We start from the raw sequence: 51,865 nt of genomic DNA, 5'->3' as shown, positions 1-51,865 counted from the left end.
CGACTTTCCATCAACTCCGTTAGTACCATTTGTTCCATCTGCTCCTTTTAATCCATTTAAAAAGTCTGCTTCAGTCCCTGTATTTCCTGCATCTAACCATGCTTGGTAAGCCGACTTTCCATCAACTCCGTTAGTACCATTTGTTCCGTCTGCTCCTTTTAATGATGTTAAAAAATCTGCTTCACTCCCTGTGTTTCCGGCATCTAACCATTGTTGATAGGCAGAGATCCCTGCAACTGGAGATAAATCTACAGATCTGGTTCCACCATCTTCCAAAGTAACACTTAATATATTTCCATTTAAAGAAAGACTTGTTAATTGCTGATCATCTGGCACAGCAGAAATTAAATTTATAACCTCTTGAATGTTAGACATTTTTTCCCATTTAACTCCTGTCCAATAATGAAATCCTTTACCAGTTATAGTATTAGTGTTATACACTAATAAACTTTCTTTAATATTTGTTGCTGCAACTGGATCTGCAGTGTCTAAATTTTCAATATTAACCCTAGGTATAAGTATACCTTTGTTGTTTGCTGTGACTTCTAATTGTGAGGAAGGATCTGGCGTGGTAGTCCCTATACCAACTTGACCAAAAACCACACTACTACACAATAAGAAAAAGAGTAATGTTACTTTTTTCATACTTCTAATAACTTTAAATATTTGTTTAACTAAATGTGATAAATGTTTTAAAGAAAAATTTTAGATATAAAAAACTTATTTTCAAAGATTTGTTAAAAATGAAAGTTTTTTTGGGGGAAGAAAATATATCTTAAATCCTTTAAAGACAAAGCAAAGTTGAGGAAGAATGATGTATTAAAAAATGAGTAAGTAACACTCGGTTAATAAAAAGTAATAAATGATTGAATTTACAGTGTAAATGGGTTTTATAAATTATATCTGTTTACAATTCTGTTATTAAGAATTGTTTTCTTTTAGAAACAGGTACTTTCTTACCATTAATCATTTCGCAAAAGAAACCATTTTTTTTATGAACAACTTTAACATGATTAAGATTAATTATAAAAGAATTGTGAACTCTAATAAAACCTTCTTTTAAGCTTTCTTCAAAAATTCCAAGGTTTTTTGAAGCTGTTACTTTTCTACCTATTAATGTTAAAATAGTATATCTACCATCAGATTCACAATACAAAATATCTTTTTTTTGTATAATCTCTATACATTCAATAGAATGTATAGTTATATAATTTTTAGTAGTATTACTTTGAATAACTGATAATAATTCTTCTTTTTCTTCAATTTTATTAATAGCTTTATTAGTAGCTAGAATTACATCTTCAATAGACAATGGTTTTAATATATAATCAATAGCATTTTTTTTTATAGCTTTTATTGCAAAATCTTTATACGCAGTAATAAAAATAACTATAGCATTTGTAAAATTTATTTTTTCTAAAATCTCAAACGATGTTCCTTTTTTAAGATTTATGTCTAGGTACAATATATCTGGTTTTTCGCTATCAATAACTTTTACTGCTTCATCAATAGAAGTTATTGATGCTACTATATTTATAAGTGGGCAAAATTTCAGTAAAAAATGCTCTAATATTTCAATGTTTTTTTTCTCATCGTCTACAATAATTGCGTTATAATTTTTCATAAAAGGGAATTTTTTCGGGAATATATAAAAATAAAAAAAAATACTGAAACAGTTTGTTAATACTGGGTGGTTTAATGTAATAAATGGTTTCAATAAGGTTATTAAATAAAAAAAGTATAATTTGCTCTTTTATTTTCTCCTATGTTTAAAAAAATTATAATAATATTGTTTTGTTTGTTAAGCATACTAGTAGATGCTCAAAACACTACTACTTTTAAAGAAATAACAGTAAAAGACGGCTTGCCTTCTAATTTAGTCTATTCTTTTGTTAAAGACAAAAATGGTTATATATGGTTTGCTACTGATAATGGGATTTCTAAATACAATGGTACAAGTTTTAAAAATTTTAGCATAAAAGATGGGTTACCAACAAATGATATTTTTGAACTAAATATAGATTCTAAAAATAGAATTTGGCTAGATTCTTACCAAAACGGACTATTCTACATTAAAAATGATACTGTAAAATTAGTTAAAAACTCTCTAATGGAAAATGGGTATCGGTTTTTATTTGAAAAATCTGACACAGTTTTTATAGGAAGTAACTACGAAAATAGAATTCGTTACACTTTTGGAAACAAAATGTTTTTTTCATCAATAAAAAATAAAGAAAAACTGAACTTTGACAATAATTATAGAGATACAATTAAAAATTTAAAGAAAATAAAAAATGAAAGCTTTATAAAAAACAAGAATATATTAAATATTATAGAAAATGATACTGAAAAATGGATTATAGATAAAGGAAATAAACTTTATTTGCTTAAAGATACGTATATAAATAATAAATACAAAAATGCTTATTCTTCAATCGGAATTTTAAACCATGTTAACTATTTAAATAACAACATTGCTATTTTAAACAAGAATCTAGATTTATATTTATATAATTTAGTTTCTAAAAAGTTGAGTTACATTAAAACTTATACAAAAACTAATCATAATTTAAATATTCTAAAAATTTCAAATAAATTTATTATTTCAAATATAGACACAAAAGATATAATAGAAATTAAACAGGATGGTTTTGAATTTAAATCTGTGAAAACTCCTGTATTATATTCATATAGATCTAGTGATAACATTAAAGAACAAATCTATTCACTTTATATAAGAAAAGTTCTAGTCAGTCCTAATAACAAGCATTTTATAGAGCTAGATAAACTAAAGTTAAGATTAAATAATATAAGAGCAATTGATAAAAAAAATATAATAGTTTCTAATGAAAATGGCATTCATAATATAAATTCCTTAAATAAAGCTTTTAAATCTAACTTTAACATAAAAAACACAATTACATTAAGTAAAGATTCTAATAACATTTTAGTTGGTACAACTAAAGATTTTTATGTTTTAGATAAACAGTTAAATATAATTAAGAAATTTAATTTAAATACTAAAGTTAATTGTATTGCTTTTGAAGAAAAATCTAATTCTATTTTTCTAGCGACTTTAAAAGGAATAATTCTTATAGAAATAATTAATGGCGTTTATCAAGTTAAACAAATAATTAATGAGTTTGATGGGGTGTCTACTAGTAGTATTAAACAAATAGTTCCTAGAGCTAAGAATATTTTAGTAATACAGTCTAAAGGTTTCTCCACTATTGATTGGGATATTTTTAAAAAAGAATTAAAAGGTGAAATCGAAGTGTTAAAATTTAAGGTAAATGATTCTATTTTTAATCATAATAAAAAAATAGTACTAGAACGATCTTTTAATAATATAAATATTGAAAACTCTATAAAAACAAAAAGTAATATTGCTAACTTTAATAAATTCTACAAGTTAACAAATAATAATAATAATAATAATGAAAATGATTGGATTGAATTCAAAGAATCAAATTTAAAGTTTAGTGAACTTAATCAAGGAGATTATACCCTAAAAATAGCTTTAATAAAAACAGATAGTAACATCTTTAGTAATGTAGAAACTATTAGTTTTTCTATTACTCCTTATATCTGGGAAAGAAATAGTTTTATTTTATTATTAATTTTTGCAGCAATCTTAACAACTATTTTTCTTGCAAATCAATATAGAAAAAAAAGACTGGAAAAATATTTATTAATAAACAAGTTAAACATTTTAGAAATGAAGGCTATTAAATCTCAAATGAACCCTCATTTTATATTTAATAGTTTAAATAATATTCAAAGCTCTTTTTTGTTAGATGATGAAGTAAAATCAAATAAGATATTCGTGAATTTTTCAAAGCTTTTAAGGACAACTCTAGAAATGTCTAATACAGAGTTCACAACCTTAAAAAAAGAAATTAATTATATTAAACAATATTTATCTGTTATACAATCTAATCATGATACACTTTTTGACGTTTTTTATAGTATTGAGGAAAATTTAGATTTATCAAAAATAAAAATACCCGTTCTTATATTACAACCTATTATTGAAAATGCAATTGAACATGGTTTACTACCTAGTAAAAAAGAAAAAATAATACAAATAAATATTTATTGTAATTCAAAAAAGACTATTAAAATTGAAATTATTGATAACGGAGTAGGCAGGAATGATAAAAAAATAGACAAATTAAAAGAACAAAAATCATACGGTACTTCTATAATAAAAAATAGAATAGAATTATTAAATAAAATAAATAATTCTAAATTTTATAGTTTTAATATTATTGATTTAAAAAATCATTCTACATCAAAAGGGACTAAAGTCGAAATTATAATCCCTATTATAGGGTTTTAAAATTACAATTGTATATCCGTAAAAAGTCCTAAAACTGAATTAATTTTCATGTATTTATCTGATAATAAACTAGTTAATTATGGGTGTATTTAGTTTTAGAGTTCATTTTACAGATGAAAAGAGTTGTCGTTTGCATTTTAAAAACGAAAGAAATAGGCAAGGCGTTTCTTGTAAGCGATGTTCTGGAAAAGAGCATTATTGGTTAAAAGGAAAATGATCTTATCAATGTAAATCTTGTAAGTTTAGAACCTCTTTGCGAAGTGGAACAATAATGGAAAGTTCAAAATTATTTTTAAATTTAATCATCTATTTTTCTTTTTCAATCTTTAATATTATCATAAAGCATATTCGAATAATCTTCTGGTAATTCTGCATCAATATCTCTTAAATATTTTTCTAACGCAACCATTGTTTGATGACCTGTAATCGGCATTAAAGTACTCTTTGCCTCTTGCTGAGGCATCTTTTCCCTAAACTTTCTATGTAGTTTTGTTATAAAAGTGTGTTTAAAACTATACATTCCATATTCAGTACCTAATTTAAAATGATCTTTAATTGTTTTGAATCTTTTAGAAAACTCATTTCTTTTATTGGTTTATTCCGCATCCCATTCTTCGCCAATTTCATACCTTCCAAATAAAAATGCTTTTGGATCTTTCTTGGATAAATCTGGTAAATCATTTAATAGAATCTCTGGGATAATTTTAATTTGAACTGGTTTGTTTTTTGCTTTAATATATAACTTTTTGTCTTGTAACTCTACATCTTCTATTTTCAACCTACATATTTCTATAGGTCTTAAGATACTGTAAGAAATAAATTTAATGAAGAGAAATAAATGAGAATCCACCTTTTCTAGGTGCTTGTAGATTTCCTTTTCTAATTTTTGGGAATATGTTTTATTTCGTTTTGGTACAGACTTTAAAACGGATATCTTTTTAACAAAATTATCTAGTATTATTTCATTGTCTTCTAAGAGCTGAAACATAGAGGCAATATCTGTTCTTGAATTATTTCGATTTCTTGCACTAGTTTTTATTAAGACTTCATTTAAGTAATCTATTACAATTTTCTTTGTGATGAATATGATTGATTCTTTATAATATTCTTTTTCTTTTAACCATTTTTCAAAAAGTCCTATTCTACTCTTGTATTGAACAAATGAGTTTTTGTTCATCATATCAACTTTCAATTCTAAAGTTAATAGAATGGCTTCTTTAATGATTGTTGATGGCTCTGCTATTTCACTAGACACAGACACTTTCTGATTTTCAACAACTTGTTGGTTGATTGTTGGTAACTGTTGGTCTTTTTGCAAACTTGTTGGTATGTTGGTTGTTTTTGACTTTTCGTCTGCAAAAATAGATCCTTCCAACGCACTATTATCTTCATAAGGATTAAACCCATATTGCAATAATTGCAGCAAAGTTTTCTGCAAGGTTCTTAAAAATACGTAACGTTCCTTTTTCGTTTTTAATTTATTTACTCCAGCTTTTATAAAGGGTAGTTTTTTTAATTTGCCAGTTTCAGGATTTCGAAAAGAAAAATAGACAAACCAATCTTTTGAAAGAGCAGTCTTTTTTTCTTGTAAAATAAGGCTTGTCTAATCAGAAATATTCACTCCTCCTGTGAAGATTTTTGGCTCAGAATAATTCAGTTTCATAGTTAAAACGTTTACGGTACGTAAAAGTAAGAAAGTTATGGGCATAAAAAAACGGATTGTCCGTAAACAATCCGTTGTATTCTTGGTTTTAACCTAGTAGCGGGAACTGGACTCGAACCAGTGACCTTCGGGTTATGAGCCCGACGAGCTACCTACTGCTCTATCCCGCGTTGTATGCTCCAATTATCTCACTTTAGCTCTTAACTTACGGTTCATAATATCGCCGAAATTATTGGACTGCAAAGATACAATACATTCTAATTACAAACCAAACATTATTTTAATTATTTTTAATGTTTTAAAATATAATCAATTATAAAAAGGAATTATCTTTGCAGCATGACACATAAAGCAGGTTTTGTAAATATTATTGGAAATCCTAACGTAGGTAAATCAACATTAATGAATGCTTTGGTAGGCGAAAAGCTATCTATTATTACGCCAAAAGCACAAACCACAAGACATCGTATTTTAGGAATTGTAAATGAAGACAACTACCAAGTTGTATTTTCTGACACACCAGGAATTATAAAACCAGCTTACGAATTACAATCTTCTATGATGGATTTTGTAAAATCTGCCTTTGAAGATGCAGATGTGTTAATTTACATGGTAGAAGTTGGTGAAAAAGAATTAAAAAACGAAGCCTTCTTTAATAGAATTATTCATAGTGAAATTCCTGTTATTTTATTATTGAATAAAATTGACAAGTCTTCTCAAGATGAAGTAGAAGAAAAAATTGAATATTGGAGAGAAAAAGTTCCAAATGCAGAAGTTTTTGTAATTTCTGCTTTAGAAGGTTTTAATGTTTCTGCAGTTTTCGAAAAAATAAAAGAATTATTACCAGAAGGTCCTGCTTTTTATCCGAAAGATCAATTAACAGATAAACCAGAACGTTTTTTTGTAAACGAAAAAATTAGAGAGAAAATTCTAATGCATTACAAAAAGGAAATTCCGTATGCTGTAGAAGTAGAAACTGAAGAATTTGTAGAAGAAGAAACCATTGTTAGAATTCGTTCTATAATTATGGTGGAAAGAGAAACTCAAAAAGGGATCATCATTGGTCATAAAGGCTCTGCTTTAAAACGAGTTGGTGCTGAAGCAAGAAAAGATTTAGAAAAATTCTTTGAGAAAAAAGTTTTTATAGAGTTATACGTAAAAGTGAATAAAAACTGGCGAAGCGATAAAATTCAACTGAAACGTTTTGGCTACAATCAGAAATAAGTACTAAATTAAATTAATCATAAAATTGTGTAAATCTTTCATTTGAGATTTACCGGTATCTTTTCCAATTTTCCCTAAAAAGTATAATAGAATCCAAATTAATGGCAATACTATTGTTATAATTAAAGGGAATACAATCGATTCATTTAAAGAAATTCTTGCGTATAATAGCGTACAAAACCCTAAAAATGAAATCCCAATTACAAAATGTACAAACATAAAGAGCGTCCAAACTTGCGGTTTTGGCCCAAAAAGACCTTTTAATTCAGATTTATTTTCCCCTTTTTCTAAAATTTCTAAATGTAATTGAGGAGACCAAAAATGTTCTTCTTTTTTAGAAACAGAAATAAAAATATGTCCATCAACAATATTTCCTCTAAAATCAATTTCCTTTTTTTTAAATGCATCAGAAAAGTGATTTAATACCGTTTCATAACCTTCTTCTAAATCAATTGAAAATCTAGGGCGAAGAAAAACCTCACTATTTTGTTTTTCAATTAGAAGCGTCTTTTTATCACTCATATTAATAATTTTAGAAGTGTTTCAATTTACAATAAATTATCATACAGTAAATTGTATCTTTGCAAAAAATTTCAATTCAAATGAATAGCATTGTTGCCATTGTAGGAAGACCAAATGTAGGAAAGTCAACACTTTTTAATAGATTGGTACAAAGAAGAGAAGCTATTGTAGATTCAGTTAGTGGAGTTACAAGAGATAGACATTATGGAAAATCTGACTGGAATGGAAAAGAGTTTTCTGTTATTGATACTGGTGGATATATAACTGGTTCTGATGATATTTTTGAAGGTGAAATTAGAAAACAAGTAAATCTTGCTATTGAAGAAGCAGATTTAATTATTTTTGTAGTAAATGTAGAAGATGGTATTACTCCTATGGATGCTGAAGTTGCAAAACTTTTGCGTAAGGTAAAAAAACCAATTTTTACTGTAGTTAATAAAGTTGATAACGCAATGCGTGAACCAGATGCTGTAGAATTTTACAATCTTGGCTTGGGCGAATACTATACAATTGCTTCAATTAACGGAAGTGGAACTGGAGATTTATTGGATGCTTTGGCAGAAAAAATGCCAAAACCAGAAGAAATTGATTTAGAAAAAGAAGAATTACCGAGATTTGCTGTAGTTGGAAGACCAAATGCAGGAAAATCATCATTTATAAACGCTTTAATTGGCGAAGACAGAAATATTGTTACCGATATTGCTGGTACAACAAGAGATTCTATCGATACAAAATACAACCGTTTTGGTTTCGATTTTAATTTGGTAGATACAGCAGGAATCAGAAAAAAATCGAAAGTAAAAGAAGATTTAGAATTCTATTCTGTAATGCGTGCTGTTCGTTCTATAGAATATTCAGATGTTATTATTTTAGTAGTAGATGCTACGCGTGGTTTTGAAGGGCAAGATCAAAATATATTTTGGCTGGCAGAAAAAAATAGAAAAGGTGTTGTTATTCTAATAAATAAGTGGGATTTAGTTGAGAAAGAAACGAACACAATGCGTGATTTCGAAGCAATGGTTCGTAAACAAATAGAACCTTTTACAGATGTGCCAATTATATTTACTTCCGTTTTAACAAAACAACGTTTATTTAAAGCTATTGAATCTGCTGTAGAAGTTTTCGAAAGAAGAAAATTCAAAATATCTACTAGTAAGCTAAATGACGTTATGTTAGATGTCATAAAAAATTATCCACCACCAGCTATTAAAGGTAAATTTGTCAAAATTAAATATTGTATGCAATTGCCTACAGCGACTCCACAGTTTGCATTTTTCTGTAATTTACCACAGTATGTTAAAGATGCTTACAGACGTTTTTTAGAAAATAAATTAAGAGATTTGTATGATTTTTCTGGTGTACCAATTACCATTTATTTTAGACAGAAATAAAGAATAATTTCTATTCATAATTTATAAAAATAGTTAAAACTAAAATACAATTTTAGTTTTAACTATTTTTTGTTTTAAAAGCACAAAAAAGTAAGCAAACATGTCTTATAGCGACTACCAAATAACAATTTTGTAAATTTGTATAGTAAATTTTAAAGTATGAAAATCATAGAATCTAATTTTGTAAATGAAGTTGAGTTACCACTACAACTAAAAATTTCATTCAAAAAGGTTTTTAACTTATTTGAAAAGTATGCTGGAAAAGATTTTGTGAATCATCCTTTTCATACTTCTGCCATAAAAATGATGCAACTTTTTGAAAAACATCCTGAATTAAATGAAGGTTTTTCAGATTATACTTTATTAGATAAATACAAAGAACAAATAGATTTATTATTAAATCCATTGTTTCCAGAGCCATTATTATTAAATGAAATAAAAGCTGCAAGTATTCCTTTCTCTTTTACTTCTTTTAAATTTACAGACCGTTTTGAAAACATACTAAATAATGCAGGTGACGATTATGAATTAAAGGTTCGTAATTTTGAAGATGATGGTATGTATATAATGGCTTGTACCTTTATTTTAGGTGCAGTTTATGGTTATAATGTAGATATAAAGAGACCTTTTTATTTTGATATTCCAGATAAAAAAACTGGAACAATGAAATACTACAGAGCTACTTTTAATGCTGATTTTTCTGAAATTACACCAACAGAAAATGCTCCAACAATTACAGAAGAAAACTTTAAAAAATTATTAAATAACTTTGAAAACATAGCTTTATGGAAAGAAAAATTTCCACCTAATAGTTATATTTTTAAAGGCTTTGGATTGGTTAGTTTATTTGATGTTACTTCTGAAGAAATGTTATCATCAATTAAAGCAAACTTATTAAAAGGTGGCCAAAATTTAATTCCAAAACTTCAAAGTAATTTAAGAGATTTTTTTAGCATTAAAGATTTAAAATTAGGGTATTCTATTTTCGATAAAACTAACACAAAAATTTGTGAAATAAAGGCTAATAAATCTGACAGCTTAATACTAAAAAATGATTCTGAAATAAATTGTGACACAAGTTATTTTTGTAATGACATAATGCAAAAAGTATTTAAAAATCGTAAAACATTCATAATTTCTGATGTTGAAAAATACGGTTTAAACACAGATAAGAATCCATTTTACCAAACATTGCATAATACTGACATACAAAGCATTATAATTATACCAATTAAAGCAACAAATAATGGTGATTTAGCTTTATTAGAAATTGCGTCTCCTAGGGCCTATGAATTAAACTCTATTACCATTAATAAATTAAAAGACATTATTCCTGTTTTTGAAGCTGCTGTAAAAAGAACATCAGAAGAACATCAAAATGTTTTAGAAGCAACAATTCAAGAAAATTACACCTCAATTCACAATTCTGTAAAATGGCGTTTTTATGAAGCTGCAGAGAAATATCACACAGAACATCAAACAAACGAGAATGCAAAATTAGATGAAATTGTATTTAAAGATGTTTTCCCTTTATTTGGTCAAAGTGATATAAAAGGGTCTTCAAATGCCAGAAATCAAGCAATAAAAGAAGATTTAACTGCTCAATTAATTTTAGCTATTTCGGTACTAGAAGATGCCTGCACAACAGAAAAATTACCTATTTACAATGAATTAATGTTTAGAGTTTCTTCATATTTAACAGACGTAGATGACGGTTTAAGTGCTGGAGACGAGATAGGTATTATAGATTTTTTAAATAGAGAAATCTATCAGGTTTTTAGTCATATTAAAAGTATAAATAATGAGCTTTCTCAAAAGGTTAATATTTATATGAACCGTTTAGATGTAAATCTAAATGTTGTTTATGAAAAGAGAAAAGAATACGAAAATAGTGTTACGCTATTAAACGATAAACTTGCTAAGTTTTTAGATAACAAACAAAAAGAAGCACAAGATATGTTTCCTCATTATTTTGAGCGTTACAAAACTGATGGTGTAGAATACAATATGTATATAGGGCAATCTATAACTAAAAGTAAAACTTTTAATGATTTGTATTTATACAATTTACGTTTATGGCAATTGCAGATTACTTGTGAAATGGAAAATTTGGCATTTTATGAGCGTAAAAACATGAAATATGATTTACGTGTTGCCTCTTTAATTTTAGTGCATAGTAATGCTATGGCAATTAAATTTAGAATGGATGAAAAGCAATTTGATGTTGATGGTGCTTATAATATTAGATACGAAATCATAAAAAAACGTATCGATAAATCTCTTATAAAAGGCACTAAAGAAAGGTTAACAGTTCCTGGTAAAATTGCCATTGTATATTCGCAAGAAAAAGATGCTTTGGAGTACACCAAATACATTAACTTTTTACAATCTAAAAACCAATTAGGAAAAATAGAATATCTTCAACTAGAAGATTTACAAGGTGTTTCTGGTTTAAAAGCTTTACGTGCAGAAGTAATCTATCACAAAGATTTTGATGAAGCAGAGACAATTACTTTAAACGATTTAATTAAAGAAATAGAAGCTTAAAACAAGTAGTCTTTTATCATAAAAAACCCATAAAATTCATGTTAAATTTTATGGGTTTTTACTTCTTAAATAAAAAAATATTTTCTTTATAAATTATTAAACGATTATACCTTGATAAGAAAAAGAAATTGCAAAGGCGGTTACACTTACAATAATACCAATCATAAAAACGGTATAAGTAATTCTTAATATTTTATATTTTCTACTTAAAACCAAACCTAAAAAGTATAAATCTTTGGTTAATGAACCATATAAATAACCTCTATCTGTCATCATTTCTGAAATTCCCCATTCAAAATCAGGCAATTCCATTTGATGAAAGTTACCAAAAAACAATAAATTTACTTTCTTATTAGCAACATCTTCTCTAGAAAACTTACCCTCTGTTACATTAGGCCTTGTTGCTAAAATTGATAAAATTATAGAAGCTACCGTAAAAGCAATAAATACAATAGTTGGTATTAATAAATGAGAATTGGATGGATTGTCTAATTTTGGCAATAAATTAGACAAGGCCAAAGAAACAATAATTGCGTTTACAGAGAGTAAAATATTGGCTTTAGTATCGGCAATATTACTTAAAGTCATATGATTTTTCAAAGCAATTCTAAACATTGTCTCAACACCTCTTTCAGGTACATCACTTTTATTTTTCTTAAGATCTAAAGCTTCTTTTTTTTGTTTAAAGGCTTTATTACTGTCTTTAAACTTTTCTTGATCCTTTAATAGTTTTGCTAAATTTTTAGTTTTAGATTTTGTCCAATTTCTTAATGCAAATTCAGTATAAAAACGATGATGTTCTGTAAAAAAATTAACATTTTCAGCAATCCATTCTGCATTAGTTTGGGTTTTAACTCCTGTAAGTTCCCATTCTTTTCTTAATAATGTAGTATAATCAGCAAAATTTTTACTTGCCAAATGTGAGCAATCTGCATCAATAATCACTTTTTCTAAATCTTCTGTTGGCTCATATCTCATTTTGGTTGCTAAAATCAAGTTAGAAATAGCCTCAATTCTTTTTTCATTAACCTTATTACTTTCTAAAAACGTTGCTAAAATTTTAGCACTTTCGTCTTCATGATTTTCCGCTCCTTTTATAAAGCCCGTATCATGAAACCATGCTGCAATTTGCACATTCTCTTTAGAAACTGCATCAAATTCTGAGTTTTCAATAAGCTGCTTTACTTTCCCCACAACTCTTTGTGTGTGCGCCAAGTTATGATAAACATACATTGTATTTAATTGAGAATTCAATAAATTTAAAACATGTTTTTCAACGGCAACCAATAAAGTACTCATTATAAAGTTTTTTTTTAGAAAAACAAAAAATAGATATTATAAAATTTGTTTTCTGGTTCATTTATTTTTGTCGTAAATTTAGGTAATACTTTCAACACTACAAATTAGGCATAATTGTAAGGAATCAATTGTTTTTACGTCTAAATTTTGGATAGTAATTCATATTAATTAATTTAGAAAAGGAACGAGATTATGCTAACTTGGAAAGAAATTATCAGTTTTACAACAAAAGGGAATTCAACTCCAGATAAAAGAGTTGAGAAAACCGAAGCAGAGTGGAAAGATATTTTAACTGCAGAACAATTTAGAATTACAAGACAAAAAGGAACAGAAAGACCACATACAGGAGCTTTGTGTAGTGTTTTTGATGAGGGGAAATACAATTGTGTTTGTTGTAATACTCCATTATTTGATGCAACAATTAAGTTCGATTCAAGTTCTGGTTGGCCAAGTTTTACACAACCAATTAAAGAAAATGCTATAAAATACCATAAAGATGTTTCTTTTGGAATGATAAGAGTAGAAGTTATGTGCAATACTTGCGATGCCCATTTAGGTCATATTTTTTCTGATGGACCAGAACCAAGTGGCTTGCGTTATTGTGTTAATTCTGAATCTATGCAATTAGAATCTGTGGATAAATAATGATTATAAAATTATTTGGCGCAGAAAGATGTCATAAAACTCAATATTATAAAACATTTTTAGAAACGCGTAATTTAAAGTACGCGTTTCTATATGTTGAAAACAATGAAGAAAATGTTGAAGGATTACGTAATTTGTATGAAAACAGAAAACTAATTTTCCTACAATTACTATTGATGATAAAAAATTAAGAAACCCTTCTAACAAAGAACTTCAAAAATGGATTGATGAATTATGATGAACCTAAATATAAAAGACACTTTTACTAAAGAATTGCCTTCAGATTCTAATTTAGAGAATTCAAGAAGACAAGTGGAAAACGCTGTTTTTTCTTTTACAAACCCAAAGAAAACAGTAAAACCAGAAGTTTTACATATTTCGCAAGAAATGGCTACTGAATTAAATATTTCTAAAGAAGATTCAAAATCAAAATTCTTTAAAAACGTAGTTACCGGAAATGAAGTTTATCCGAATACAAAACCTTTTGCAATGTGTTATGGCGGACATCAATTTGGTAATTGGGCAGGACAACTAGGAGATGGAAGAGCCATTAATTTGTTTGAAATTGAGCATCAAAATAAAAACTGGAAAGTACAATTAAAAGGTGCTGGCGAAACACCATATTCTAGAACTGCAGATGGTTTAGCAGTTTTACGATCTTCTGTAAGAGAATATTTGTGTGCAGAAGCTATGTTTCATTTAAACGTGCCAACCACAAGATCTTTGTCTTTAAGTTTATCTGGAGATTCAGTAATGAGAGATATTTTATACGATGGAAATCCTGCTTATGAAAAAGGTGCGATTGTTTCTAGAGTTTCACCAAGTTTTTTACGATTTGGTAGTTTTGAGATTTTTTCAGCAAGAAAAGATATAAAGAATTTAAAAGGTTTGGTAGATTATACTATAAAGCACCATTTTACGCACTTAGGAAAACCAACTAAAAAAAGTTATATCAACTTTTTTAAAAAGGTTTCTGAACGTACTTTAAAGATGATTATAGATTGGCAACGTGTTGGTTTTGTACATGGAGTTATGAATACAGATAATATGTCCATTCTTGGTTTAACCATAGATTTCGGACCTTATGGCTGGTTAGAAGGTTTCGATTTTGGTTGGACACCAAACACAACTGACAGACAACACAAGCGTTACAGGTATGGAAATCAACCAAATATTGGTTTGTGGAATTTATATCAATTGGCAAATGCTTTGTATCCAATAATTGAAGAAGTGGAACCTTTAAATGCCATTTTAGAACAATATAAAATCGATTTTGAGAAGCAATCTTTACAGATGATGAAAAATAAATTAGGGTTATTTACTTCGGATGAAGAGGACGTAAAACTAATTCAGAGTTTAGAAGATAATTTACAATTGGTAGAAACAGATATGACAATTTTCTTTAGAAACTTGAGTAGTTTTACGGATGAAAAATCTGGTCTAGAGTTGATAAAAGAAGCTTTCTATGACTTTAAAAATATTTCTGACGAGGTAAAAATAAAATGGAATTTGTGGTTCAAAAAATACGAAGATAAACTTACAATTGAACGAGTTTCATCCGAAGAAAGAAAAGAAAAAATGAATGCTGTAAATCCCAAATATATATTAAGAAACTACATGTCTCAATTAGCAATTGACGCTGCAAATGAAGGTGATTATTCTTTAATTGATGAATTATTTCAACTTTTAAAAAAACCATATTCAGAACAACCAAAAAGCCAAAAATGGTTTGCAAAAAGACCAGAATGGGCAAGAAACAAAGTAGGTTGTTCTATGTTATCTTGTAGTTCGTAATGAGTGTTTTTTTAATACATACAACAAATTCCTGAAGCATATTCATTCGGAATTTACAACAACAAAAAATAAGTTTTTAAACCCTTGTGAAATGCCACAAGAAAAAGTAATTCACTTTTTAAAAAACATAAAATTAATATCAAAAAAAAAATGAGTACATATACAAAAGCATACATTGCAGGTGGATGTTTCTGGGGAATGGAAGAATTATTTAGAGTTAGACCAGGAATTATAGATACAGAAGTTGGTTATATTGGTGGAGAAAACGACAATCCTACATATAAAAACCATCCAGGTCATGCAGAAGGAATTGAACTCACCTATAATCCTGATGAAACAAATTTTAAAGAAATATTAGATTATTTTTATAGAATTCATAATCCAACAACTTTAGACAGACAAGGAAATGATGTTGGCGCTAGTTATAGATCTGCAATATTTTTTCAGAATGAAGAAGAGAAAACAATCGCCAAAGAAGTTATAAATATTGTAAATATCTCCAAAAAGTGGAAAGGAAATACGGCTACAACTTTAGAGCCTTATTCTACATTTTGGGTAGCAGAACCAGAACATCAAGATTATTTGGTAAGAAAACCAAATGGTTATACTTGCCATTTCGAAAGATTTAAAGAACCTTTTATTTAGTGAAAATCAAATTTCAAAACCTCGCTTTTTGCACTAAACTTGTTTCAGTATGTAGCGAAATCCATTTAAATTAAAAATATGAAATTAGGGCTAGGAACCGCAACTTTAGGAGGACCACAGTACATAAATATTCGTCAAGAAAATAGTATTAATTCTAACTTAACATCATTTAGAAAACATAGTTTTTCGGTTTTAGACGAAACTTATAAGTTAGGTGTACGTTATTTTGATACTGCACCTGGTTATGGTTTAGCAGAAGAATTAGTGTTAGAGTGACTGCAAATTAAAATGATAAAAGTATTGGAGTCGCTACAAAATGGGGTTATACTTATACCGCAAATTTTGATGCAAATGCTACGATTCATGAAGTTAAAGAACATCGTTTATTTAAATTAAATGAGCAAAGGGGTTTCTCTAAACAACTTCTGCCCTATTTAAAAGTATATCAAATTCATTCTGCAACTTTAAAAACTGGTGTTTTAGAAAATGTTGAAGTTTTAAACCAATTGGCTTTATTAAAAAAGGAACATAACTTTAAAATAGGCATAACAACTACATGTACAAATCAAATAGAAGTAATAAAAAAAGCGCTAGATGTTTTGGTAGATAGAGAACCAGTTTTTGATCTATTTCAAGTAACGTATAATTTTTTAGATCAAAGTTTACGAGAAATTTTAGATGAATTATTGAGTCAAAATAAATCCATAGTAATTAAAGAAGTATTGGCAAATGGTAGAGTTTTTAAGAACGAAAACTATCCTCATTATAACGAAATGTACGCAACTTTAGAAAAACTATCTAAAAAACACAAATTTGTTGGAAATTTAAATGAAAAACAAACGCAACGTTTAAAAGAAATTGCATCTAAATACTCAGTTCACAAAACATTACAAAGCGAAATTCTTATTGACACAGAAATAATATAATATTAAAACCAAAAAAAAATATGAGCTTAATACAAAATATTAAAAATTACTTTAATTTAAAACTGAAGGAAATACCACTAAAAAAGCACCTGAAGGAATTTGCCCAAATTGTTGGGGAAACAAGAATGAGAAGGTGATTTTTACAAATTAAATAAAGGAGGTAAATTAATAGGAAATGACCAAACATATAACAACCTTATTATTAAAATTGTAGAAAGCAATGTTAGTGGAATTGTAATAAATGAAGACAATTATGAATGTGAAACATGCAAAACAAACTTTAAAAACTAAACTTAAAAGTTTTATATTTATAGCTTAATTTTAGTTTTATAAATGATCCACGAACTTAAAAACATTATCAATCAAGCTTTCATCAATCAGCAAAAAGGATTGAAGAATGTTTTGGCTACTGTGGTACATTTAGAAGGTTCATCTTACAGAAAACCAGGAGTTAGAATGTTAATTTCTGAAGATTTTAACTCTGTTGGAGCTGTTAGTGGTGGCTGTGTAGAAAAAGAAATTATTCACAGATCTAAAAGTGTTTTTTCTGACAACAAACCAAAAATCATTACTTATGACGGCAGATATAAATTAGGGTGTGAAGGTGTTTTATACATTTTAATCGAACCCTTTTTTATCAATAGCAATTTTATAACTCATTTTTCAGGTGCGATTTTAGAAAGAGAAACTGTAAAAATAGAAAGCAATTTTATAAAAAATAATGAAGCTTTTGGTCATTTTGGTTCAGTAGTAACTTTTGAAAACAAAAAACAATTTGTATTTTCAGAAACGTTCAATCTTCAAGATAAAAATGAAGCAAACATTTTCTCACAAATATTACAACCTAGTTTTAAACTGATAATAATTGGTGGAGAACACGATGCTGTTAAACTCTGCAAAGTAGCCTCTAATCTTGGTTGGGAAATTGATGTGATAACTTCAGTAAAAAATAGTAAACAAATTAAAGATTTTCCTGGAGCAAACTCTGTTAAAGGTGACTCTCCAGAAAAGATTCAATTTAATAGTATTGAAGAAAATACTGCCATTGTAATTATGAATCATAGTTACGTACAAGATTTAAAATATACTATCAAACTTTCTGAATACAAACCAAAATACATTGGAATACTAGGTGCTCCAAACAGAAGAGAACGTTTATTCAATGAACTTTTTGAGTTTATTCCTGATATTTCTGATGAATTTTTAGACAATATTTATACACCAGCAGGATTGCATATTGGCGCTCAAACCCCAGAAGAAATTGCAGTTTCAATTGTTGCTGAAATTTTATCCGTTATCAGAAAAAAAGAACCATTTTCTTTAAGAAATCTTACAGGGAAAATTCATAATTAATATGGATTCAATAGCAATTTTAGTTTTAGCTGCAGGAAAATCTTCAAGAATGAAAGACATAAAACAGCTATTGAAGATTAAGAACAAAACGTTACTAGAAATTACTTTAGAAAATGCTCTAAAAACAAATTCTAAAAATGTTTTTTGTGTTTTGGGTGCAAACGCAGATAAAATTAAATCAGAAATACATACTGAAAATATCCAATTTATTAAGAATGAAAATTTTGAAAAAGGATTAAGTTCAAGTATTATATCTGGCATTAATTATTTTAAAAACAGAAAGCTTTATTTTGATGGAATCTTTATTTTACTAGCAGATCAACCAGCAATTGAAGTTACTTATTTAGAAGCTATGCTTAATCTATTTCAAACAAATAAAGATAAAATTATTGCTTCAAATTATGGAGGAAAGCTAGGTGTTCCTGTTATTTTCCCTGTAAAACATTTTTCAGATTTATTATTAATTGTAGGAGATAAAGGCGCAAAAGAGTATATCAACAATAAAAAAAGCGAAGTTCTTTATTCAAAATTAACAACTAACTTCTTTGATATAGATACCAAAGAAGACTTACTGCTATATAAAAATTCAATTTTAAAATAGTTATTTTCACACTTATGAAACTATTCAAATATTCATTCTTATTAGTTTTCTTTTTATTGATTTCTGCTTGTGCAACCATAGAAATGCAAATTGCAGAAAACCAAACTAATGGAACTAAAGAAGCAGAAAAAAATATTTCTAAAATTGAACATAGTTTTTTCTTAATTGGTGATGCAGGTAACTCTACACTTACTGAAGATTCACCCGGATTAAAATATTTGAGAAAGCATATAGAGAATGCATCAGAAAAATCGACTTTACTTTTTTTAGGTGATAATGTTTATGAAACTGGAATTCCAAAGGAAAAATCAAAAAACTATCCGTTAGCAAAAAGAAGAATTGAAGCGCAAACAAATGTTGCCAAAAAATTTAAAGGAAACTCAATATTTATTCCAGGTAATCATGACTGGTATAATGGGCTACAAGGTTTAAAAAGAGAAGAAAAACTAGTAGAAAAAGCATTAGGTAAAAAGTCTTTTTTACCACAAAATGGTTGTCCTTTAGAAAAAGTTAACATCTCTAAAGACATTGTTTTAATTATTGTTGATACACATTGGTATTTAACAAATTGGGATAATCACCCAACTATAAATGACAATTGTGAAATAAAAACAAGAGTTAAGTTTTTTGATGAGCTAGAAGGTTTAATAAAAAAATCTAGAGGAAAAACTACCATAATTGCTATGCATCATCCAATGTTTACAAATGGTTCACATGGGGGTTATTATTCTGCAAAAAGTCATTTAACTCCATTACCTATTTTAGGTTCTATAAAAAACTTACTTCGTAAAACTACTGGACTCACAAATACAGATCTTCAAAATAAAAAATACAACGAGCTAAAAAAGCATTTAGTAACCATTTCTCAAGAAAATGATAAAACTATTTTTGTTTCTGGACATGATCATAGTTTGCAATACATAGTTCAAGATAATTTGCCTCAAATTGTGAGTGGATCAGGTTCTAAAACGAGTGCAACAAAATTATCTGGAGGTGCAAAATTCACTTATGCTGCTCAAGGTTTTGCAAAGTTAGATGTTTATAAAGATGGTTCTTCACACGTGAGTTTCTATTCCGTTAAAGATGATAAAATAGTATATCAAACCAACGTTTTAACTCCAAATGAAAAGAAAGTCTTTACCACATTTCCTAAAAGCAACATCACAGAGAAAAAAGCAACAATCTACACTAAAGAAGAGGTGACAAAAAGCGGAATGTATCGTTTTTTATGGGGAGAACGTTACAGGAAATATTTTGGTATTGAAGTAAATGCTCCAACTGTAGATTTAGATACGCTGTTTGGTGGGTTAAAACCTGTTAGAAAAGGTGGTGGACATCAATCTAAATCTTTAAGATTACGTGATAAAAAAGGACGTGAATATGTAATGCGTGCTTTGCGTAAAAATGCAGTTCAATACTTACAAGCGGTTGCTTTTAAAGACCAATATATAGAAGGTCAGTTTAATAATACCGTTACAGAAAGTTTATTAAACGATGTGTTTACTGGCTCTCATCCTTACGCTCCTTTTACAATTGGAAAATTATCTGATGTAATTGGCGTTTATCACACAAATCCTGTTTTATATTACATTCCAAAACAAAACAGTTTAGGTCATTTTAATGATGAATTTGGCGATGAATTATACATGATTGAAGAGCGTGCAGCTTCTGGTCATGGAGATAAAGCAAGTTTTGGTTTTGCAAATAAAGTAATTAGTACAGACGACTTATTAAAAAATTTAAGCAAGAGTGAAAATTATGTTTTAGATGAAAAATCATATATAAAAGCACGTTTATTTGATATGCTAATTGGTGATTTCGATAGACATGAAGATCAATGGAGATGGGCAGTTTTTAAAGAAGGAAAACAAACAATTTACAGGCCAATCCCTAGAGACAGAGATCAGGCTTTCTCTATTATGGGTGATGGCGCTTTATTAAATTTCGCAACAAATAGTATCCCTACTTTACGAGGAATGAGAGCTTATAGTGAGGATATTAAAAGTCCAGAATGGTTTAATCTATCACCATCTGTTTTAGACATGTCTTTAATTACAAAATCGAACAAAAAAGACTGGGACGCTCAAGTAAAACTAATAACTACTAATATTACTGATGCAATTATTGATGATGCTTTTACACTTTTTCCTGATGAAGTTAGACATGAAACGATCACAGAAATAAAAACAAAATTACAAGGAAGAAGAAACAATTTACAGAAAATTTCTAATTCATATTACACCTATATAAATAACTTTCAAGTAATAAAAGGAACCAATAAAGATGATTGGTTTGACATTGAAAGATTAAAAAACGGGCAAACTAAAATTACTGGTTATAGAATTAAAAAAGGTGAAAAAGGAACTATTTTTCATCAAAAAACATATTCTAAATCAGAAACTAAAGAAATTTGGATTTATGGTTTAGATGATGATGATACTTTTGTTGTAAAAGGCGATGGAGATAATTTAATTAAAATTAGAATTATTGGTGGTCAGAATAATGATACATATAATATTATAAATGGTAAAAAAATAAAAATTTACGACCACAAATCAAAGAAAAATACATTTGTGACAAAAAACGGGAAAGTTAAATTAACTGATGATTACGAAACAAGTGTTTACAATTATAAGAAGTTAAAAAATAGCTTAAACATCATTAATCCTTCTCTTTGGTTTAACCCAGATGACGGATTAAAGGTAGGTATATCGGATGTGTATACCGTTAACAGTTTTGAAAGAAACCCATTCTCTTCTCAACATGCTTTTTCTGGTGCTTATTATTTTGCAACAAACGGATTTGAACTAGGTTATTCAAGTGAGTTTGCTCGTGTTTTTAAAAATTGGAACCTTGGTATAAATGCAAGTTATACAAGTCCTAATTTTGCTATAAATTACTTTGGATTAGGAAGTAATTCTCTAAATTTGGAAGCAAAAAAAGATGATGGAAATCTAGATTATAATAGAGTGAAAATTAGAAAATTCTTTGCTGGTAGTTCAATAAATTGGAAAGGAGATTTGGGTGCAGAAATAAAATTAGGGGTTCATTACCAAACTATGAAAGTTGAGAATACTGTAGGGCGAATTGCAAATATTTCGTTTGCAGCTAATAACTCAATTTTTAATACTCAAAAATTTATAAATACAGAAGCAAGTTATCAATTTGAAAATGCAGACAATGCTGCTTTTCCAACTATGGGAATGAAAACAGAATTGAAAGTTGGTTATACATCTAATCTAGACAATGATAATGGTTTTGGTTATTTAATTCCTTCTATTTCTTTTGATTATAAATTAACACCAAGTGGTAAATTGGTATTTGCTACAAAGTTACACTCTCATTTTACGTTTGGTGACTCTTACGAATTTTACCAAGCAGCAAGTATTGGTGGTAATAAATTTGGTTTAAGAGGTTACAGAAATCAACGTTTTACTGGTAAAAACTCATTCTATCAATCATCAGATATTCGTTTACTTTTAAGTAAAATTAAAACCAGTTTAGTTCCTTTAAATATTGGGGTTTATGGCGGTTTCGATTACGGTAAAGTTTGGGGAGAACAAAGTTTAACTATAAACCCAGGAAACGTGAAGAATTGGAATACTTCATATGGAGGTGGCTTTTTCTTTAACGCTGCAAATATGTTGGGAGCAAATATTGCTGCTTTTAATAGTGATGATGGTTTACGAATTGCCGTTGGATTAGGATTTAAATTTTAACAAAATATGGATAAAATAGCAATAATTTCAGGAGCAATCTTTGGATTAACAGCAGTTATACTTGGAGCATTTGGAGCGCATTTATTAAAGAAAAAATTAACTTCAGAGTTATTACAAAGTTTTGAAACTGGAGTGAAATACCAAATCTATCATGCAATTGTATTATTAACTTTAGGCTTTCAATTGAATCATCAAGTAACTATAGATAATTATATTATTTACGCTTTTATAGTTGGAATTGTACTGTTTTCTTTTTCAATTTATGGTTTGGTAATTTCATCTGCAAATAATAAAAAAATGAAATTTTTAGGACCAATTACACCACTTGGTGGTTTGTGCTTGGTTTTAGGTTGGGGACTGTTGATTTATAAGTTTGTAACTATTTAAATCTTCAATTCATACAAAAACCCTCCAGTGTTATGTGCTTTTTCATCTGTAATTAACAAGGTATTATTATCTTTAAAAGTGATGCTTTCTTTTTGATAACGATGCTTTAAGTCAATTTTTGTTACTTTTCCTGAAAGGAATTTATCATCTTTAAAATCAGAAAAAATTAATACATTTTTTTGAGAAAGTAATGCTACTTTTTTTCCATTTGGTGAAATATCCGCAGAAGTAATCCAACATTCTAAATCTTTACAATTCTCAAATTTACCTACAATTTCAGCTGTATATTTTCCTTTCTTTGCGGGAATTTTATACAAAGTAGTCTTACCGAATTTTCCTTTAACCCTACTTTTTGTAAAGATATAAAGTGAAGCTTTAAAATAGAAAAAAGACTCTGCATCAAAATATTTATTCTTCTTTTTAGGTGGAAATTTAGTTTGATTAGGATATACAAATTCTATTCTATCAACTTCAGTTTTTTTTTCGTCTAACTCATTTTTGTCAACAATGATAATAGATAGATTTCTCCTTTTATTTAAATTATTACCAAAATCACCAATGTAAATATTTCCTTTTTCATCAGAAGCTAAATCTTCCCAATCATGGTTTTTTGCTTTTATATAAATTTCTTTTACTATTTTTCCTTTTTCATTTAAGCCAAATAAAACTGGCGCATTTCCACTATCATTTATCATCCAAATTAAATCAGATTTTGGTACAATTTCTGTCCCAGAAACTTCCTCTAAATCCTTCGGTAAATCTGTAATTAGTTTTAATTTTCCAAAATTCTGACAATTTAAAAACAATAAAAAACTGAATAAAACACCTATTTTTTTCATCATATTTAAAACCTTTATTAAAATTTTAGGCTCTTCAAATTATAAAACTTGAAGAGCCTATTACTTACTTTTTTTTTAAAAAACAATTATTGTGTTTGAGTTACTTTTCTTTGAGAAGATTAAGATGGATTTTTACCAACCACCAGAAGCACCACCACCGCCAAAACCGCCGCCGCCGCCAAAACCGCCAAAACCACCGCCTGAAGAACCTCCAAAACCGCCACCAGAAGAACCAAAGCCACCACCAAAACTACCTCCACTTCTACCAGCGTTACTTAAAATTATGGTATCAAAAATTGTGTCTGCTAAAGAACCTCTTCTAAACCCTTTACCTCCATTTTTATTGTTTTTATTTCCTCTAGAAATAATAATAAAAAAAATGATGATAATAATGATAAAGAAAATAATTCCAGGGTCAAAATCTTTAGAATTTTGTTTTTCACCTCCTTTGTATTCCCCATTTAATACTTGAAAAACAGCATCAGTTCCTTTGTCTAAACCACCGTAAAAATTACCCTGTTTAAATTTTGGTGTAATCTCTCGTTCAATAATTCTACGAGACATAAAGTCTGTTAAAAGATGTTCAGTTCCGTAACCTGATTGAATGGTAACTTTTCGATCATCTTTGGCTACTAAAAGAAATACTCCATTATCTTTTCCTTTCTGCCCGATCTCCCATTTATGTCCCCATTGTGTTGCTAAATAAGAAATATCTTCTCCTTTAGTAGTACTTATAATTGCTACAAAAATTTCTGTAGAAGTAGAATCGCTATAAACTTCTAACTTTCTCGATAACTTATCAAATTGATACTTATCTAAAAGCCCAATACTATCAACAAGTGCTGGAATAAATTTTGGTTTTGCAGGTATTTGATACCCTTGAGAAAATAAACTTAAAGAGCAAGTTAAAGCTATAAACAAAAATAACCTCTTATTGAAAATTATAGACTGAATGCTGCTTATTGAAAACTGTTTATTTAAATAACTCATCCTTTAGAAATCTCATTAGAAAGTTCATCTTCATCATCTATTTGCCAAGGAAAATGAGTCTTTAATTCTTCTCCAGCTTTTAAAATCCCATCAACAATACCTTGTTTAAAATTGCTGTTTTTAAAATGGTTTTGCATTATATCTTTGGTAGAATTCCAAAAGTCAGCATCAACAATTTTATTAATTCCTTTATCGCCATAAATAACAAACTTCTTGTCTTTTACAGCAACATAAATCAAAACCGCATTTTCATCTTTTGTGTTGTTCATTTTTAACAGATGAAATACTTCTAACGATCGTTCATCATGATTCTTCTCTGTTGACGCCTCAATATGTACACGGATTTCGCCAGAAGTATTTTTCTCAGCAACTCTAATTGCAGAAATAATTTCTTGTTCTTCTTGTGGAGTAAGAAATGCTTCTACTTTAGACATTTATTGTTTTTTCTTATTAAAATCGAAGTTAACATCTGGTGCGTTTTCAGAACCTGCATTCGCTTTAAAACGATTCATTTCTTCAAAATTAAACATTCCTGCTAATAATGAATTCGGAAAAACTTTAATGTGCTTGTTGTAGTTGTTAACACCTCCATTAAAACGATCTCTAGCAACATTAATTCTATTTTCTGTTCCTTCTAACTGACTTTGTAATTCCAAAAAATTTGCATTTGCTTTTAAATCTGGGTAACGTTCTACAGATACTAATAATTTAGAAAGCGCACCACTCATACCAGCTTGTGCTTGTTGAAATTGCGCCATTTTTTCTGGTGTTAAATCACCCGCATTAATATTTACTGATGTTGCTTTTGCTCTTGCATTGATAACATCTGTTAATGTTTCTTTTTCAAAATCTGCAGCTCCTTGTACCGTTTTTACCAAATTACCAATTAAATCATTTCTACGTTGGTAAGAACTTTCTACATTAGACCAAGTTGTTTTTGCATCTTCCTGTAAGACAACTGCCTCATTATTAAATCCTTTACCCCAACTATAAATTGCATATGCAACAAGAGCTATAACTATTACTGGAACTAACCATTTTTTCATAATTTCTAAATTTTAATATTTATGTTGATTTTTTGTTTTACAAACTTACTCAATATTCTTGACAATTTAAAGTGATGTTCCGCCGTCTAATGTAATTGTTTGTCCGGTTATAAATTTTGTATTATCAGAGGCCAACCAAACAACAGCATCAGCAATTTCTTCGGCTTTTCCATAACGTTTCATAGGTATTACACTTTTTAAAATAGCATCCATTTCTGGTTTTGCGTTTATTAATTGACTCAACAATGCAGATTCTGTATAACCAGGACAAACAGCATTAACTCTAATGTTTTTAGTTGCATATTCCATTGCGGCTGACTTTGTCATCCCAACAACTGCAAATTTACTAGCAGAATAACTTATATTATTCGGTGATGCTTTTAAACCCGCCAAAGAAGCAATATTAACAATATTACCGCCATCTTGTTTTAAAAATTGTTTCAATGCAACTTTCATACAATAATACACACCTGTTTGATTTACAGCAATTACAGCATCCCAATCTTTTAATTTTGACTCATGGGTTCTTAATAGATTTGGACCAATACCTGCATTATTTACAATTACATCTAATTTTCCAAATTCTTTTACTGTTGAATTTACAAGGTTCTCAACCTCTTCAAATTTAGCAACATTACACTTATTCGCAGTTGCTTTTCCGTTGCTCTTTTTTATTTCTTCGGAAACAGCTTGAGCACTTTCAATGTTAATATCAGAAACAACTACTGTTGCTCCATGTTTTGCAAAATGAATTGCAGTTGCTTTTCCTATTCCAGATCCTGCGCCAGTAACAATGACTATTTTGTTTTTTACTTCCATTTTTAATCAATTTTGTTTGTTTTTATAGCTTTTAATCCCAATTTACAACATAATTCTGCTGCTTTGTTCAAGTTAGCAAAACGAGGATCTGTGGTAAATCCTTTAGAATATCGATAATAAATTTGCTGTGCAATTACTGCAATTTTGAACAATCCGAAGACATAATAAAACACTAAATCATCTACATTTCTACCAGATTTTTCTGCATACATTTGCGCTATTTCACTTCTTATTGGGTTTCCTTTAAAAATTGTTGGAGACGGAATTCCTTGTTTTACAAAATCATGATCTGTAGCAACGGTCCAATAACCTAAAGAAGTTCCTAAATCCATTAGAGGGTCTCCTAAAGTTGCCATTTCCCAATCTAAAACTGCTGAAACTTCTTGCCATGTATCATCTTTAAAAACAATATTATCATATTTATAATCATTATGTATTAAGCAATGCTCATATTGTTTAGGTTGGTGTTCATCCATCCATTTCATCACCATTTCTGCTTCAGGATACTCATTAGTTTTAGCTTTTAAATACTGCTTTCCCCAATTAGAAACTTGCCTTTTTACATAACCTTCTGGTTTTCCTAAATCGCCTAAACCAATAGCATTATAATCTACAGAATGTAATGCTACTAAAGCATCTAACCAAGAATTTGCAATAATTTTATAATCTGAAGTTGAGATGTTTCTTTTTTGTGCTTCTTTATAATTTAAAATAACTCCTTCTACTTTTTCCATGATGTAGAATTCGCTGCCAAGAATAGATTCATCATTTGTATAACAAAACATTTTTGGAACTTTAGAAAAACCTTTTTGAACACCACTTTGCACTTTAAACTCACGACTCATATCATGACCTCTTTTTGTTGCTCCAATTGGTGGTTTTCTTAATACAAATTCCTGTTTCTCTATTTTAAGTAAATACGTTAAATTAGAATAACCATGTGTAAATTGCTCTACAAACAAATCGCTTTCAACTGAACTTACCAGCTTATTATCAACAAGATACCTCTTCAACAATACTTCATTCAATTCTTCGCCTTTTCTAACTTTTTGGTTACTCATCATTATTTATTTCCGTATTTTTTAATACAACTTTTACCTAACTGATACATATGGACTTCGTCTGGACCATCTGCCAAACGCAACATTCTTGCAATAGCAAAATAATGTGGCAGGTAAGTATCTGGTCCAACACCTTTTCCTCCCAAAATTTGCATAGCGCTATCAATTACATTTAATGCCATGTTTGGAGCAACAATTTTTATCATTGCAATAATATCTTTCGCTTCCTTATTTCCAGCTTTATCCATTTTATCTGCAGCAGAAAGCGTAAGCAAACGTGCTTGTTCTATTTCGCATTGCGATTTTGCAATTTCATGTCGAATACTACTATAGTCATAAAACTTCTTTCCGAAAGTTTCTCTTTCTAAAGTTCTTTGAGACATAATTTCTAACGCATATTGTGCCATACCAACCAAACGCATACAATGATGAATTCTACCAGGACCTAAACGACCTTGAGCGATTTCAAAACCTCTTCCTTCACCCAAAATTAAATTTTCTTTTGGTACACGAACATTGTTTAATTCAATTTCTGCATGACCCTCTGGAGAATCGTAATAACCCAAAACTGAAAGCGGACGCACAATCTCTAATCCTTTAGTGTCCATAGGAACCAAAACCATACTTTGTTGTTGATGTCTATGTGCATTTACATCTGTTTTGCCCATAACAATGGCTACTTTACAATGTGGATCCATTGCACCAGAAGACCACCATTTCCTTCCATTTATTACATAATAATCTCCATCTAAAACAATTGAAGTTTCAATATTTGTTGCATCTGAAGAAGCAACTTGTGGTTCTGTCATTAAAAAAGCAGAGCGAATCTCTCCATTCATTAAGGGCGCCAACCATTCTTTTTTTTGTGCTTCATTTCCATATTTTGCTAATACTTCCATATTACCTGTATCTGGCGCAGAACAATTAAAAATTTCTGAAACCCAAATTTTTTCCCCCATTATTTCTGCTAATGGAGCGTATTCTAAATTTGTTAAACCCGGACTTAAATCTCCATAATCTTTAGGAAGAAACAAGTTCCACAAACCTGCGTCTTTTGCTTTTTGTTTTAACATTTCTGTCTTCGGGAAACGCTTCCACATATTATCTTTATTACTTTGAAAAGCAATAAATTCTTCTTCTATAGGAACAATGTGTTCTTCAATAAAAGTTGATAATTTATGTTGTAATTCTTTTGATTTTTGTGAGTATTCGAAGTTCATAGTTTAATTTTTTATCCTGCAATCATATAACCTCCATCTGCAGTATACACACCTCCAGTCATATAATTCCCTGCATCAGAAGCTAACAAACAAGCCAAACCTACCATTTCTTCTGGCATTCCCATTCTTGCACTTGGTAACGATTTTTCAATCTTACCCAATATTTTTTCATTTTCCCAAAGCGCAGCACTAAATTTTGTTTTAATCAAACCTGGGCAAATTGCGTTTGCTTTTACACCATGTTGTCCCCATTCTTTTGCTTGGTTTTTTGTCAGCATTAAAATAGCTGCTTTACTTGTGCTGTAAATTCCTAATCCGAAACCTGGAGTTAATGATTCTACAGAAGCAATATTTATAATACTTCCATTTTTATTTGCTTGAAAATGTGGTAAAACCAAATTTGATAAAGACCAAGGAGCTTTTACATTTACATCCATAATTTTATCGAAAATTGCGGGATCTACATCTTCAATAGGACCAAAAACAGGATTTATTGCTGCATTATTTACTAAAACATCTATTCGCCCAAAAGCTTCAACAACTTTAGCAACTAAATTTTTACGTTGCTCTTCTTTACCAATGTGACAAGCAATTCCGATTGCTTTTAATCCTTCTTTTTTAAATTCATCAGCAACTTCATCACAAGCCTCTTGATTACGGGAACTTATAACAACTTGCGCCCCATTTTCTGCTAATCCTTTCGCTATTGCTTTACCAATCCCTTTACTAGATCCTGTTATAATGGCTACTTTTCCTTCTAAATTAAATTGTTCTTTTATATTCATTATAAAATATATTCTTTATCTTTTTTAATGGTTAAAACTTCCTCAGACATTAAAGATTCTGCCAACGAATTTGTTTTTGGAACTTCATATTTAAAGTAGAATTTCATCGTGTGAATTTTACTTTCATAAAAAGTATCTGAATATTTTTTATCAGAATTAGAAAGTGTAGATTTAGCATCAACAGCCATTTCTAACCACAACCAACCCAAAACAACAATACTCATATATTCCATAAATAAATTAGCATCTGCTAGATAGCGTTCGTAATTTCCTTTCATGGCAAAAGGCATTAAATGACCTAACACTTTTTGAGACAATTTTAATTTTTCATCTAAAACTGCGGCATACTTTTTTAAATCGTCATCTTTAGAAGCCAATTGAATTGTTTGCATTATTTCTGCTGCCAATAACTCTAAACCTTTTCCGTTTTGCATTGGTACTTTACGTCCTAATAAATCTTGCGATTGAATGCCAGTTGTACCTTCGTACAAAGCAGAAATTCTAATATCTCTATAATATTGTTGTAAAGAAAAGTCTGTACAAAATCCGTAACCTCCTAAAACTTGCAAACCATTATCAACCGATTCTGCTCCAGCTTCCGAAGGAAACGTTTTTACAATAGGAATTATCATTTCTAACAATAAATTGTATTTTTCTTTTTCTTCTTTTGATGAAGTAGAATGAATAATATCGTGATATTTTGAAGCCAAAAACACCAAACTTAAAGAACCTTCTGCAATCGATTTTTGCAATAATAACATCCTTCTAACATCTGGATGTTCTATAATTAAACTCTGACTTTCTGATGGGTTTTTCTTTCCATCTGCCGTTAACTTTCTTCCTTGTGGTCTTTCGTTTGCATATTGCAAAGATGCTCTGTATGCAGCCATTGTAATTGCAGCAGCACCTCTACCAACAGCTATTCTTGCACCATTCATCATTAAAAACATTTGCTTTAGACCTTTGTGTTCTTCACCAACAAGCCAACCTCTACAATCGTCTGTATCTCCAAAACCTAAATGTGTTGTACAATAACCACGTTGTCCCATTTTTTGAAAATCGGCAACCGTCATTACATCATTATATTCTAGAGTTCCATCTTCCTTTAGTCTATTTTTTGGGACTACAAATAAAGAAATTCCTTTTGTTCCTTGAGGAGCACCTTCAATTCTTGCTAATACCAAATGCACAAAATTATCTGCATATTGATGATCTCCTCCAGAAATAAATATTTTTTGTCCGTTTATTTTATAAAACCCTTCATCTGTTGGGGTTGCTTTTGTTGTAATATCTGATAGTGAACTTCCTGCTTGAGGCTCTGTTAAGCACATAGTTCCTGCCCAAGCTCCAGAAAGCATGTTTGGAACATAGGTTTCATTTAACTCTTTGTTTCCAAACTCAATAATTAATTCAGCAGACCCACTTGTTAAACCGAGGTAACCAGGTAAATTATTATTTGCAGCATCCATTATATAAAATGCGGCTTGAGTAGCAATAAATGGTATTTGTAAACCGCCATCATCATAATTAAAAGAAGCGGATAATAAACCCATTTCTCCTCCTTTTTGCATTATTGTTTTTACTTGTTCATGAACAATTACAGTTCCATCTTTATGATATGCTGGATTCTCGTCCATTTCCTTTAAGTAAGGAAATAATTCTCTATCAGAAAATTCTTTAACAGAGTCTATAAATAAATTTAATGATTCCATATCATGATCTTGAAATCTTTCTCTGGTTAGTAAATCTTCTAAATTGTGAATATCATAAAGTATATATTTAAGAGTTTCTAAATCTACATACTTTTTTGGCATAATATTTAAGTTTAATCGTTCTATTTTAAAAATTAGTTAGCTCCTATCTAGAATTCTAACATCTTCAAATATAGCGAAAAATATTATGCGTGCATAGTAATTTGCAAAAACAACAAACAACTAGAATGTTAAAGTTTACTTTATAATAAAATATTAAAAAAGAAATGAATAATTAAAGTTGGTTTTTAATCTTTTGAAGTTCTGCTTTTACGCTTTCTAATCTGGTAATAATTTCGTGGTTGTTGAAAATTCCTTCTGGGTTTTTCTTTAGTTTTTGTTTTGCACCATCTAAAGTGAAGCCCCTTTCTTTAACTAGATTGAAGATTAATTTGAAGTTTGTTATATCTTCTTGTGTAAAAAGTCGATTTCCTTTCGCGTTTTTTTTAGGCTTAATAATATCAAACTCTTTTTCCCAAAAACGGATTAAAGAAGTATTTACAGTAAATGCTTTTGCAACTTCGCCAATTTTATAATAGCGTTTTTCGGGTAAATCTATATGCATAAGTAGTAATTAATCGTAAGATTGACCTTCTTCTTCTGCTGCTTTTTGCATTGCAGCAAACTCTTCTGGAGTTAAATCTCCGTAATAAAAGTTAATAGGATTTAAAGCTCTATCGTTCTTGTGAACTTCATAATGTAAATGTGCAGAAACAGAAATACCAGTATTGCCTACATATCCTATTAAATCGCCACGTTTTACTTTTTGTCCTTTTCTAGCTTTTAGCTTACTCATATGAGCATAAATAGTCTTGTAACCATATCCGTGTTGTATATAAACAACATTACCAAAAGAAGCACTTCTTTCTGCTCTAATTACGGTTCCGTTTCCAGAAGCATAAATTGGCGTTCCAACTGGTGCGGTGAAATCCATTCCTTTGTGAAACTTTCTAATCTTTAAAATAGGATGCATTCTCCATTTATAACCAGAAGCCATTCTTGTTAAATCTTCTAATTTTACAGGTAAAATAGCAGGGATTGCTGCTAACATTTTCTCTTTTTCCTTTGCTAAAACTACAATTTCATCTAAAGATTTAGACTGAACAACCAATTGTTTAGACAAAACATCTATGTCTTTTGTAAGGTTTGTAATCATAGTAGAATTATCGAAACCTTCTAAAGACTTGTATCTATTTACACCGCCAAAACCTGCTTTTCGTTGTTCATCTGGTATAGGATTTGCTTCAAAATAAGTTCTATAAATATTATTATCTCTTTGTTGAAGTTGTACTAAAATTTCAGCACCTTCTTCCATTCTTTTACCTAACAACTCGTAATGGAGTTTTAAGTTTTCTAATTCCCTCTTTTGAGTTCGCTCATTTGGCGACATTATAAATTGACTAAAAACAATAAAACCGATGAAAGAAATTAGGAATACAGCTGAAAGACCAAAGAAAGTTTTCTTATAGAAATCATTCTTTTTAACAGAAATTTTTCTGTAAGAAAGTGTGTCTTCATCGTAATAATATTTTACTTTCGCCATAACGCTAAATATACTATTTTTGTATTCTTAAAAATTGATTTAATAACAAAATCTCATTTTTAATAACTCACAAACTTACAAAATGTTTTATAACTACTTTTTTAAAGTAGTATTTTTAGAAATAAATTAACATAATCCAAATTTTTGGAAACTTCTTTTTTATGAAATCTCAAGAAATTCGTTCTACTTTTTTAAATTTTTTTAAAGAAAAATCTCATTTAATTGTGCCTTCTGCACCAATGGTAACTAAAGATGACCCAACTTTAATGTTTGTAAATTCTGGTATGGCACCATTTAAAGAATATTTTTTAGGAAATGGAACTCCAAAAAATAATCGAATTTCAGATTCTCAAAAATGTTTGCGTGTATCTGGTAAACATAACGATTTAGAAGAAGTGGGTTATGACACCTATCATCATACTTTATTTGAGATGCTAGGAAACTGGTCTTTTGGAGATTATTTTAAGAAAGAAGCAATTGCTTGGGCCTGGGAATTGTTAACTGAAGTATATAAAATTGATAAAGACATTTTATATGTTACTGTTTTTGAAGGTTCCGATGATGCTGATAATCTTAAAATGGATACAGAAGCATTCGATTTATGGAAACAATTTATTGATAAAGACCGAATTTTAAAAGGAAATAAAAAAGATAATTTTTGGGAAATGGGAGAACAAGGACCTTGTGGACCTTGTTCTGAAATTCATGTAGACATTCGTTCTGCGGAAGAAAAAGCAAAAGTAGACGGAAGAACTTTAATTAACGAAGATCATCCGCATGTGGTAGAAATTTGGAACTTGGTTTTTATGCAATTCAACAGAAAAGCAAACGGAACTTTAGAGGATTTACCAAACAAACATATAGACACAGGAATGGGTTTTGAGCGTTTGTGTATGGTTTTACAGAACGTACAATCTAATTATGATACCGATATTTTTAAACCAATTATTAGTGAAATAGGTACAATTACAAACACAAAATACGGTACTGATGAACAACAAGATATTGCAACTCGTGTAATTTCTGATCATGTTAGAGCAGTTGCTTTTTCTATTGCTGATGGACAATTACCAAGTAATACTGGTGCTGGTTACGTTATTCGTAGAATTTTAAGAAGAGCAATTAGATACGGATTTACATTTCTAAATAAAAAAGAACCTTTCATTTATAGATTGGTAGACGTTTTAAGTAAAAAAATGGGATCCGCTTTTCCAGAATTAAAAGCACAGAAACAATTAATTGAAAATGTAATTAGAGAAGAAGAAGCATCTTTTTTAAGAACTTTAGACCAAGGTTTGGTTTTATTAGATGGTATTATTTCGTCTTCTAACTCAAAAGAAATCTCTGGAGAAAAAGTTTTTGAATTGTATGACACTTTCGGTTTCCCTGTTGATTTAACAGCGCTAATTTTATCTGAAAAAGGATATACTTTAGACGAAAAAAGGTTTCAAGAACATCTTCAAAAACAAAAAAATAGATCTAGAGCAGCAAGTGAATCTTCTACTGAAGATTGGACGGTTTTAGTTGATGATTCTGTTGAAGAATTTATAGGTTATGATTCTTTGGAAGCAAATGTTAAGCTAACAAGATACAGAAAAGTAACGTCTAAAAAAGACGGAGAAATGTATCAGCTTGTTTTTAATTTAACGCCTTTTTATCCTGAAGGTGGTGGACAAGTTGGAGACAAAGGTTATTTAGAAGATACACATGGCGATGTCGTTTATATTCTAGATACCAAAAAAGAAAATAATGTAATTATTCACTTTACAAAAAACCTTCCGAAGCATTTAAATGAAAACTTTAAGGCGGTTGTAGATGAAAAGCAACGTTACAGAACAGAATGTAATCACACAGCAACACATTTATTACACCAAGCCTTAAGAGAAGTTTTAGGAACGCATGTAGAACAAAAAGGTTCTGCAGTACACTCTAAATATTTACGTTTTGATTTTTCCCATTTTTCTAAATTAACTCAAGAAGAATTACGAGACGTAGAAAATTTTGTGAATAGAAGAATTACAGGAAAACTTCCTTTAGTTGAAAAAAGAAATATACCAATGCAAGAAGCTATTGACGATGGAGCATTGGCTTTGTTTGGTGAAAAATATGGAGATACCGTTCGTGCAATTAAATTTGGAACTTCTGTTGAATTATGTGGTGGAACACACGTAAAAAACACAAGCGATATTTGGCATTTCAAAATAAAATCTGAAGGAGCTGTAGCTTCAGGAATTAGAAGAATTGAAGCAATTACTAATGATGCTGTAAAAGATTTTTATTTTGATAATAATAGAACTTTATTCGAAATTAAAGATTTACTTAACAACACAAAAGAACCTGTAAAAGCAGTTGTAAAGTTACAAGGTGAAAATGCTTCTTTACAGAAACAAGTTGAACAACTTTTAAAAGAGAAAGCGCAAAATTTATCTGGCGAAATTAAAAATCAATTACAAGAAATTAATGGTGTTCAATTTTTAGCTACTAAAGTAGATTTAGATGCAAACGGAATTAAAAATCTTGCTTTTGAAATTGGTAAAGATCATAAAAACTTATTCTTATTATTTGCTTCTGCTCCAGCAAAAGACAAAGCAATGTTAACTTGTTATATTTCTAAAGAGTTGGCAAATGAGCGTGGTTATGATGCTGGTAAAGTTGTAAGAGAATTAGGAAAACTAATTAACGGTGGCGGTGGTGGCCAAAACTTCTTTGCAACTGCTGGTGGAAAAAATCCTAATGGAATTCCTAATGCTATAGAAAAAGCTAAAGATTATTTAGTTTAATAATTTTTTAACAAAAACAAATTAATTGGTTTTACCTTTATCATAATTGGAGTTTTAGTTCTATTATATAAAGATGCTGGTTTTTATGGTTTTGGAGGATACGTTAATTACTTTTGGGAGAATATAATTATCGTCTTAATATTGATAATTATTGAATTTTTTTTTATCAGAAAAAAGTAAAGAAAATTTTCTTTTCTACTTCAAATTTTGATTTGATTTTAGATAAATATAACCCAAACTTTAAGTAATGGGTCAAAAACAATTAAACCATTTCAGGATTTAAACGTCTAACTATCATAAATTCAAGATTTGTGGTTTCAGGAAATTAGATTAAATTTGAGACGAAACAAATAAGTTTTTATCAATTTAAAAACTGAAACTTAATGCCAAATTTAGACCCTTATTCTGGTAATTGGACCAAAAAAGAAGCAAGACATTTATTAAGAAGAACTTCTTTTGGAGTTTCACAATCTTTAGTAAACGAAGCAGTTTCTTTAGGAATATCAGCAACTATTAATAAACTTTTCATAGAAAACGTCTTACCAGACGCTCCTTTAAAATACGTTTTAGATGGTACGGAAAATGGTGAAGCTATAGATCCCTCAGCAAACTATGGTGAAACTTGGGTAAATGGTGATGTTGTACCTGTAGAAGATGCAAATACATCTCCAAAAAATATTATTTTAAGATATAGAACTCGCTCATTGTACGCTTGGTCTTATTTGCAAATGCAAAATTCTGCAATGTCTATTAAAGAAAAACTGACTTTATTTTGGCACAATCATTTTGTTTCTGTGAATGGAAATCCGCATTTAAAATATTATTACATGAACTTGTTAAGAACTAATTCTTTAGGGAACTTTAAAGAATTGACCAAACAAATTACTGTAGATCCAAATATGTTGCGTTTTTTAAGTGGAAACCAGAATATAAATACAGCGCCAAATGAAAATTATTCTAGAGAACTTTTAGAACTTTTTACTATAGGAAAAGGTGATGCAGTTGGTAATGGAGATTACACAAATTACACAGAAGATGATGTTGTAGAAATTGCTAAAACTTTAACCGGTTGGCGCACTAGAGGTCTAACAAATGCAGATGCTTTAACGGCTTATTTTCAGAGCAACAAACATTCTACAGGAGACAAAAATTTATCTCACAGATTTAACAATGCCGTTATCTCTGAAAATGGAGAAAATGAATACAAAGATCTTATTGATACAATTTTTGAACAAGATGAATGTTCTCATTTTATAATAAGACAACTCTATATTTGGTTTGTAAATTCTGAAATTACTTCAGAAATTGAAACCAATATTATTGCACCTTTGGCAGAAATTATCAGAAATAATAATTATGATATTAGTGAAGCTCTTAAAATATTATTAGCATCTGATCATTTTTTCGAAAATGTATTCTGTATGATTAAAAGTCCTTTAGACTTAATGCTTTCTGCTACAAAATCGCTCTTACTTACTGCACCAACCACTTCTGTAAAAGAAGAATATGAATTTGCCTATGTACTATATTTGGCATGTACAGATTTAGAACAATCTGTTTTCAATCATCCAGACGTAGCAGGTTGGAAAGCTTATTATCAAGGACCTTTGTATTATAAAACTTGGGTAAATAATTATTTATTACCAAAAAGATTAGATTATTGTAAAACACTTGTTACAGGTGGAAATTTAGTTATTGATGATAATAATTATACCGTTCCTCCTCTAGTTCCTGTTCTGTTAATTGCTGCAAATATTACAAATGCACAAGATCCAAATATTTTAATTGCGGAATTAGCAAGTCAGTTATTTAATTATGAAATTACAGAAGATCAGATAGTAAGTTTAAAAGATATTTTAATTCCTGGTTTGCCAGATTTTGAGTGGAGTGTGGAATATTCTAACTATTTAAACGATCCTTCTGATGATGATATGCGAATTTCTGTGGAGAATAAACTGCGAAATTTAATAGCTGTAATGGTACAAATGTCTGAATTTCAAATAATGTAATAATGAAAAAGACGCAAAAATTAAACCGTAGAGATTTTATAAAATTATGCACAATTGCTTCTGCCGCTTTACCTTTTGCAATGAGTGGCTTTCCTTTGTATGCAAATGAAAAACCACAAGAATATAGTTTTTTAGAAGACAATGAAAATATATTGGTGCTAATTCAACTACAAGGCGGAAATGATGGCTTAAACACCGTTTTTAGCTTGAATGAATATAATAACTTACAAAGTGTACGTTCTAACATTATTATTCCAGAAAACGAATTATTAACGATAGATAGTACTACTCGTTTTCATCCATCAATGACAGGAATGAAAGAAATTTGGGATCAAGAAAAATTATCAGTAATACAAAATGTGGGTTACCCAAATCAGAATCGTTCTCATTTTCGTTCTTCAGATATTTGGAACTCGGGTTCGAGTGCAAATCAATATGTTTCTAGTGGTTGGGTTGGTCGTTTTTTTGATATAAATCATTCAGAATTTCCAACAAATTACCCGAATACAGAAAACCCAGATCCGTTTGCAATTACTATGGGTAAAATAGTTTCTGAAACCTGCCAAGGAACAAGTGCCAATTTTTCTATGGCGTTAACAGATCCAGAAAACCCCGGTACGGCTTTGGTTTCTAATACGGGTACAATTCCTAATAACTGTTATGGAGATGCTTTGAATTTTGTGAATGACACTATTAGTCAGACAAATGCGTATGCAGATGTTATTAAAAATGCTGCGAGTGCTGGTAATAATTTATCAACTAAATATGATGCTTCTGATTTATCAGAAAAATTAAAAAATGTTGCTAAATTAATTTCTGGCGGATTAAAAACAAAAGTATATGTGGTACAAATTGGTGGTTTCGATAATCATAATGACCAAGTTGTAGATGGTGATACAAAAACCGGAAAACATGCTGGTTTATTAAAAGAATTATCGACTGCAATGACAGCTTTTCAAGATGATTTACAATTATTAAATGTTGAAGAAAAAGTAATTGGAATGACCTATTCTGAATTTGGAAGAAGAATACGTTCTAATGATGCTTTAGGAACAGATCATGGAAATGCAGCTCCTTTGTTTTTGTTTGGTACTTGTGTAAAAGATCAAATTTTAGGTGATGCTCCGGAAATAGATACTGCTGTAGATATTAATGAAGGTGTACAAATGCAATTCGATTTTAGAAATATTTATAGCACCATTTTAACCGATTGGTTAGGCGCTACAAAACCGGATGCTACAACTGTTTTATTTAATGATTTTGATGCTTTACCTATTTTTAAAGATGGTTGTTCTGCAAGACTATCTGCTGATGATTTCCTTCAAAAAAAATTAGAAATTAGCGTATATCCGAATCCTGTTATGGATATTTTAAAAATTTCTTTTTTAGGAAATAATGAAAACGTAAAAATCACTTTATATAATACCATTGGCGCAGTTATAAAACTTATTACACACAAAAAGTTTAATGCAACTTCTCATACAATTAATCTTAATGTTAATAATTTACCAAAAGGAAATTACTTTATACATTATCAATCTAAAGGAATCTCTAAAACTAAAAAAGTGTTGAAGTATTAAATAATAATTATCTCGCAAATACGTAAAGACATAAAAAAAACACACCTTTACAAAATGAATCTCCAAACTCAAATTCCATTAAAAAAACTAGCTAATAACTTAATAGATTACAACTCTAAAATACTTTTATTAGGCTCTTGTTTTTCAGAAAATATTGGCGACAAACTAAATTATTTTAAGTTTCAATCTGTACAAAATCCGTTCGGGATTTTATTTCAACCTAAAGCAATAGAGAATTTAATTACGTTTGCAATCAACGAAAAAAAATATGTAAGTGAAGATTTAATCTTCCAAAATGAACGTTGGCATTGTTTTGATGCCCATTCTAGTTTAAGTTCAAGCGATAAAAACGAACTATTAAACAATTTAAACGCAGCAGTTTCATCTACTAATAAAGAATTAAAAGAAGCAACACATATTGTAATTACTTTAGGTACTTCGTGGGTTTACCGTTTTATAGAAAAAGATACAATTGTTGCAAATTGTCATAAAATTCCACAGAAAAAATTCTTAAAAGAATTATTGTCTGTTGATGAAATATCAGAAAGTTTAGAAGCAGTTATTTCATTAATAAAAAATATAAATTCATCTATAAATATAATTTTTACAGTCTCCCCAGTAAGACATTTAAAGGATGGTTTTGTAGAAAATACACAGAGTAAATCTCATTTAATAGCTGGAATTCATACTATTATTGAACCAAGAAATAACACGCATTATTTTCCTTCTTATGAGATTATGATGGATGAATTAAGAGAGTATCGTTTTTATAATGAAGATATGATTCACCCTAATAAAACTGCAATTAATTATATTTGGGAGAAGTTTGTTACTACTTGGTTTTCTGAAGAATCTATAGCAACTATGAAAGAAGTTGCTACTATTCAAAAAGGTATTTCTCACAGACCTTTCAATAAAAATTCTGAACAACATAAACTATTCTTAAAAACTTTAGAAATTAAAAAAGAAATGCTGCAATCTAAATTTCTATTTTTACAATTCTAAAAAATACGACAAATGCCGTATTGATTTTACGTCCTGATTTATAGACTTTTGAAGTGTAACTTTAAACTCATAAATCATGAAAATTAAATCAACAATACTTACACTCTTACTTTTTACTGTTAGTATATTATTTGCGCAAAAAGCAGAAAACCCAGACTTTAAATATGATGTTGGATCCATAAAATGGATGAAAATATCTGACCCAGGAACTTTAATTGTATCAACCTCAAAAGGAATTTATGGTATAAAACCGAACGAATCTCAACCTGCTTTTTTGTTTGACAAACGTAAAAATATTAAAGAAGAAAACTTTCATTTAAAATCATTATCACCTTATGCAATGTTTATTGCAAACGGAATGAATGGTGTAACGTTTGTTATAGATGTAATATCTGGTAAAACATTATTCGACTCTAAAGGAGAGGGTTTTTCTTTAATGAATAGTAGAGACATTATATTACCTGAAAATAAATTGGTTGTAAGTGGTTTAAGAAAAAGAAAAGGGAAAATTGGGGTTGAATACTCGATTGCAATTTTTGATTTAGCTACTGGTAAAGAAGAATATACAATTACACAAAAAGGGAATAATAATGTAACTGGTATTGCAGATATTATTAAAGGAAAATTAATTATTCCACGTAAAAAAGGTGTAGATGCTATAGATCTATCTTCTGGTAATACTTTATGGACAGCAGATGTAAAGAATGTAAGTTTTGTAAACGCAAAAGAAGATGCTATTTACGCATATCAATCTAACAATAATGGTAAAAATACAACTGCTTATAAAATAAATTCTAGTGGAAAACTTGTTTGGAAAGAAGGTAATAAGTTAAAAGGGAAAGTAAGACAAGCAGAATATTTACCTGAAGGAATTGCAGTTCTTACAGATATTGCTAGTAAAAGTCCACAGTCTAAAATTTACTTTTTAGACAGTAATTCTGGTAATGATTTATGGAAGAAAGCTCCAAAAACAAAAGGTGTAGTAAGTCATTTTTTCACAGAAGATGATGGGATAATTTTTGGTGTTGCTTCAGGCGGAATTAATAAAATAAAGTTTGATGGAACTCCACTTTGGAAAAAACCTCTAAAAACAGGACCAAGTATTAGTACACTAGCAAAAACAGAAAAAGGAATTCTATACATTACTACAAAAGATGCAGATATTGTAAATGAAAAAACTGGAGAATCTATTTTTGGTAAAAAATTAAAATACAAACAATCTAAATCTGTTGCTTCTACTTTTGATGAAAAGAATAAACGCTATTTATTAAGTTGTTCAAACGGATTATATTCTATAGATGGAAATTCAGGCAAATATGAAGTAATTGCAAATCCAAAGTTTAATGGAAAAGAATCTCCAACTTCTATAGAAATGAGAGATGGAAATATATTATTATCATCAAGTCAAAATATGATGTTATTAGATGCAAATGGTAAAGAAATTTACCATGAATTTTATAAATCTCCGTCTAATAGTATGTTTGGTAAAATTATGGCTGGTGCATTAGCCGTTACCTCAATGGCAATGGCAGTAAGTTCAGCTTATAGTGCTGGCGCAAATAAAAGTTCTATGGGACGCTACAACAGCTATGGATCTCAAATGAATAATTATTCTAAAGGGTTTTCTAAAATTGCCAGCGCATCTTTTAGCGCAATGAGTAAACGTTATAAAGCTTCAGCACAAACTAGAAATGATAAATTTATTCTTACTAAACTTAAATCGGGAGTTGGTTTAGTAAAAATTGATAAAGAATCTGGAAAAAAGATAAAAGAGATCTTATTAAAAAACAAAAAACCAACTTATAAAGTTGATGAAGTAGAAAGAATTCTATACTACAAAGCAAATAAAAGCACTATTTACGCTTACAAAATATAAAAGAGACGACTATTTACAAAAAATGATAATTGGTAAGTTTAGAGGTTTTATAAAAAAAATCTTTATAAATACGGCAAATACCGTATTGTAAGAAATTTAAATATTATTGAAATTCGTAAAATATAATTCTAAAAATAAATTATTATGAAAACTTTAAAAAAAATAATCTTATTTATTTCTATAGCTACTTTATTTTCTTGTAGTACTAATGACGAAATAGATGATACAATTGGCGGTGAAGGTACATTAACCGCAAAAGTAAGCGGAGTAGATTTCACCTCATTTAAGGCTTCTGTTAGCGCAGTTGTTACCAATGGAATTCTCTCGGTACAAGGATCTAATTCAAGTGGAGATTACATTAGAATTTCTATTAGCAGTTATAATGGAGTTGGAACTTACAAAACCGGTGACGCAATTACTAATACTAGTTCAGTAATGTACGGAACAATAAGCCCTGTTGCAGCTTGGTCTTCTACTTTTGATATTGGTAGCGGATCTATTGAAATTACTGAAGAGACAGCAACATCAATTTCTGGAACTTTTACATTTACAGGTTTTAATGGTTCATCGGATAGCAAACAAATTACAGATGGAAAATTTAATGCCCCCAAAAACTAAATAAATGCTATGAAAAGGAGAAAAATACGGCATCTGCCGTATTTTTTTTGCTTTATATTTTATAGAAATTTGTAGAAGAATCTTAAAACAAATATTATGAAAACATTAAAAAACATTTCAACAACAATTCTAACTATTATGTTATTAGTTAGTTGCTCTAGTAATGATAATTCTTCTAACGGAAGTTGCGACACAGTTTGTGAATACACATTAACTTCAACAGATACAGCAGGAACAGCAGCAACATCAATAGAAGGAGTTTACAATTTAACAATGCATTTTCCTGATGCTGCATCTCCATATCCAGAAGGAACAAAAGCTACTTTTACTTTAATGAATAATATTTTAACTGTAGAAGTTGAAGGTGAAGAATGTATTACCATTAAAAATCCAAGACTTACTACTGCAGGTTCTACAGAAATTCAATTTAGAGATACTTGTAGAGATAAAATATCTTACGATGTTTCTATGGCACCTTCAGGTGGTTTAAATGAAATCAACATTTCATCAACAGTAGACAACAAATGGTTAGGTCAATTCAATGATAGATAAAACATAAAGATTATTTTTTAGGGTTACAGATGGTTGGTTTATCTTATAGAAACATCAACCATCTCCTTTAAATCAATACAATTCTCTAAACTTAAAAAAATTATAAGTATTGATTCTATTCCTTTTAAATTACCCTTTTCAAATAGCAATCGTTACTCTTGTTTTATCTAGCATAATTACATTTTACTTAACTTTTATCTATCAAAAAATGAAAGAAATAGAAAACGAAAAACTTTCAATAATTTATAATGAATTGGAAAGTGAAAAGGAAATTTCATTACAACTTAAAACAATTCCACAGGAAATAAAATTAATAGAAAGAAGTACTCAACAGAAATTACAAAAGATAAAAGTTGATGTTTTAAATATTGATTTTTCCTTTCGAGAAATTTTTTACTAAATTTATCTGAATATTCAACTCTAAAAACATCCTTATGAAACTTCGTTTTACAGTCGTTTTATTTTTTATTTTTTTTATATCGCATACTTCAAAAAGTCAGAACAAGAGGCTAGATAGTCTAATAAATCTATCTCTTAAAGTAACAGATACGCTCCTTATAAGTGTATTAAATGATATTTCTTGGGAATATAAAAATTCTAATCAAGACACGGCTTTGTATTTTGGGAAAAAAGCACTCAAAAAATCTAAAGAAATAAATCATAAAAAAGCAATTGCAAAATCTTACAATAGTATTGGTAATGTTTTTCAAGCTAAGTCAAATAAAGACAGTGCGCTTTACTATCATAAAAAGAGTTTAAATCTAAAAATAGAAATTAAAGATTCTATAGGAATTGCTGATACTTATAATAACTTAGGAATCATTCTAGATGAAAGTGGAGAATATTTAGAGGCATTAAAAAATTATTTTAGCGCATTAAAAATTTATGAAGAAAAATCTACAAGTTTTGATCAAGTTCCTGCCGTTTTAGTGAATATTGGGATTGTTTACAAAAAGCAAAAAAAATATGATAAAGTTTTAGCGTATTATAAAAGAGCTTTAAAAATTTACGAAGAAAATAATTTTAAAATTGGTATTGTAATTACCACTGGTAATATTGGTTCAGTATTACTTAAACTAAACAAAAATAAAGAAGCAATTACGTATTGCAAAAAAGCTAGGAAAATGTATTCAGACCTAGGTTATAAAAGATATGTACCTTATATGAATGTTAATATTGCTGCTGCAGAATACAATTTAAAAGAATATATTACATCCATTAATCGCTATTTAAAGGTAATAAATGATTTCAATACAGACAATAATTTATATGAACTTTCAAATGCTAAAATAGGTATATCCAAACCTTACACTTCTATTAATCAACTCAATAAAGCAAGTAAACAATTAACAGAAGCATTATCAATTTCTAGAAAAAACAAATTTAAAGAGTTTGAAGTAGATGCTCTAAAACATTTATCCGAAGTAAATTTTAAAGTAAAAAAATTTAAACAAGCTTATTTATTTCAAGAAGAATACAACTCAAAAAAAGATCGCCTTTTCGAAAAAACCAAAACTAAAGATATAAACGAACTTCTAGTTAAGTACGAAACTTCAAAAAAAGAAAAAGAAATTGTACTACAAAAAGAAGAGTTATTAGAAAAAGAATTATCTATTAAAAACAGAAATATATATGCAATCCTTTTAGCTTCTGCTTTATTAATTCTAGGGATAATCTTTTTTGCTATCTATAAAAAAAATCAATTTAAAAGAAAACAACTACAAAAAGAAATAGACTTAAAAGACGCTTTATCAACCATAAAAACTCAAAATAGATTACAAGAACAACGATTAAGAATTTCTAGAGACTTACATGATAACATAGGTTCTCAATTAACTTTTATAATTTCTTCTATTGATAATTTAAAATACGTTTCTAAAGATGTAAACACAAAACTTAAAGATAAACTAGTTAGCATAAGTTCCTTTACATCAGAAACTATACATCAATTAAGAGACACTATTTGGGCAATGAATAAAAGCGAAATTACCAGCGAAGATTTACATGCTAGAATTTTATCTTTTGTTGAAAAAGCAAAGAATGCGACAGAAAACATAAGTTTTGAAGTAAGTAATACTATTGTTAAAAGCACATCTTTTTCTTCACTTGAAGGTATGAATATGTTTAGAGTAATTCAAGAAGCAATTAATAATGCTATAAAATATGCAGATGCTTCAATAATTGATATTAAACTTGATAAAAAAGAAAATCAGTTTCTAATTTCTATTACAGACAATGGAATTGGTTTCGATATTAAAAATATAACTTTAGGAAACGGACTGTCTAACATAGAAAAAAGAATGAGTGAAATTAATGGAAAAGCTACTATTACTTCTAAAGTAAAAAAAGGAACAAATATTACACTTTCTATTTTCCATTAAAATAAGGCAGATGACGTATAACATAAATGAATTACTATCTGTAACTTCAGAAAATAATCATCCAACCAAATGAACTTAAAAATTTGTATTGCAGAAGACAATTACTTTTTAGTAAAGGCAATTAAAGAAAAACTTTCTTTTTTTGATGATATTAATATAAAATTTCATGCTAATAATGGTGCTGAACTAATTGGTAAATTAGAAGAAAATCATAACATAGATGTTATATTAATGGATATTCAAATGCCAGAGATGGATGGTATAAAAGCCACTGAATTGGTAAAGAACAAATATCCGCACATAAAAATAATTATGCTAACTGTCTTAGATGATGATGATTATATTTTTAATGCAATAAAAGCTGGTGCAAATGGATACCTATTAAAAGAAATTGATGCTGAAAAATTGTATAAAAGTATTATTGAAGTTAGTGAAGGTGGCGCACCAATGACGCCAAGTATTGCTCTTAAAACTTTAAAATTATTAAGAAACCCCAATTTATTAAATTCTAAACCAGAACAAACTGATGAAATTAAACTCTCTAAAAGGGAAACAGAAATTTTAACGCACTTAAGCAAAGGTTTAAATTACAATAATATTTCAGACAATTTAATTATTTCTCCTTCTACAGTGAGAAAACACATAGAAAACATCTATAAAAAACTACAAGTACATAGCAAACTAGAAGCTGTATTAAAAGCACAAAGACAAAATCTAATCTAATCTAAACAAAGAAAATATTTTTGTATCTTTCTTGAGATAAATTTATCTCCTTAAAAATGATTCAAAAAATTTTAATTGGTATTCTTGCTGGTACATTAATAGGTCTATTTATAACTTCTATTTTTATATTAGATGAAACTAGTTTTCTAGAATTATTTCTAACAAAAATTACAGCAACATCAATAATTTGTGGAATTTTTTGTGGAATTTATGCACATTTTTCCAAATCTAAATTACAAGTTTTTTTAATCTCGATCTTAATTGGAGAAATTGTTTTTTACTCAAAATATATAATTACAGGCCACGATTTCGATCCAATTACAATGGGCGCATTTGTAGGCGCAATGCTTGGAGGAACTTTTGCTGTAATTATGAAAATAAAACTTTCTTTAAAAGTTTATACAAGACTGCAAAAGTTGCGTAAAAGAGGTTTTAAATACTAACCTTATTTTAAAAGTACATCAACATTTTGCCAAGGACCACCATTAATAACATCTACTCCGTTTTTAGCTAAAAATTGAGTTGCTTGCCCACTTCTACCTCCACTTCTACAAACTGCAATTATAGGTTTATTCCAAGATTTTATTTGTTCTACTTCTAACGGAATTAAATTTAAAACAATGTGTTTAGCAGTTTCTATATGGTCTTCATTCCACTCTCCTAAAGTTCTAACATCTAAAATTACTGCGTCTTTTTCTAAATATTCTTTTATTTCTGCACTCATATCTTTTCGTTTAAACATGTCTAATAATCCCACGTTATCTCTATTTTAACTTTGAGACAAATTTAAACCATTTTCTATGAGCTTTGTGTAACTTTTGTTACTTTTTAAATCTTCTAAACTTTTTAGAATACTATTCTTTATTAAAAAACTATTCTTTATTGCTATTTCATATAATTCTAAAAGCAACAACCAATCTTGGGGAAACTCATTTTTAAGTTGATTAAAAATAGCAGTTATTTCAATTTCTGATGTTTGATTTTTTTCTCTAAACGCCCTAACTTTTTCATACAAAGTATATAATTCTATTTCTGATTTAGAATACTTAATTTTATGCGTTTTAGTTTCAGATACTTTTCCTAAATCACCAAAAGAACTAACATCAGCAGGACCTGAATACGCAGAAACAACATCTTTACCAATTGCCATATCATAAATTCCCCATGCTGGTTTAAACAAAATAGTTTCTTTATAAGAAACAGTACAATTTTTTAAAGAGATCAATAAAATTCTTCCTCGCAAATCTCTAGTTCCCGTTATTACATCTCCTACTACTTTTACACCACCTTCAAACTCTAATGAAATTTGTTTTCCTTCATGTATTTCATACGCTTCCAAATCTCTTGGGCTCATAAATTCAATAGGTATATTTATTCCTTTTAACTTACCAATTGGGCTTCCGAAACCTTCAGAGTGTTTTTCAACTCCATGACCAATTAATTCTTTATCTCTAGTAGAAAGCGCTGTTTTTCCTGTAGTTTGAATGTAAATTGGTTTTCCATTTTCATCTGGAATAACATTTGTAAAAACACCAGAAATTTGTAAACCAGTACTTAATTCTAAAGTTCCTAGATTTTTAGAGTGAATTAGTTTTTGCACTCCTTTTAATCCACCTTTTCTAATTGCCATTTTATTAGCAAATTGTTCTAAAACCAAGCTTAAATGTGCAAAATCTGGAGTTACAAATAATTGTGGTTGCGGTTTTGTTATATCAAAACTTATGTTTGCTGCATCAATAGAATAAGGTGCTTTTTTCACTTCTTCTTGCATACACCAAGCGCTTTCTCCAATAGAAGATAATAAACCAGCTCCGTATATTTTAGGGTTCTCTAAAGTGCCAATTAAACCATATTCTACAGTCCACCAATGTAAATTTCTTATCTGTGCCATTTCAGATAATTCGCCCATATTATCTTGTAGAAATTCAACTTTCTCTTGAGCTTCTTCCACTTCTTTTTTATTAGAGTTAGGATCTTCTTTTAAAATGGATAAAAGACGAATTGCTTCGTACATTTCATAATCTTTTGAAGAAGAAATTGCTTTGCTACCAATTTCACCAAAACGTCTTAAATATTCTGCATATTCCGGATTTGCAATAATAGGCGCATGGCCAGCAGCTTCATGAATAATATCTGGCGCAGGCGTATACTCTATATGGTTTATGGTTCGCATATCTGAAGCAATAACCAATACATTATACGCTTGAAATTCCATAAAAGCATTTGGCGGAATAAAACCATCTACAGAAACTGCAGCCCAACCAATTTCCTTTAAAATTCTATTCATTCCGTCCATATAAGGAATGTTTTCTAAAGAAATACCAGTCATTTTTAAACCTGAAAGATAAGATTCATGAGCAACCTTACTCAAGTAATCTACATTCATTCTCATTACATAACGCCAAACTGCTTGATTTTGCGCTGTATATTCTTCATAAGGTTGTTTTACTATAAACTTATGTAAATGCTTGGGTAGTTTTTTTGTAACGTCGTTTAACTGAAAATGAAGTTTCATTAAGAATGTGATAATTTTTATACTGTAAAACTACGAATTTTGTAATTACTATTTGGTTTTTTTGATGTTAAAAGTTGAAGTGTTTTTCTTAAAACTGCTATTTTATTATATTAGCAATATCTAATAAAATCCACAGCTTTTGAAAAGTGTTATTTCTACCTTACTTTTAGTATTACTTTGTGCCAATTGTAGTAAAAACAGTAATATTTCTATTGCTGTAGAAGACACTATTGTTACTCCCAAAAGCTATGTAGTTTACAAAACAAATCAGGCTATAAATATTGATGGAAAACCAGATGAATTAATTTGGGGTAAGACAACATTTACAGACGACTTTATAGATATTAAAGGAATAAAAATTCCCAATCAAAAAACTAACGTAAAAATGCTGTGGGACACTAATTTTTTATATATCTATGCTAAATTGTTCGAAAAACATATTTGGGGAACACTAAAAAAAAGAGATACAATCATTTTTTTCAACAATGATTTCGAAGTTTTTATAAGTCCTTCAAATGACACTCATAATTATGGAGAAATTGAAGTAAATGCCTTAAATACTGTTTGGGACTTGGTTTTAAACAAGCCCTATAATGTTGGAGGAAAACCAAAAACCGCTTGGAATTTAAAAAAACTACAATCTAAAGTACACATTAAAGGAACTTTAAACAATGCTAAAGATGAAGATAGTTTTTGGGCCGTAGAAATGGCAATTCCTTTAGATGCTTTTGCTGAATTAAAAAATACGCCAAAAACAATACCAAAAAATGGAGAACAATGGCGTGTAAATTTTTCGAGAGTACAGTGGAATTTCGATTTGAACAACGGTATTTACTCAAGAAAAAAGGAAAACAATAAATTAATGCCAGAATACAATTGGGTTTGGTCTAACCAAGGAGCAATAAATATGCATTTACCAGAAAACTGGGGTTATATTCAATTTTCTGATAACTTTCCTTCAGAAAAAATCAATTTTATCCACAAGACAGATGTTTTAACAGAACAAATTACGTACGCACTTTATCGTAAAATTGCTTTTACAAACTTTAAAGGTTTAAAGCTGAAACCAACAGGAACAGAAATTCACTTTAAAACAATTACAATTAAAGATAAAAACATAAGTGCTACTTTCTTAAAAACATACACAGGTTTTAATTTAAAAACAATAAACAAAGCCACAAACATTGAGTATTTAATTAGTGAGAACGGTTTGTTACATAGAAATAAATTTCATAATTCTAAAAAATAAAAATTGAAAAAAATTATCTTATTACTCATTATAACATCACTCCTATCCTGTAAAACTGAAAAAAATAAAGAAACAACAGTTCCAGAAAAGTTTACATTTTCCACTTGGACGCTTGCTAATAAAAGTTTTAAAGAAGCTGTTTGGCAAAAAAAAATTAATTATTACGATTCTTTAGGTATTAGTGAAATTTTAGTAGGTGCATCACCAAAAGTTTTAGAAAAAATTATTAAAGTAGCCAATCAAAAAAAAATAAAAGTACATGGTTGGATGTGGACTATGAATAGACCTGGAGATACTATTGCTCAAAAACACCCAGAATGGTATGCTGTTAACAAAAAAGGTAAAAACTCTTTAGAATATAGAGCTTATGTAGATTACTATCAATGGTTAAGTCCATTTCATCCAGAAGCTAGAAAACATATAATTAACAACGCAAAAAAATTAATGAATGTAGAAGGATTGGCTTCAATCCATTTAGATTATGTTAGATATCCTGATGTCATTTTAGGCGCAGATTTACAACCTAAATATAACTTGGTACAAGAAACAGAAATGCCTGAATATGATTACGATTATCATCCTTTAGCAAGAAAAGGTTTTAAAGAAATTTTCGACAAGGACCCTATAGATTTTAAACATCCCGAATTATCTACAGAATGGCGCCAATATCGGTTAAATGCTATTTCAAGTTTGGTTAATGAAATTATAGATTTTGCACACGCAAAAAATAAAAAAGTAACTGCTGCTGTTTTTCCATTTCCAGAAATGTCGAGGCAAATGGTAAGACAAGCTTGGAACGATTGGAATTTAGATACAGCATACCCAATGTTGTATCAAAATTTTTATAAAGAAAACATTAATTGGATTGGTTTTGCAACAAAGCAAGGAGTTTCTGATGTTGATTTTCCTATTATTTCTGGGTTATATACACCTGCATTAAGAAATTCAAAAGATTTAGAAGAAGCTATAAAACAAGCCAAAGAAAATGGTGCAAAAGGAATTTCTATTTTTACTGCGGACGATTTAACAACAGCACAAAAAGCCGTTCTTGTAAAGTTGAAAAATAAACGAAACCTGTAACATTTCTCCATTTTCAGCTACTTATGTAACAGTTAATCTATTTACTATGAGTTCTGGTTCTATTTCTGCAATGATTGCGAGTTTAAAAGCGAATAAAAGAAGTCGTGTTTCTACTTTTGATAAAATTAAAAACTTTAAGAAAAGCAAAAAATCTAAACTTCATTTCTATAAAAAAGCATCGCCGTTTGAATTAAAAAGAATCAAAAATAAAATTCAAACCGAAAATGAAACTGCTTTTAGAAGAAAAGTAATTATTCTATTAACCTGTTGTGCATTATAAAAAAGCTGTTCATTGATTAAGAGAATCGTATATTTAATTGAATTTCAAACATTTAAATAGATGAACAGCTTTAGAGCAAATTACGAGAAAATTTTAGAGGTATTA

At 29.0% G+C, this 51,865-nt stretch carries 46 protein-coding genes, 1 tRNA gene and 2 pseudogenes; 29 read left to right on the top strand and 20 right to left on the bottom strand.

The features are described from left to right. Positions 1-645: pseudogene (locus tag V3V28_RS04665) on the bottom strand (hypothetical protein); the annotation flags it as partial. 262 nt (positions 646-907) lie between these two features. Continuing rightward, positions 908-1,624, bottom strand: a complete 717-nt coding sequence (locus tag V3V28_RS04660; protein WP_331363865.1) for a LytR/AlgR family response regulator transcription factor — start codon at positions 1,622-1,624, stop codon at positions 908-910. A gap of 174 nt (positions 1,625-1,798) precedes the next feature. On the opposite strand from V3V28_RS04660, the gene V3V28_RS04655 reads away from it, so the two are divergent. Together V3V28_RS04655 and V3V28_RS04650 are read left to right on the top strand one after the other, a co-directional pair. Beyond that, complete coding sequence (locus V3V28_RS04655) at positions 1,799-4,342, top strand: sensor histidine kinase (protein WP_331363864.1); 2,544 nt, start codon at positions 1,799-1,801, stop codon at positions 4,340-4,342. Positions 4,343-4,421: 79 nt separating this feature from the next. Next, a pseudogene (locus V3V28_RS04650) lies at positions 4,422-4,631 on the top strand (transposase); the annotation flags it as partial. A gap of 30 nt (positions 4,632-4,661) precedes the next feature. Here the strand turns inward: V3V28_RS04650 and V3V28_RS04645 are convergent. From V3V28_RS04645 to V3V28_RS04635, 3 genes are all read right to left on the bottom strand, one after another. After that, positions 4,662-4,805, bottom strand: a complete 144-nt coding sequence (locus V3V28_RS04645) for a hypothetical protein (RefSeq protein WP_331363867.1) — start codon at positions 4,803-4,805, stop codon at positions 4,662-4,664. A gap of 132 nt (positions 4,806-4,937) precedes the next feature. Then, positions 4,938-5,768: a site-specific integrase gene (locus tag V3V28_RS04640; RefSeq protein ID WP_331363863.1), complete on the bottom strand. Its 831-nt coding sequence runs from the start codon at positions 5,766-5,768 to the stop codon at positions 4,938-4,940. Between the two features lie 334 nt (positions 5,769-6,102). Beyond that, positions 6,103-6,175 (bottom strand) — tRNA-Met (locus tag V3V28_RS04635). A 169-nt stretch (positions 6,176-6,344) separates the two neighbouring features. Here V3V28_RS04635 and era point away from each other — a divergent pair. After that, entirely contained in the window at positions 6,345-7,229 is an 885-nt protein-coding gene (era, locus tag V3V28_RS04630) for a GTPase Era (RefSeq protein WP_331363862.1), read from the top strand. 3 nt (positions 7,230-7,232) lie between these two features. Here era and V3V28_RS04625 read toward each other — a convergent pair whose 3' ends face one another. After that, on the bottom strand, positions 7,233-7,751 hold the full coding sequence (locus tag V3V28_RS04625) for a GTP-binding protein (RefSeq protein WP_331363861.1): 519 nt from the start codon (positions 7,749-7,751) through the stop codon (positions 7,233-7,235). Between the two features lie 80 nt (positions 7,752-7,831). Here V3V28_RS04625 and der point away from each other — a divergent pair, with 80 nt between their 5' ends. Beyond that, positions 7,832-9,142: a ribosome biogenesis GTPase Der gene (gene der / locus V3V28_RS04620; protein ID WP_331363860.1), complete on the top strand. Its 1,311-nt coding sequence runs from the start codon at positions 7,832-7,834 to the stop codon at positions 9,140-9,142. A 159-nt stretch (positions 9,143-9,301) separates the two neighbouring features. Beyond that, positions 9,302-11,689, top strand: coding sequence for a GAF domain-containing protein (locus tag V3V28_RS04615; RefSeq protein ID WP_331363859.1), 2,388 nt, complete (start codon positions 9,302-9,304; stop codon positions 11,687-11,689). Positions 11,690-11,785: 96 nt separating this feature from the next. Here the strand turns inward: V3V28_RS04615 and V3V28_RS04610 are convergent, their stop codons facing one another. Continuing rightward, positions 11,786-12,988, bottom strand: a complete 1,203-nt coding sequence (locus V3V28_RS04610) for a Pycsar system effector family protein (RefSeq protein WP_331363858.1) — start codon at positions 12,986-12,988, stop codon at positions 11,786-11,788. 192 nt (positions 12,989-13,180) lie between these two features. Here V3V28_RS04610 and msrB point away from each other — a divergent pair, with 192 nt between their 5' ends. From msrB to V3V28_RS04560, 10 genes are all read left to right on the top strand, one after another. Further along, positions 13,181-13,633: a peptide-methionine (R)-S-oxide reductase MsrB gene (gene msrB, locus V3V28_RS04605; protein WP_331363857.1), complete on the top strand. Its 453-nt coding sequence runs from the start codon at positions 13,181-13,183 to the stop codon at positions 13,631-13,633. Further along, the gene (locus V3V28_RS04600) at positions 13,633-13,824 is read left to right on the top strand and encodes a glutaredoxin family protein (protein ID WP_331363856.1); all 192 of its coding nucleotides are present in this window, start codon (positions 13,633-13,635) and stop codon (positions 13,822-13,824) included. Before msrB ends, V3V28_RS04600 begins: the two co-directional genes overlap by 1 nt. A 46-nt stretch (positions 13,825-13,870) precedes the next feature. Continuing rightward, positions 13,871-15,427 (top strand): protein adenylyltransferase SelO, encoded by a 1,557-nt coding sequence (locus V3V28_RS04595; protein ID WP_331363866.1) that lies wholly within the window; start codon positions 13,871-13,873, stop codon positions 15,425-15,427. A 150-nt stretch (positions 15,428-15,577) separates the two neighbouring features. After that, on the top strand, positions 15,578-16,072 hold the full coding sequence (gene msrA / locus V3V28_RS04590) for a peptide-methionine (S)-S-oxide reductase MsrA (RefSeq protein WP_331363855.1): 495 nt from the start codon (positions 15,578-15,580) through the stop codon (positions 16,070-16,072). A gap of 78 nt (positions 16,073-16,150) precedes the next feature. Further along, positions 16,151-16,348 (top strand): aldo/keto reductase, encoded by a 198-nt coding sequence (locus tag V3V28_RS04585; RefSeq protein WP_331363854.1) that lies wholly within the window; start codon positions 16,151-16,153, stop codon positions 16,346-16,348. A gap of 230 nt (positions 16,349-16,578) precedes the next feature. Then, positions 16,579-16,998, top strand: coding sequence for a hypothetical protein (locus V3V28_RS04580; protein WP_331363853.1), 420 nt, complete (start codon positions 16,579-16,581; stop codon positions 16,996-16,998). 333 nt (positions 16,999-17,331) lie between these two features. Further along, on the top strand, positions 17,332-18,351 hold the full coding sequence (locus tag V3V28_RS04575) for an XdhC family protein (protein ID WP_331363852.1): 1,020 nt from the start codon (positions 17,332-17,334) through the stop codon (positions 18,349-18,351). Position 18,352: 1 nt separating this feature from the next. Then, entirely contained in the window at positions 18,353-18,952 is a 600-nt protein-coding gene (locus V3V28_RS04570) for a nucleotidyltransferase family protein (protein WP_331363851.1), read from the top strand. A gap of 14 nt (positions 18,953-18,966) precedes the next feature. Continuing rightward, positions 18,967-22,671 (top strand): metallophosphoesterase, encoded by a 3,705-nt coding sequence (locus V3V28_RS04565; protein WP_331363850.1) that lies wholly within the window; start codon positions 18,967-18,969, stop codon positions 22,669-22,671. Positions 22,672-22,677: 6 nt separating this feature from the next. Continuing rightward, a complete protein-coding gene (locus V3V28_RS04560; RefSeq protein ID WP_331363849.1) occupies positions 22,678-23,058 on the top strand; it encodes a DUF423 domain-containing protein in 381 nt (126 codons plus the stop codon). On the opposite strand, the gene V3V28_RS04555 is transcribed toward V3V28_RS04560, so the two are convergent. From V3V28_RS04555 to V3V28_RS04505, 11 genes are all read right to left on the bottom strand, one after another. Continuing rightward, positions 23,055-23,900 carry a hypothetical protein gene (locus V3V28_RS04555; RefSeq protein WP_331363848.1) on the bottom strand — a complete coding sequence of 282 codons (846 nt, stop codon included), beginning with the start codon at positions 23,898-23,900 and terminating at the stop codon, positions 23,055-23,057. The genes V3V28_RS04560 and V3V28_RS04555 overlap by 4 nt on opposite strands. Positions 23,901-24,029: 129 nt before the next feature. Continuing rightward, complete coding sequence (locus tag V3V28_RS04550) at positions 24,030-24,818, bottom strand: TPM domain-containing protein (protein ID WP_331363847.1); 789 nt, start codon at positions 24,816-24,818, stop codon at positions 24,030-24,032. A gap of 65 nt (positions 24,819-24,883) precedes the next feature. After that, positions 24,884-25,321, bottom strand: a complete 438-nt coding sequence (locus V3V28_RS04545) for a TPM domain-containing protein (RefSeq protein WP_331363846.1) — start codon at positions 25,319-25,321, stop codon at positions 24,884-24,886. Then, entirely contained in the window at positions 25,322-25,933 is a 612-nt protein-coding gene (locus V3V28_RS04540; RefSeq protein ID WP_331363845.1) for a LemA family protein, read from the bottom strand. A gap of 66 nt (positions 25,934-25,999) precedes the next feature. Beyond that, positions 26,000-26,752 (bottom strand): SDR family NAD(P)-dependent oxidoreductase, encoded by a 753-nt coding sequence (locus V3V28_RS04535; RefSeq protein ID WP_331363844.1) that lies wholly within the window; start codon positions 26,750-26,752, stop codon positions 26,000-26,002. A gap of 2 nt (positions 26,753-26,754) precedes the next feature. Further along, positions 26,755-27,813: a phosphotransferase family protein gene (locus V3V28_RS04530; protein ID WP_331363843.1), complete on the bottom strand. Its 1,059-nt coding sequence runs from the start codon at positions 27,811-27,813 to the stop codon at positions 26,755-26,757. Positions 27,814-27,815: 2 nt separating this feature from the next. After that, the gene (locus V3V28_RS04525; RefSeq protein ID WP_331363842.1) at positions 27,816-29,033 is read right to left on the bottom strand and encodes an acyl-CoA dehydrogenase family protein; all 1,218 of its coding nucleotides are present in this window, start codon (positions 29,031-29,033) and stop codon (positions 27,816-27,818) included. Positions 29,034-29,044: 11 nt separating this feature from the next. Beyond that, complete coding sequence (locus V3V28_RS04520; protein WP_331363841.1) at positions 29,045-29,818, bottom strand: SDR family NAD(P)-dependent oxidoreductase; 774 nt, start codon at positions 29,816-29,818, stop codon at positions 29,045-29,047. Next, positions 29,818-31,632: an acyl-CoA dehydrogenase gene (locus V3V28_RS04515; protein WP_331363840.1), complete on the bottom strand. Its 1,815-nt coding sequence runs from the start codon at positions 31,630-31,632 to the stop codon at positions 29,818-29,820. Before V3V28_RS04515 ends, V3V28_RS04520 begins: the two co-directional genes overlap by 1 nt. Before the next feature lie 172 nt (positions 31,633-31,804). Beyond that, on the bottom strand, positions 31,805-32,134 hold the full coding sequence (locus V3V28_RS04510; RefSeq protein ID WP_331363839.1) for a MerR family transcriptional regulator: 330 nt from the start codon (positions 32,132-32,134) through the stop codon (positions 31,805-31,807). Positions 32,135-32,143: 9 nt separating this feature from the next. Next, a complete protein-coding gene (locus V3V28_RS04505) occupies positions 32,144-33,112 on the bottom strand; it encodes a M23 family metallopeptidase (RefSeq protein WP_331363838.1) in 969 nt (322 codons plus the stop codon). 161 nt (positions 33,113-33,273) lie between these two features. Between V3V28_RS04505 and alaS the strand changes: the two genes are divergently transcribed. The 11 genes from alaS to V3V28_RS04450 all read left to right on the top strand — a co-directional run bounded on the left by alaS (position 33,274) and on the right by V3V28_RS04450 (position 47,079). Then, complete coding sequence (gene alaS / locus V3V28_RS04500) at positions 33,274-35,892, top strand: alanine--tRNA ligase (protein WP_331363837.1); 2,619 nt, start codon at positions 33,274-33,276, stop codon at positions 35,890-35,892. Between the two features lie 383 nt (positions 35,893-36,275). Beyond that, positions 36,276-37,901 (top strand): DUF1800 domain-containing protein, encoded by a 1,626-nt coding sequence (locus V3V28_RS04495; protein ID WP_331363836.1) that lies wholly within the window; start codon positions 36,276-36,278, stop codon positions 37,899-37,901. A 2-nt stretch (positions 37,902-37,903) separates the two neighbouring features. Then, entirely contained in the window at positions 37,904-39,481 is a 1,578-nt protein-coding gene (locus V3V28_RS04490) for a DUF1501 domain-containing protein (RefSeq protein WP_331363835.1), read from the top strand. A 54-nt stretch (positions 39,482-39,535) separates the two neighbouring features. Beyond that, complete coding sequence (locus tag V3V28_RS04485; protein WP_331363834.1) at positions 39,536-40,486, top strand: GSCFA domain-containing protein; 951 nt, start codon at positions 39,536-39,538, stop codon at positions 40,484-40,486. A gap of 76 nt (positions 40,487-40,562) precedes the next feature. Beyond that, entirely contained in the window at positions 40,563-42,362 is a 1,800-nt protein-coding gene (locus V3V28_RS04480; RefSeq protein ID WP_331363833.1) for an outer membrane protein assembly factor BamB family protein, read from the top strand. A gap of 144 nt (positions 42,363-42,506) precedes the next feature. Next, a complete protein-coding gene (locus tag V3V28_RS04475) occupies positions 42,507-42,980 on the top strand; it encodes a DUF6252 family protein (RefSeq protein ID WP_331363832.1) in 474 nt (157 codons plus the stop codon). Between the two features lie 96 nt (positions 42,981-43,076). Next, positions 43,077-43,532: a hypothetical protein gene (locus V3V28_RS04470; protein WP_331363831.1), complete on the top strand. Its 456-nt coding sequence runs from the start codon at positions 43,077-43,079 to the stop codon at positions 43,530-43,532. 208 nt (positions 43,533-43,740) lie between these two features. Next, positions 43,741-43,932, top strand: coding sequence for a hypothetical protein (locus tag V3V28_RS04465; protein WP_331363830.1), 192 nt, complete (start codon positions 43,741-43,743; stop codon positions 43,930-43,932). Between the two features lie 34 nt (positions 43,933-43,966). Beyond that, positions 43,967-45,913, top strand: a complete 1,947-nt coding sequence (locus V3V28_RS04460; RefSeq protein ID WP_331363829.1) for a tetratricopeptide repeat-containing sensor histidine kinase — start codon at positions 43,967-43,969, stop codon at positions 45,911-45,913. Between the two features lie 69 nt (positions 45,914-45,982). Continuing rightward, positions 45,983-46,636 carry a response regulator transcription factor gene (locus V3V28_RS04455; protein WP_331363828.1) on the top strand — a complete coding sequence of 218 codons (654 nt, stop codon included), beginning with the start codon at positions 45,983-45,985 and terminating at the stop codon, positions 46,634-46,636. A gap of 56 nt (positions 46,637-46,692) precedes the next feature. Further along, entirely contained in the window at positions 46,693-47,079 is a 387-nt protein-coding gene (locus tag V3V28_RS04450) for a hypothetical protein (RefSeq protein ID WP_331363827.1), read from the top strand. A 2-nt stretch (positions 47,080-47,081) separates the two neighbouring features. Here the strand turns inward: V3V28_RS04450 and V3V28_RS04445 are convergent, their stop codons facing one another. Together V3V28_RS04445 and V3V28_RS04440 are read right to left on the bottom strand one after the other, a co-directional pair. Then, a complete protein-coding gene (locus tag V3V28_RS04445) occupies positions 47,082-47,360 on the bottom strand; it encodes a rhodanese-like domain-containing protein (protein ID WP_331363826.1) in 279 nt (92 codons plus the stop codon). 45 nt (positions 47,361-47,405) lie between these two features. Next, positions 47,406-49,151, bottom strand: a complete 1,746-nt coding sequence (locus V3V28_RS04440) for an aromatic amino acid hydroxylase (RefSeq protein ID WP_331363825.1) — start codon at positions 49,149-49,151, stop codon at positions 47,406-47,408. A gap of 139 nt (positions 49,152-49,290) precedes the next feature. On the opposite strand from V3V28_RS04440, the gene V3V28_RS04435 reads away from it, so the two are divergent. Genes V3V28_RS04435 through V3V28_RS04425 form a run of 3 tightly spaced genes read left to right on the top strand, consistent with a single transcriptional unit; the run spans position 49,291 to position 51,760 of the window. After that, the gene (locus V3V28_RS04435; protein WP_331363824.1) at positions 49,291-50,400 is read left to right on the top strand and encodes a carbohydrate-binding family 9-like protein; all 1,110 of its coding nucleotides are present in this window, start codon (positions 49,291-49,293) and stop codon (positions 50,398-50,400) included. A 3-nt stretch (positions 50,401-50,403) separates the two neighbouring features. Further along, positions 50,404-51,480 carry a family 10 glycosylhydrolase gene (locus tag V3V28_RS04430; RefSeq protein ID WP_331363823.1) on the top strand — a complete coding sequence of 359 codons (1,077 nt, stop codon included), beginning with the start codon at positions 50,404-50,406 and terminating at the stop codon, positions 51,478-51,480. 46 nt (positions 51,481-51,526) lie between these two features. Then, entirely contained in the window at positions 51,527-51,760 is a 234-nt protein-coding gene (locus V3V28_RS04425; protein WP_331363822.1) for a hypothetical protein, read from the top strand. The last annotated feature ends 105 nt before the right edge of the window (positions 51,761-51,865 follow it).

The sequence above is a fragment of the Polaribacter sp. genome (assembly GCF_036480315.1).
Classification (GTDB): domain Bacteria; phylum Bacteroidota; class Bacteroidia; order Flavobacteriales; family Flavobacteriaceae; genus Polaribacter.
Note: the sequence above shows the minus strand (reverse complement) of the source record. Positions and strands in the feature narration are given on the sequence as shown.

What these genes read in the sequence shown, in the direction of transcription:
- V3V28_RS04660 (WP_331363865.1), bottom strand. Translation starts at nt 1,624, where the DNA reads ATGAAAAATTATAACGCAATTATTGTAGACGATGAGAAAAAAAACATT.
- V3V28_RS04645 (WP_331363867.1), bottom strand. Translation starts at nt 4,805, where the DNA reads ATGCCTCAGCAAGAGGCAAAGAGTACTTTAATGCCGATTACAGGTCAT.
- era (WP_331363862.1), top strand. Translation starts at nt 6,345, where the DNA reads ATGACACATAAAGCAGGTTTTGTAAATATTATTGGAAATCCTAACGTA.
- V3V28_RS04625 (WP_331363861.1), bottom strand. Translation starts at nt 7,751, where the DNA reads ATGAGTGATAAAAAGACGCTTCTAATTGAAAAACAAAATAGTGAGGTT.
- der (WP_331363860.1), top strand. Translation starts at nt 7,832, where the DNA reads ATGAATAGCATTGTTGCCATTGTAGGAAGACCAAATGTAGGAAAGTCA.
- V3V28_RS04615 (WP_331363859.1), top strand. Translation starts at nt 9,302, where the DNA reads ATGAAAATCATAGAATCTAATTTTGTAAATGAAGTTGAGTTACCACTA.
- V3V28_RS04610 (WP_331363858.1), bottom strand. Translation starts at nt 12,988, where the DNA reads ATGAGTACTTTATTGGTTGCCGTTGAAAAACATGTTTTAAATTTATTG.
- msrB (WP_331363857.1), top strand. Translation starts at nt 13,181, where the DNA reads ATGCTAACTTGGAAAGAAATTATCAGTTTTACAACAAAAGGGAATTCA.
- V3V28_RS04600 (WP_331363856.1), top strand. Translation starts at nt 13,633, where the DNA reads ATGATTATAAAATTATTTGGCGCAGAAAGATGTCATAAAACTCAATAT.
- V3V28_RS04595 (WP_331363866.1), top strand. Translation starts at nt 13,871, where the DNA reads ATGAACCTAAATATAAAAGACACTTTTACTAAAGAATTGCCTTCAGAT.
- msrA (WP_331363855.1), top strand. Translation starts at nt 15,578, where the DNA reads ATGAGTACATATACAAAAGCATACATTGCAGGTGGATGTTTCTGGGGA.
- V3V28_RS04585 (WP_331363854.1), top strand. Translation starts at nt 16,151, where the DNA reads ATGAAATTAGGGCTAGGAACCGCAACTTTAGGAGGACCACAGTACATA.
- V3V28_RS04575 (WP_331363852.1), top strand. Translation starts at nt 17,332, where the DNA reads ATGATCCACGAACTTAAAAACATTATCAATCAAGCTTTCATCAATCAG.
- V3V28_RS04570 (WP_331363851.1), top strand. Translation starts at nt 18,353, where the DNA reads ATGGATTCAATAGCAATTTTAGTTTTAGCTGCAGGAAAATCTTCAAGA.
- V3V28_RS04565 (WP_331363850.1), top strand. Translation starts at nt 18,967, where the DNA reads ATGAAACTATTCAAATATTCATTCTTATTAGTTTTCTTTTTATTGATT.
- V3V28_RS04560 (WP_331363849.1), top strand. Translation starts at nt 22,678, where the DNA reads ATGGATAAAATAGCAATAATTTCAGGAGCAATCTTTGGATTAACAGCA.
- V3V28_RS04555 (WP_331363848.1), bottom strand. Translation starts at nt 23,900, where the DNA reads ATGATGAAAAAAATAGGTGTTTTATTCAGTTTTTTATTGTTTTTAAAT.
- V3V28_RS04545 (WP_331363846.1), bottom strand. Translation starts at nt 25,321, where the DNA reads ATGTCTAAAGTAGAAGCATTTCTTACTCCACAAGAAGAACAAGAAATT.
- V3V28_RS04540 (WP_331363845.1), bottom strand. Translation starts at nt 25,933, where the DNA reads ATGAAAAAATGGTTAGTTCCAGTAATAGTTATAGCTCTTGTTGCATAT.
- V3V28_RS04535 (WP_331363844.1), bottom strand. Translation starts at nt 26,752, where the DNA reads ATGGAAGTAAAAAACAAAATAGTCATTGTTACTGGCGCAGGATCTGGA.
- V3V28_RS04530 (WP_331363843.1), bottom strand. Translation starts at nt 27,813, where the DNA reads ATGAGTAACCAAAAAGTTAGAAAAGGCGAAGAATTGAATGAAGTATTG.
- V3V28_RS04525 (WP_331363842.1), bottom strand. Translation starts at nt 29,033, where the DNA reads ATGAACTTCGAATACTCACAAAAATCAAAAGAATTACAACATAAATTA.
- V3V28_RS04520 (WP_331363841.1), bottom strand. Translation starts at nt 29,818, where the DNA reads ATGAATATAAAAGAACAATTTAATTTAGAAGGAAAAGTAGCCATTATA.
- V3V28_RS04515 (WP_331363840.1), bottom strand. Translation starts at nt 31,632, where the DNA reads ATGCCAAAAAAGTATGTAGATTTAGAAACTCTTAAATATATACTTTAT.
- V3V28_RS04510 (WP_331363839.1), bottom strand. Translation starts at nt 32,134, where the DNA reads ATGCATATAGATTTACCCGAAAAACGCTATTATAAAATTGGCGAAGTT.
- V3V28_RS04505 (WP_331363838.1), bottom strand. Translation starts at nt 33,112, where the DNA reads ATGGCGAAAGTAAAATATTATTACGATGAAGACACACTTTCTTACAGA.
- alaS (WP_331363837.1), top strand. Translation starts at nt 33,274, where the DNA reads ATGAAATCTCAAGAAATTCGTTCTACTTTTTTAAATTTTTTTAAAGAA.
- V3V28_RS04495 (WP_331363836.1), top strand. Translation starts at nt 36,276, where the DNA reads ATGCCAAATTTAGACCCTTATTCTGGTAATTGGACCAAAAAAGAAGCA.
- V3V28_RS04490 (WP_331363835.1), top strand. Translation starts at nt 37,904, where the DNA reads ATGAAAAAGACGCAAAAATTAAACCGTAGAGATTTTATAAAATTATGC.
- V3V28_RS04485 (WP_331363834.1), top strand. Translation starts at nt 39,536, where the DNA reads ATGAATCTCCAAACTCAAATTCCATTAAAAAAACTAGCTAATAACTTA.
- V3V28_RS04480 (WP_331363833.1), top strand. Translation starts at nt 40,563, where the DNA reads ATGAAAATTAAATCAACAATACTTACACTCTTACTTTTTACTGTTAGT.
- V3V28_RS04475 (WP_331363832.1), top strand. Translation starts at nt 42,507, where the DNA reads ATGAAAACTTTAAAAAAAATAATCTTATTTATTTCTATAGCTACTTTA.
- V3V28_RS04470 (WP_331363831.1), top strand. Translation starts at nt 43,077, where the DNA reads ATGAAAACATTAAAAAACATTTCAACAACAATTCTAACTATTATGTTA.
- V3V28_RS04465 (WP_331363830.1), top strand. Translation starts at nt 43,741, where the DNA reads ATGAAAGAAATAGAAAACGAAAAACTTTCAATAATTTATAATGAATTG.
- V3V28_RS04460 (WP_331363829.1), top strand. Translation starts at nt 43,967, where the DNA reads ATGAAACTTCGTTTTACAGTCGTTTTATTTTTTATTTTTTTTATATCG.
- V3V28_RS04455 (WP_331363828.1), top strand. Translation starts at nt 45,983, where the DNA reads ATGAACTTAAAAATTTGTATTGCAGAAGACAATTACTTTTTAGTAAAG.
- V3V28_RS04450 (WP_331363827.1), top strand. Translation starts at nt 46,693, where the DNA reads ATGATTCAAAAAATTTTAATTGGTATTCTTGCTGGTACATTAATAGGT.
- V3V28_RS04445 (WP_331363826.1), bottom strand. Translation starts at nt 47,360, where the DNA reads ATGAGTGCAGAAATAAAAGAATATTTAGAAAAAGACGCAGTAATTTTA.
- V3V28_RS04440 (WP_331363825.1), bottom strand. Translation starts at nt 49,151, where the DNA reads ATGAAACTTCATTTTCAGTTAAACGACGTTACAAAAAAACTACCCAAG.
- V3V28_RS04425 (WP_331363822.1), top strand. Translation starts at nt 51,527, where the DNA reads ATGAGTTCTGGTTCTATTTCTGCAATGATTGCGAGTTTAAAAGCGAAT.